Origin of the sequence: Pseudonocardia sp. (assembly GCF_035305885.1) — a bacterium.
Classification (GTDB): Bacteria; Actinomycetota; Actinomycetes; order Mycobacteriales; family Pseudonocardiaceae; genus Pseudonocardia.
This window is the reverse complement of the sequence record NZ_DATGOP010000052.1, coordinates 1-55,930: the sequence shown is the minus strand read 5'-3', so window position 1 is coordinate 55,930 and position 55,930 is coordinate 1. Positions and strand designations below refer to the sequence as shown.

Below are 55,930 nucleotides of genomic sequence, written 5' to 3'. Positions count from 1 at the left end.
CGGGCGGTCACCGACGCGGTGCACGCCCGCGGCGGCACGATCGTCGCCCAGCTCATGCACACCGGCCGGATCGGGCACCCGAGCTCGACGGCCGCCGCCGGGCACGACGGCGTCGTCCCCGTCGGGCCGTCCCCGGTCCGCGCCGCCGGGCAGATCTTCACGCCCACGGGCCTGCAGGACCACGTGGTGCCGCGGGAGCTGACCGACGACGAGATCGTGGCCACCGTCGCCGACTTCGCCGACGCCGCCCGCAACGCCGTCGCCGCCGGCTTCGACGGTGTCGAGATCCACGGCGCCAACGGCTACCTGCTGCACCAGTTCCTCGCGACCAACGCCAACCGCCGCACCGACCGGTGGGGTGGGAGCCCCGAGAACCGCATCCGGCTGACCGTCGAGGTCGCCCGGGCCGTAGCCGACGCCATCGGCGCCGACCGCACCGGCCTGCGCCTCTCGCCGAACAACGGGCTCGGCGACACCCACGAGCCGGACCACGCCACGACCTACCCGCTGCTCGTCGCGGAGCTCAACGAGCTCGACCTGACCTACCTGCACCTCGTCGACGCGGGCGCCCCGGCGCTCACGCCGATCCTGCGGTCCACGTGGGACGGCGCACTCGTCCTGAACGCCGCCACGCCGGACCCCGTCGACCACCCGCGCCGCCTCGATCTGGTCGAGGCCGGAGCCGCTGACGTCGTCTCCTTCGGCCGGCTCTTCATCGCCAACCCCGACCTGGTCACGCGCCTCATTGCCGGCGCGGAGCTCGCGCTGCCCGACATGTCCCGGGCCTACGGCGGCGACCACCGCGGCTACACCGACTACCCCGCCCTCGCGGCGTCCTGACCCCCACGAACTGTTCCGGAGGACGAACCCATGACCACCACATCCCCCGCAACCGGCCGCACCGTCGTCATCACCGGCGCCGCCGGCGGCGTCGGCGCCGCGCTCGTCGAGCGCTTCCTCGGCAACGGCGACCGCGTCATCGCCACCGACCTCTCCGCGGACGCCCTCGACGCCCTGCGCTCCCGCCTCGACGCCGGGGCCGACCTCGTCACCGTCGCAGGCAGCATCGCCGACGAGCACGACGTCGAGGCCCTCGCCGCCGCGGCACGTGACGCGGGCGGCGTCGACGTCCTGCTGAACGTCGCCGGCTTCTTCCCGTTCGACCACTTCGCCGACACCACCCCGCAGCGCTGGCGCACCGTCATCGACATCAACCTCACCGGCTACTTCCTCGTCACCCACGCCCTCCTGCCCCTGATGCGGGGCCGCGGGTGGGGCCGGATCGTCAACGTGGGCTCCGCGTCCATGTACCCGGGTGTCGCCGGCCAGGTCCACTACGTCTCGGCGAAGGCGGGCCTCGTCGGCTTCACGCGCAGCCTGGCCCGCGAGGTGGGCGACGACGGGATCACCGTCAACCTGCTCACCCCGGGCCTGACCCTCACCGGGCCCGTCCTCGACCACTTCCCACCGGAGCTGATCGCCTCCCAGCGCGAGGGTCGCGCCCTGCGGCGGGACCAGCACGCCGACGACCTGGTCGGCCCGATCTTCTTCCTCGCCTCGCCGGACGCCGACTTCGTGACCGGTCAGACGCTCAACGTCGACGGTGGCATGTTCATGAACTGATCCGGGTGGTCTAGCGGGTGATGCCGGTGTGGCCGAGGGAGTACCGGCCCGGTTGCGGCCAAACGCAGAGCCCGTGCGGGCCGTTCCCGACGCGGATGGTCCGGATGAGGCGCCCGTCGTCGGTGGAGATCACGTAGACGGAGCGGTGGTAGCGGCCGGAGAGCCACAGCTGGGAGCCGTCGGCGGTCACGTTGCCCATGTCGGGGCTGCCGCCGCCCGGGAGGTGCCATTTCGTGATGGCCTCGCCGGTGTCGGCGTCGAGGACGCTGATCGAGCCCTCATGGCGGTTGGTGACGAAGAGCCGCGTGGCGTCGCGGGAGAGGTAGAGCCCGTGCGCGCCGTGTCCGGTGGGGATCTCGCGGATCACGGTCGTGGCGGCGCCGTCGAGGACCCACAGCCCGTTCTGCTGGGCGTCGGCGATGTAGAAGACCGAGCCGTCGGGGGCGAGCTTGATGTCCTGCGGGCCCATCCTCGTGTTGCGGTGCGGCATGTCGATCATCCGCAGCAGGGAGCGGGTCACGACGTCGACGACGGCGACGCGGCCGGCGAACTCGCAGGTGAACACGGCGGTCCGGCCGTCGAGGCCGAACTCGGCGTGGTCGATCCCCGCGCAGTCCGGGGTGCGCAGCTCGCCGAGCTCGGCCCAGGTGCGGGGGTCGTAGAAGACCAGCCGGCGGAGGCGTTCGGCGACCGAGATCGCGACGGCGCCGTCCGGGGTGAAGTACATGTTGTACGGGTCGGTGACCGGGATGGCGGCGCCGGGGGTGCCGGTGACCGGGTCGAAGGGCACGATCTTGTTGCCCGTGTCGTCGGTGGCGTAGAGCGTGGTCATGTCCCAGGACGGCACGACGTGCTGCAGCTCGCCGCCGAGCCGGTAGGTGCCCACCGTGGCGAAGGTGGCCGGGTCGATCACCCGCACCTCGCCCGACTTCGTGTGCGGCACGTACACCAGCGGTTTCGCCGACCGGACCGCGGGCGAGAGCATCCCGGCGCCCGCGTCGGCGTAGACGTTGCGCCGGTCGGTGACCGGTGGCATGCCCGGCAGGGCGTCCGGGTCCGCGACGGGCGTCGCGACCGGTGGGTCCGCCGCAGCGGGCGGATCCGGTTCCGGGACCACGCCGCACGCGGCCAGCCCCGCGGCGAGTGCGATCAGCGCGACGAGCGCACCCGCGCGCCGCAGGACGGGGCCGCGGTGCCGATGCTCCACGGGTGTCGTCTCGCCCCGCCCGCCCCGAACATTTCGTCCTCGGGGTCGCGGGAAACGGAGCGCCAGCTCAGCGACCGACGACGGCGCCGCCGGGGGAGTCGAGGCCGCCGGCCGGGGCCACCGTCGCCGCTCGACGGGACGACCCGGGGCGGCGGGGTCATGTGTGCCGGCGAGGGGTGGGGCGGGTGGGACTCGAACCCACGACCTGACGGATTATGAGTCCGCTGCTCTAACCAGCTGAGCTACCGCCCCGGCCCAGCGAGGCTACCGAACCCGGGGACGGCGACGGCCCGCGGTCGGCCCGCTCCATCTGCGGCGCCGACCACCTCACATGTCACCGGCCCGACGCCCCTTCGACGGGCGCCGGGCCGGGAGTCCCCGATCTCAGTGGGTGAGGGTCTGGGCGCGCTTGCGGGCGTCCTTGGCCAGCCCGCTCGCCTGGTGGGCGACCTCGTGACCCACCGCGGTTGCGCGGGCGGCGACGTCGTGGCCGATCCTGCTCGCGAGGCCGGGGCCACGGTGGAGCCGCTCCTGCAGGCGGGCGCTGCGCTTCGCGGTGCGCTTGCGCAGCTGGGCGCCCCGCTTCGCCGCGCGCTTCTGCAGCTGCGCGCTGCGCTTCTCGGCGCGGCGGCGGGCCTTGGCGGCGCGGCGGCCCAGCTCGGCGGCGCGCTGCTCGAGCTCCGCCCGCGAGGAGGAGACGACGGGAGCGAGCCCGGCGGCGAGCCCGGTGACCGTGCCGCCCGCGCCGCGCGCGGAGCCGGAGAGCCTGCCGCCCGCCTCGTGGACGGCTCCGGTGACCCGGCCGGTCACGTCGGCGGCGGCACCGGTGACGGCGCCCGCCTGGGCGGCGGCGAGCCGCGCCGCGCGGCGGCCGCGCCAGCCGAGGGACGGCTTGCCGCCGGTGTCGGCGGCGGCGATCAGCAGGCCGCCGAGCAGGCCCACGTTCTTGAGGAAGTGGGTTTGCTGCTCCTGCTTGCGGTCGGGGTCGGTCTCCTCCCAGAACCGGTGGCCAGCCAGCGTGGTCGGCACCAGCGTCGCCGCGAGGGCGGTGGCGGCGAGGCGGGGGAACTTGCCGAACGCGAGCATCGTCCCGGCGACGACCTTCACGCCGCCGTCGATCTTGACGAGCAGCACGTCGTCGGGGCGGCGGTCGATCGGGGCGACGTCGGTCACCTTGTCGACCGCGGGCGCCATCACGTCGAGCATGGGCTTCGCGACCTGCGCGTGCGTCTCCGGATCGCGGAGGGCGTTGATGCCGCCCTGGATGAAGAGGGCGGCGAGCATGGGCCGGGCGAGTCGTCGAAGGAGCATGTCGACGCATCCCCGCCCCGGGCCCCACCCAAACGCCGAATGCCCCGAACGCTGTTTCGATCAAGAGGTGGTGCCATCATTCGGGGGTGACGACCCCAAGGCTGGCCATCGGGCTCGACATCGGCGGGACGAAGATCGCAGGCGCCGTCGTGGACGAGCGCGGCACCGTGGTGGCGGAACTCGTCGAACGGACACCGGAGGAGTCGGACGCCGAGTCGGTCACCGCCGTGCTGCTGTCGATGATCGACCGGCTCAGGGCGGAGCACGACGTCGTCACGATCGGGGTCGGCGCCGCCGGCATCGTCGAGTGGCCGGCGGGCAAGATGCTGTGGGCGCCGAACAACGCCTACCGCGACTGGCCGGTGCGCGAGCAGCTGGAGAAGGTCACCAACCTCCCCGTCACCGTCGACAACGACGCGAACGTCGCCGCGCTCGCCGAGGCCCGCCTCGGGGAGCCGTACCCGAACATGGTGCTGGTGACCGTCGGCACCGGCATCGGCGGCGGCCTCGTCATGGACGGCAGCATCTACCGCGGGCCCACCGGCATGGGTGCCGAGCTCGGCCACATCATCCTCAACCCGGACGGCCCACGCTGCGGCTGTGGCAACCACGGCTGCTTCGAGGCCTACGCCTCCGGCACGGCGCTCACGCGGATGGGCCGCGACGCCGCCGCCGACGACCCGGAGGGCGTGATCGCCCGGATCGGCGCCGAGGACGGCGAGGTCACCGGGCACACGGTCCTCAAGGCCGTGCACCGGGGCGACGAGGTCGCGAAGTCGCTGTTCGCCCGGCTCGGGCGCTGGCTCGGGGTCGGTATCGCCTCGCTCGCGAACATCTTCGAGGTCGACGCCGTGGTCGTGGGGGGCGGCCTGAGCGAGACGGGCGAGCTGCTGCTCGCGCCCGCCCGGGCGGCGGCCCGCGAGTACGCCTACGCCCCCACCGCGCGCGGGGTCCCGCCGGTCGTGCCGGCGACGTTCGGCGCCGACGCGGGCAAGATCGGCGCGGCGCTGCTCGCGCTCGACCACGCCTGACCCACCGGGCGCCGCTCAGCGACGGCGGCGGAACCCCTTCACTCACTAGGGTGGGGTCGTGACCCTCGTGCTCGGGCCGGTGCTGCGCCACGTCGGCGAGACCACGGCGTCGGTCTGGGTCCAGACCGACCGGCCGGCGTCGGTGTCCGTGCTCGGGTGCAGCGCGCGGACGTTCGAGGTGGCGGGCCACCACTACGCGCTCGTGCCGGTCACCGGGCTCACCCCGGGCAGCATCACGCCCTACGAGGTGGAGGTGGACGGCGAGCGGGTTTGGCCGCCCGCCGCGCACCCCTTCCCGCCCAGCGTCATCCGCACCCGCGGGGGCGCCGAGCGGCACCGGATCCTCTTCGGGTCCTGCCGCTACCCGAAGGTCACCGACCGCAAGATCGCGGCGCAGCTCGGGGTCGACGCCCTCGACGCGTACGCCGCGCGCATGGCGGGGCGCCCGCACGAGGAGTGGCCGGACGCGCTCCTGCTGCTGGGCGACCAGGTGTACGCCGACGAGCTGACGCAGCGGGACCGGCGGCGGATCACGTCGCGCGCCGACCGGCACCCGGACTGGCCGGACGACGAGATCGTCGGCTACGACGAGTACGTCGGGCTCTACCGCGACTCGTGGAGCGACCCGGAGATCCGGTGGCTGATGTCCACCGTGCCCACGGCGATGATCTTCGACGACCACGACGTGCGCGACGACTGGAACACCTCGGCCGCGTGGCGCGCGGAGATGAACGCCAAGCCGTGGTGGCGGGAGCGGATCCGCGCGGCGCTCGCCTCGTACTGGGTCTACCAGCACATCGGCAACCTGGCGCCCGAGGAGCTCGCCGCGGACCCGGACCACCGCAAGATCACCGGGCACGACGGGGACACCTGGCCGCTGCTGGTCGAGCTCGCCGACCGCGCCGACGCCGAGGTCGACGGCGCGAAGGGCGTGCGGTTCAGCTTCCGGTGGGACATCGGCCGCACCCGGCTGCTCATGGTCGACTCGCGCAACGGGCGGATCCTCGAGGACGGCATGCACCTCATGCTCGGCGAGTCGGAGTTCTCCTGGATCGAGCGCGAGGCCGCGGCGCCCGGGGAGGTCGACCACCTGCTGGTCGGCACGTCGGTCCCCTGGCTGCTGCCGCACGCCATCAGCGACCTCGAGACGGTCAACGAGATCGCCGCGGAGCGGCCGGGCCTGCGCGGCCGGATCGCCGAGGCCGTGCGGCAGGCCGCCGACCTGGAGCACTGGCCCGCGTTCCGGGCATCCTTCGACCGGCTCACCGCGATGATCGGCCGCGCGGCCCGCAGCGGCGTCGCCACGGTCACCGTGCTCTCCGGCGACGTCCACCACAGCTACGCGGCCCGGGCCGTCCTGCCGGACGGGCCGGCCGCGCCGGTGCACCAGCTGACCTGCTCGCCGGTGCACAACCAGATCCAGTGGTTCGTCCGACCGGGGTTCCGGCTCGCCTGGTCCCGCCTGGCGCGCCGGGTGGGCGAGCGGTGGGCGGAGCGGGCCGGCGCTCCGCCCAAGCCGCTGACGTGGCGGCGCCTGCTCGGCCCGCTGTTCGGCAACACGATCGCCACGCTCGACCTCGAGGGGCGCCGGGCTCAGGCTGTCTTCGAGCAGCCGGTGTCGTCGGCGTCACTCGCGGAACGAGCCCGTCTCGATCTCACCGGATGAGAGGGGTTCCCATGACGGCTACCGCCACCGACTCACCGTCCGCGATCGCGGGCCAGACCGTCGTGCTCCGGGCCACCACCGCCGAGCACGTGCCGGTGTTCCTCGAGATCCTGCGCCACCCCGACATCGCTCCCTTCTGGGCCGGCTACGACCTGGAGCGGGTGCGGCGCGAGCTGCTCGGCCCGCACGCGTACGCGATCGAGCTGGCGGGCGAGGTCGTCGGCGTGATCATCTACCGCGAGGAGAACGACCCCGACCACCGCCACGCCGCCCTCGACATCGCGCTGCACCCCGACCACCAGGGCCAGGGCCTCGGCTGCGACGCGCTGCGGGCGATGGTGCGGTACCTGTTCCACAGCCGCGGCCACCACCGGGTCACCATCGACCCGGCCGCCCACAACGAGCGGGCGATCCGCAGCTGCGCCCGCGCCGGGTTCCGGCCGGTCGGGGTGATGCGCAAGTACGAGCGTTCGGTCGACGGCAGCTGGCACGACTGCCTGCTGATGGACCTGATCAGCGACGACCAGCCGTGACGCGGGCCTCGCCGCTCTCCCACAGCGGGCCGGCCAGGAGCCAGATCCCAGCGACCACCCACACCCGCCCGATCCACCACCACAGCTCGTCGGCCTGCTCCGGCGAGGCGACGAACAGCACGAGCCCGCCGAGCACGACGGTCGTGATGGTGGCGGCCGTGACGACCCGGCCCCACTCGCGCCACAGGTGGGCGATGCGCTCGGGCGTGCCCTTCGCCGGCTTCACCGGTGGCGGGCCGCCGGCGAAGCGGTGGGCGAACCGGACGTCGGCCCAGCGGACGATGCTCGGCCCGAACGCCACGCTGAACCCGAGGTAGACGCCGGCCAGCCCGTGCACCGGGCGCGGTTCGGCGCCGTGCAGGAGGTCCAGCGCGACCGCGACGACCAGCACGACGTCCACCAGCGGGATCCCGGCGAGCAGCAGGGTGCTGAGCGCGCGCAGCCGCAGCAGGTACCGGGTGGCGAGGCCGAGCCCGAGCAGCACCCAGAACCCGGCCTCGCTCGCGAGGATCAGCGCGACGACCGGGTTGTCCCGCGCCAGCTGGACGAGGTCCCCCAGCTGGGCGCTCACGTCCAGCGCCCGACGACCGCGGACGGCCCGGCGAGCAGCGCCGCGGGGATGCCCGTCGCGACGACGATCAGAACGATCCCGGTGGTTTCCAGCATGGCCCGAGGCTCACACCGGGGACGGGGTCGACACATCCGGAGATGGCGGTACGCCCGGGTCATCCCTTCGATCGACAGGCCGGGCCGCGAAGGGTCAGAAGGGGGTGCGCGAGAGGAAGGTGCGCCAGACCGCGGGGTCGCCGAGGACCTGCAGGGCCGGGTCGTCGGCGGGGATCCGCCGCAGCACCGCCCGCAGCAGGTCGGCCGCCCGGCCGCGCACCGCCGCGGCGCCCTTGCCGTGCCCGTGCTCCCACGCGACGCGGCCGTCCGCGGACCGCACCAGCCACTCCCCCTCCGCCCCGAGGCCGTCGTCGGTGGCATGCAGGTGCAGGGTGGCGCCATCGGGCAGCGCGGGCCCGTCCGCTGGGACCGGGCGGGTCGCGAGGATGTCGAGCCACTCGCTCACGCCGTCCGCGGCGAGGCCGGGCTCGATCTCGTAGGGCACGCCGAGCGCGGCCGCCGCGTCGGCGCGGTGCACGGCGGCCTCGTGCAGCCGCCTGCGGATCCACCAGGCGGCGGGCCGGGGCCCGGTGAACGTCCAGACCGCGACGTCCGGTCCGGTCGCCTCCACCGCCTCGAGGAGCAGCCGGGGGCCCGCGGTCAGCCACCCCACCGGGTCGTCGGCGGGCGGCTTGCCGTCCGGCACCGTGCGGATGTCGACCCGCTCCTGCGCCCGCTCCCGCACGATCGTCGCGGCCCAGCGGTCGCCGCGACCGACGTGCGTGAGCAGCTGCCGCAGCGCCCAGCCCGGGCAGGTCGGGACGGGGGTCTGCGGGTCGGCGGCGGCGAGCAGCTCGGCCAGGCGCCGGTTCTCCTCGACGAGCGCATCGGCGGGCTTCATACCCTGACGCTAGCCCGTCAGGGGTAGCGGGGGTGGGCGCATGGCCGAAGTCCGGACGGGGTAGGAAACGCGTATGGCGCCAGAGAAACGGGAATGGTCGGTCCCCGGCCCGATCCGGGCTCTCCTGTGGTGGCCCGGCGTCGCGTTCGTGCTGGTGATGATCGCTCCGGAGTCCGCGGCGATGGGCATCGCCGTCTCCGGCGCCGTACTGATGGCGCTCGGCGCCGTCGTCCCGTTCGTGTCGCGACGGCTGCGCAGGGCCCAGCCGGCTCCCCCGCGGAGCATCGACGACCACCCGACCGTGGAGATGCCCACGGTCGAGCTCCCGCCCGCGGAGCGGGTCGCCTGAAGCTCATCGGCACCGGCCGCACGGCCGACGTCTACGCGCTCGACGAGCACCGCGTCCTGCGCCGGTACCGCGATCCCGGGCGCGGCGTGGTCGCCCGCGAGGCGGCGGCGATGGCGCACGTCGCCGCCCACGGGTTCCCCGCACCCGCCGTGTTCGCCGCCGACGGCACCGACCTCGTGATGGAGCGGCTGCACGGCCCCGTCCTCCTCGACGCCGTCGCCGCGGGCGAGCGCGACGCCGCGGACGCCGGCCGCGTGCTCGCCGACCTGCACGCCCGCCTGCACGACGTCCCGTCCCGAACCCGCGACCCGCACGAGCGGGTGCTGCACCTCGACCTGCACCCCGCGAACATCGTCCTCACCGGGCGCGGGCCGGTGTTGATCGACTGGACGAACGCCGCCGACGGCCCGCCCGGCCTCGACGTCGCCCTCACCGCGGTGATCCTCGCCCAGGCCGCGGTGGCCCCCGGCCACGAGCACGGCGACGCGGCGGCCCGGATGCTCACCGCGTTCCTCGGGGCGACCGGCCGACAGGCGCTCGCCCTGCTCGACCGAGCCGTGGCGCGGCGCGCCGCCGACCGCTCGATGACCCCGGCCGAGGTGCGCCTGCTCGACGACGCCGCCGCGCTCATCACCTCGATCGCCCGCTGACGGCCCGTTGTGCAGTTCACCCCTGGTTAGGTTGCACGTCCGATACTCGGAAGCCAAACTAAATTCAGGTGCGGGAGAGAGGACGAGCCATGGCAGAGCTGCACGCGCCGGCCAACCCGGTGCGCTTCGTCACCGCGGCCAGCCTCTTCGACGGCCACGACGCGGCGATCAACATCATGCGGCGCATCCTGCAGCGGCAGGGTGCCGAGGTGATCCACCTGGGCCACAACCGCTCGGTCGACGAGGTCGTCACCGCCGCGATCCAGGAGGACGTGCAGGGCGTCGCGGTCAGCTCCTACCAGGGCGGGCACATCGAGTACTTCACCTACCTGGTGGAGCTGCTGCGCGAGCGCGGCGCGGGCCACGTCAAGGTCTACGGCGGGGGCGGCGGCGTGATCGTCCCCCGCGAGATCGAGCTGCTGCACCAGCGCGGGGTGTCGCGGCTCTTCTCCCCGGAGGACGGCCAGCGGCTCGGGCTCCCCGGGATGATCAACACGATGATCCGGGAGTGCGACGTCGACCTCGCCGCCACTCCCCCGCAGTCGTTCGACGGGCTGTTCACCGGCGAGCCCGCCACCCTCGCCCGGACCCTCACGCTCGCCGAGGCGGGGCGGCTGCCCGCCGACCTCGACCTCACCCCGCGCCGCCCGGTCCCCGTCCTCGGCATCACCGGCACCGGCGGCTCCGGCAAGTCCAGCCTCACCGACGAGCTCGTGCGCCGCTTCCGCCTCGACCAGGAGGACAAGCTGCGGATCGCGGTGCTCGCCGTCGACCCGACCCGCCGCCGCGGCGGGGGCGCGCTGCTCGGCGACCGGATCCGGATGAACTCGCTCACCGGCGACCAGGTCTTCTTCCGCTCGATGGCCACCCGCGGCACCGGCAGCTCGTTGCCCGAGCGGCTCGGCGACGTGATCGGCGTGCTCAAGGCGGCCGGGTTCGACCTGGTGATCGTCGAGACCCCGGGCATCGGGCAGGGCGACGCCGGGATCGTGCCGTTCGTCGACCGGTCGCTCTACGTCATGACGCCCGAGTACGGCGCCGCGTCCCAGCTCGAGAAGATCGACATGCTGGACTTCGCCGACGCGGTGGCGATCAACAAGTTCGAGCGCCGCGGGGCGGAGGACGCCCGCCGCGACGTGAGCAGGCAGCTGCTGCGCAACCGCGAGGAGTTCGGGGCGTCCTGGGAGGACATGCCCGTCTTCGGCACCAGCGCCGCCACGTTCAACGACGACGGCGTCACCGCGCTCTACCACCACCTCAAGGACATGCTGGCCGGCGACGGCCTCACCGTCGCCGAGGGCAGGCTGCCCCGCGTCGACCGCAAGACCTCGAGCCACGACGCGGCGATCATCCCGCCGAACCGGGTGCGATACCTGTCCGAGATCGCCGAGACCGTGCGCCGTTACCACGCCGAGACGGAGCAGCACGTCGAGGCGGCGCGGCGGCGCCAGCACCTGCGCACGGCGCGCGAGCTCGTGGGCGAGGCCGTCGACGAGGCGCTGCAGCAGGCCGAGCGGGACCTCCCGCCGGAATCGGCCGAGCTGCTCGACGGGTGGGCGGAAGTCGTCGAGGCCTACTCCGGCGACGAGATGGTCGTGAAGGTCCGCGACAAGGAGCTGCGCACCAAGCTCAACCGCGAGACGCTGTCGGGCAACAAGATCCCGCGCGTCGCGCTGCCGCGCTACACGGAGGACGCGGAGCTGCTGCGGTTCCTGCGCAAGGAGAACCTGCCCGGGCGCTTCCCGTTCACGGCCGGGGTGTTCCCGTTCAAGCGCGAGGGCGAGGACCCGGGCCGCATGTTCGCCGGCGAGGGCGACGCGTTCCGCACCAACCGCCGGTTCAAGCTGCTGTCGGAGCACTCGGAGGCCAAGCGGCTCTCCACCGCGTTCGACTCCGTCACGCTCTACGGGCACGACCCCGACACCCGACCCGACATCTACGGCAAGATCGGCACCTCCGGCGTCTCGATCGCGACGCTGGACGACATGAAGGCCCTCTACGACGGGTTCGACCTCTGCTCACCGAACACGTCGGTCTCGATGACGATCAACGGGCCGGCGCCGACGATCCTGGCGTTCTTCCTCAACACCGCGATCGACCAGGTGATCGACCGGTTCCGCGCCGAGGAGGGGCGCGAGCCGGACGCCGCCGAGCGCGAGGAGCTCACCGCCTGGGCGCTGCAGAACGTCCGCGGCACGGTGCAGGCCGACATCCTCAAGGAGGACCAGGGCCAGAACACCTGCATCTTCTCCACCGAGTTCAGCCTGCGGATGATGGCCGACATCCAGGAGTGGTTCATCCGCCACAAGGTGCGCAACTTCTACTCGGTGTCGATCTCCGGCTACCACATCGCCGAGGCCGGGGCGAACCCCATCACGCAGCTCGCGTTCACCCTCGCCAACGGGTTCACGTTCGTCGAGAGCTACCTCGCGCGCGGCATGAAGATCGACGACTTCGCGCCCAACCTGTCGTTCTTCTTCTCCAACGGCATGGACGCGGAGTACTCGGTGATCGGGCGGGTGGCCCGGCGGATCTGGGCCATCGCGATGCGGGAGAAGTACGGGGCGAACGAGCGGTCGCAGAAGCTCAAGTACCACATCCAGACCTCGGGCCGCTCGCTGCACGCCCAGGAGATGGACTTCAACGACATCCGCACCACGCTGCAGGCGCTGTGCGCGCTCTACGACAACGCCAACTCCCTGCACACCAACGCCTACGACGAGGCGATCACGACCCCGACCGAGTCGTCCGTGCGCCGGGCGCTCGCCATCCAGCTGATCATCGGCAAGGAGTGGGGCCTGTCGATGAACGAGAACCCGCTGCAGGGCTCGTTCATCATCGAGGAGCTCACCGACCTCGTCGAGGAGGCCGTGCTCGCCGAGTTCGACCGGCTCTCCGAGCGCGGTGGCGTGCTCGGCGCGATGGAGACCGGCTACCAGCGCGGCAAGATCCAGGACGAGTCGCTGCTGTACGAGCAGCGCAAGCACGACGGCTCGCTGCCGATCATCGGCGTCAACACGTTCGTGCGCGAGCACGACGAGGAGCCGCAGGAGGTCGAGCTGGCCCGCGCCACCGAGGAGGAGAAGCAGAGCCAGCTGCGGCGGCTCGCCGACTTCCACCGCCGCCACGCCGACGAGGCCCCCGAGGCGCTCCGCCGGCTGCAGGAGGTGGCCACGAGCGGCGGCAACGTCTTCGACGAGCTGATGAAGGCGGCCCGGGTCTGCTCGCTCGGGCAGCTGACCGACGCCTTCTTCGAGGTGGGCGGTCAGTACCGGCGCAACATGTAGCCCGGCCGGGCGGCGAGGACGGGGCGGCGCAGCGCCGGGGTCAGCGCCGCCACCAGCGCGATGCCCAGCACGCACATCAGCCCGCCCGAGACCGCTGCGACGCCCGCCGTGGTCGCCCCGGCCACCAGGCCCGCCCGGAAGTCGCCCAGGTGCGGGCCCGCCATCCCGACGATGTCCTCGACGGCGCTGACCCGCCCGCGGTAGGCGTCCGGGGTGGCGAGCTGCACGAGGGCGCCGCGGGAGACCACCGAGACGGTGTCCGCCGCGCCCGCGACGGCGAGGCAGCCGAGCACCATCCACAGCGTCGGCGCCAGCCCGAACCCCACCAGCGCGGCCCCCCACGTGCCCGCGGCCGCGAGCATGGCGAGGCCGGGCCGGGCGGCGCGGGTGACCGCGCCCGAGGTGAGCCCGGCGCTGATCCCGCCCACCGCGATCGCGGAGAGGAACAGCCCGAGGGTCTGCGGGTCGCCGCCGAAGCGGTCGGCGTTGACGACCGGGAAGAGCGCGACCGGCATCGCGAGCACGGTGGCGATCAGGTCGGTGAGGAACGATCCCGCGAGCACCGGCTTGGACAGGATGAACCGCCACCCCGCGATGACCGCCGCGACGCCGGGCCGGGCGGCCTCACCGTCGGGCGGCAGCGCCGGGAGCCGCACCACCCCGTACAGCGCGGCCAGGAACGTCAGCGCGTCGACGGCGTAGCAGGCGGCCACGCCCCAGCGCGCCGCCAACACCCCCGCGGTCGCGGGCCCGATGAGCATGGCGGCCTGGAAGGAGAGGTTGAACAGCGCGAGCCCGGCCCCGACCTGGTCGGCGGGCAGCAGGCGGGCGGCGAACGTGCGGCGGGCGGGGGCACCCAGCGCACCGCTCGCCGACTGCAGCGCGACCAGACCGAGCAGCACCGCGAGCGAGCCGAGCCCGGCCAGTGCCTGCGCGGTCAGGAGGACCGCGGTGGTCATCTGGGCGAGCGTCGTGGCCAGGACGAGCCGCCTGCGGTCGACGGCGTCGGCGAGGGTGCCGCCCACGACCCCGAACAGCACCATCGGCACGGCCTGCGCGAGCCCGATCGCGCCCACGGCCACCGGGTTCGCCGTCAGCTCCCACGTCTGGACCAGGACGGCGACCACGGCGAGCTGTCCGCCGAGCGTGGAGAGTGCGCTGCCCCACCACACGCGGCGGAACGGCGCGCTGGACCGCAGCGGCCGGGTGTCGAGCAGCAGCTTCACGGCCCGGCCAGCCGATCAGCGATCCGGTCGTGGAACGAGCGGCGCGCGAGTGCCGCCTGCAGGTCCTGCACCACCTGCGTGACCGGGTAGGGGATCTCGGCGTCCAGCTCGGCGACCGCGTCCTCGGTGGCCCGCCACTCCGCCTCCAGGAACGGCAGCAGCTCCCGCGCCCGGTCGGTGAGCGCGACCTGCCGCGTGCGGGCGTCGGCCCCCCGCTCGGTGGTCACGAGCCCCTCCCGCTGCAGGGCGGCGACGGTCTGGCTCATCGCCGAGTGCGTCACCTCGAACGAGGTCGCGAGCTGCCGGATCGTCATCGGCCCCCGGCGGCCGAGCCGGATCAGCGGCCCGACGAACCGCGGCCGCACGCCGCCGATGCCGTGCTCGGCGTAGACGCGGGCGATGTCGGCGTCCATCGCGTCGAGCAGCCGGAACAGCGGGCCCCATCGGCCCCGCTCGGTGGGGTCCTGGCTCATGCCGACCATCGTAACAGCACTTATATAAGTGCTGTTATATCTGTTGGCCCGGCTGCGGGCGGGCGTGCCGGGTCACATCGCCGGTGCCGGCACCGCGGCGTGCTCCCTGCTTCGGGTGCGAGTGGCTCGGATGGCGTGGCTCGTCGCCTCGGGCGGGTGGTCGCGTCGGGTTCACCACCGACCCGCTTCCCGCGGCCGCCGGGATCCGGCGGAACTCCCACCGGCCGTCCACGCGACCGATCTGGTAGCCGTGGTCGTGCACGCCGGTGTGGTGGAACGTGCACATCACGACGAGGTTGTCGATGTCGGTCGGGCCACCCGGCTCCCACGGGTTGCCTGGTGATCGAGGCAAGGAGCCCACCCGGGTCTGACCCTTCTCGGGTTCCGCGGAACCCGACGTGGAAGCCCCTCCTGCGGCGCCGCTCGTCGATGGATGGCGCCGATGCGGCTGGGGCCGAGGGTGATGCGTTGCAGGGCCCGCAGGATCACCTGGGTGTCCCCGGCAGCGAGCGCCGGGCGAGCGCCTCGTGCCGGTCGGGGGCATGGGCGGCCGGCACCGTGACGCCTTCGTGCAGCGGTGGGCGGTCGCCACGCTGATCCGGGCGTCGACGGCGAGGCGCGCCGCCGGGGTGGCGTCCCGGAACCAGCGCAGCACCTCACCCACCTGCACGCCGTCGGCCTCCCCGCGGCGCCGCGCCCACTGGGCCTCGACGAGCGCGGCCGCGAGGTGCTCGCGTTCGTCCCCGGTGAGACGGTGTGGCCGGACCGCTTCGCCGCGGTCGAGCCGCCCGACCGGCTCGCCCGGGTGGGCCGGCTGGTCCGGCAGTTACACGACGCCGTCGCGGGGTTCACCCCGCCCCCGGACGCGGTGTGGAACGTCGCCGGCCCCCGGGTCGCGCCTGTGGGACCTCGCCCACGCCGCGAAGGCGTTCGTCCCGCTCTCGGCCGACCCGGCCTGGCGGCGCCCCGACGCCGCCGCGCGCCTGCGGGTGCTCGCCGACGCCTACGGGCTCGACGAGGAGCAGCGCCGCCGGCTCGCGCCGATGCTGGCGCACCGCGCCCGCGCGATGCACGACCTGCTGGTCCGCGGCCACGCCACCGGCACCCAGCCGTGGGCCCGGCTCTTCGCGGGCGGCCACGGCGAGGTGTGGCGGCGCGACAGCGCGTACATCGAGCGGCACGAGCTCGATTGGCTCTCCGCGCTACTGGCCTGACCGCCGGTCCAGCACCTCGGGGTTCGCGCAGTTCGTCGGGCGCCCGCCGGACAGGACCGCGGCCACCTCCGCCGCGATCCGGGCCGCCGACTCCTCCGCGACCTGGCGGGAGGCGCCCGCGAGGTGCGGGGTGGCGAAGACCTCGGGTCGCTTGGGCAGCGGGTCGTCCGGGGCGGGCGGCTCGGGGTCGAACACGTCGAGCACGGCGGCCCGCAGGTGCCCGGACGCGAGCGCGGCGTCGAGGGCGCGGGTGTCGACCAGCTCCCCGCGGGCGGTGTTGACCAGCACCGATCCCGGGCGCATCCGGGCGAGCGCGGACTCGTCGATCATCTGCTTCGTCTCCGGCGTGAGCCGCGCGTGCAGGCTGACCACGTCGCTCGACGCGAGCAGCTCCGGCAGGTCCACCAGCCGCACGCCCACGCGCTCGGCGTCCTCGGCGGACGCGTACGGGTCGTGGGCGAGCACGCGGGAGCCGAAGCCGCGCAGCAGCTCGGCCACGCGCAACCCGACCGCGCCCAGCCCGACCAGCCCGACGGTGGCGGCCCGCAGCTCCAGCCCGGTGCGCTCGTAACGGAAGCCGGCGGCGTCCCACCGGCCGGACGCGAGGTCCGCGGCGGCGGCGGGCAGGCCGCGCATCGCGCAGATCATCGTGCCCACGCAGAACTCGGCGACCGCGCCCAGGTTGCGGCCCGGCAGGTACGCGACGAGCACGCCGGCCGCGGTGGCCGCGGGCAGGTCGACGTTCACCGGCCCGCCCCGGGTCACCCCGACCACCCGCAGGGTGGGCGAGCCCGCCCCGAGGACCTCGGCCGTGAGCGGGGCGAGGTGGGTGACCAGCGCGTCGGCGCCCCGCACCAGCTCGGCGAGCCGGGCCGGGTCGCCCGCCGCCTCCCGCACGCCGTCCACGGAGCGGAACGGCTCGGTGGGCCACGCGGTGTCGATCCGCCGGAACTCGCCCTCGACGCCCGCGTCGGCGAGCGCGCGAGCGAGCAGGTCCGCGGAGATGAACTCGTCGCCCGCGCACACCACGACGCTCATCGCAGCCGCTCCCCCGACTCGGGGTCGAACACGTGCACGCGCTCGGGTACCGCCGCGATCGTGACCGGGTCGCCCGCGCGCAGCTGGTGCCCCGGGTCCACCTGGGCCACCAGCTTGGTGTCCACGCCGGGCAGCTCCACGGTCGCGAGCCCGAACTCGAGCAGGTCCTCGAACACCAGAACGGTTCCCTCCAGGCCCGGGCCCTCGGTCGGGTGGCAGTCCTGCGGGCGCAGCCCGACCACCACGTCCTTGCCGTCGGGGACGCGCACGGCCGTCGCGAGCCCGCCGACGCCGCCGACCCGCACCCCGCTGCCGGTGCCGACGCCCGGCAGCAGCGTGATCGACGGCTCCCCCACGAAGTCGGCGACGAACGTGTCGGCCGGCGCGTCGAAGATCTCGTCCGGGGTGCCGAACTGCTTGATCACCCCGGCGTCCATCACGGCCATCCGGTCGGCGAGGCTGAGCGCCTCCAGCTGGTCGTGGGTGACGACGATCGTGGTGTAGCCGAACTCGCGCTGCAGCACCTTGAGCTCGCGGCGCACCCGCTGGCGCTGCCCGGCGTCGAGGTGCGAGAGCGGCTCGTCCAGCAGCAGCACCGGGGGGTTGCGCACCAGCGCCCTGGCGAGCGCCACCCGCTGCTTCTGGCCGCTGGACAGGTTCGCGGGCCTCAGGTCGAGCAGGTCGGTCATCTCCAGCCGCTCGGCGATCGCGTCGACGCGGGCGTTCACGTCGCGCGCGCGGCGCGCCTTCAGCCCGTAGGCCAGGTTCTCCCGGACGGTGAGCGGCGGGTAGAGCGCGTAGCTCTCGAAGCCGACGCCGACGTTGCGCTTGCCGGGCGGCAGGTCGGCCACCGAGCGGTCGCCGATGAGGATCCGCCCGGACGTCACGGTCTCCAGCCCGGCGATCATCCGCAGGGTCGTGGTCTTGCCGCACCCGGACGGGCCGAGCAGGGCGACCAGCTCGCCGGGCTCGATGTCCAGGTCGATGCCCTTCACGGCCTCGAACGGCTCGCGGCCGCGGGCGGTGTAGGTCTTGCGCAGCGACTCCAGTCGCAGGCGCTGCGCGGTGGCGGTGCCGGTGGTGGTGGCGGTGGTGGTCATCGGGCCCCTCCGGTGAGCACGCCCTCCGGCCGCCGGGCGGCGCCCAGGCGGGCCCCGTCGGCGGAGAAGACGTGCACGCGGTCCCAGTCGACGGCGAGGGCGACGTCCCCGCCCTCCTGCACGCGGTGGTCGGAGGTGACGGTGATGATCTGCACCCCGGCCACGTCCACCGACAGCTCGACCGACCGCCCGAGCCGCTCGGCCAGCACGACCTTCCCGTGCAGGACGAGGCGTTCGGTGGACGGGGCCTGATCGACGATCTCCAGGTCGCGGGGCCGGATGCCGACCTGGACCCGGCCGTCGGCCACCGGGGCCCCGACGGTGAACGCCTTCCCGACCCTGGCCTCGCCGCCGCTCACCTCGGCGTCGAGGAGGTTCATCTCCGGCTGGCCGAGGGCGCGGGCGACGAACGTGTCGACCGGCTCGTTCCAGACCTGCGCCGGCGTGCCGACCTGCACCAGCCGCCCCTCCCGCAGCACCCCGATCCGGTCGCCGAGGGCGAGCGCCTCCTGGTAGTCGTGGGTGACGTAGAGGGTGGTCGTGCCGGACAGCTCGCCGAGCTGCTTGAGCTCGGCGCGCATGGCCGCGCGCAGCTTGGCGTCCAGGTGCGACAGCGGCTCGTCGAGCAGGTAGACCTCCGCGGGCCGCACCAGCACGCGGCCGAGCGCGGTGCGCTGGCGCTGCCCGTTGGACAGCTCCCGCGGGAAGCGCTTGAGCAGGTGGTCGATGCCGAGCGTGGTCGTGACCTGCTTGATGCGCTCGGCCTGCTGCTGCGGCGTCCAGGTGCCGTTGCGGCCCGACCGCAGCGGGGAGGCGAGGTTCTCCTCCACCGTCTTCTGCGGGTAGAGCGCGTAGCTCTCGAACGCCATCGCGACGCCGCGGTCGTAGGGCTCGACCCCGGTCATGTCCCGGCCCGCGATGCGCACCTCGCCCTCGACCTGGTCGACGAGCCCCGCGATGCTCTTGAGCGTGGTCGTCTTGCCGGCGCCGGACGGGCCGAGGATCACGAAGAACTCGCCGTCGGGCAGCTCGAGGTCGATCCCGTGCAGGGCGACCGTCTTGCCGTAGCGCGCGACGAGGCCCTTCACCGAGAGGGAACCCACTACGACTTCACCGCCCCGAACGACAGGCCGCGCACGAGGTACCGCTGGATCGACAGCGCCACCAGCAGCGGCGGGAGCGCCGCGATGATCGCGGCCGCGGCCGTCAGGTTGTAGTAGGCCTGCCCGCCGCCGCCGAGGAAGCGGGTGACGGCCACCGTCACCGGCGTGTTCTGGCTGCCGGTGAGGATCAGCGGGAACACGTAGTTGTTCCAGGCGAAGATGAACGCGAGCAGCGCCGCCGCCGCGATCCCCGGCCGCACCAGCGGGAGCGCCACCATGAGGAACGCGCGCTTGCGGGTGTAGCCGTCGAGCAGCGCGGCCTGCTCCAGCTCGGCGGGCATGTCCTGGAAGTACGACCGCAGGATCCACACGATCAGCGGCATCGTCACCAGCTGCAGCACCCAGATCATGCCGACGTTCGTGTCGAACAGCCCGATCTGGTTGTAGATCACGAACAGCGGGACGATCACCATCAGCTCCGGCGCGAACCGGAACGACAGGATCGTGAACATGACGTCGTTGGAGCCGCGGTACTTCCAGCGGCCCGCCGCGTACGCGGCGGGGATGCCGATGACGAGCGACACGATCACCGCGCCCACGCAGTTGATCACGCTGGTGAGCAGCGCGTCGGTGAAGTCGACGCTGGTCAGCCGCTCGCCCTCGGACGACAGGACGGTCGCGAAGTTCTCGAGCGTCGGGGTGAACGCGAAGTAGGTGCTGATCTGCTCCGCGTCGGTCTTGAGCGCCAGGAGCACCATCCAGACCAGCGGGAACAGCGAGAACACGAACCAGGCCAGCAGCACCAGGTCGGCACCGATCGATGCCGGCGAGAACCGCCGCTGGCCGGGCCCCAGCTCCCTGGCAGCCATCTACTCCTCCGATCCTGCGGCGCGCCGCTGGGCCTTGCCCAGCACGCTCACCAGGTAGCGGGCGGTCAGGAAGACGATCACCCAGAGCAGGAACATGTAGGTGCTGCCCCTGGAGTACTGCAGCTGGATGATCGAGTTCTGGTACGCGCCGATCTGCAGGGTGCGCGTGGCGTCGCCCGGCCCGCCCGCGGTCAGCACGAACACGTGGTCGAAGATCTTCAGCGAGTCCATGAAGCGGAAGATCACCGCCACCAGGATGTAGGGCCACATCATCGGCAGCATCAGCCGCCGGAACATGTAGAACCAGCTCGCGCCGTCGACCGCCGACGCCTCGAACGGCTCCTTCGGCAGCGACCGGATCCCGGCCAGCACGAGGATCGCGACGAACGGCGTGTAGATCCAGACGTCGACGAGGATCACCGACCAGATCGCGGTGGTTTCCCCGAGCCAGTCGAACGTCGAGCCGAGCCCCAGCACGTAGTTCAGGACCCCGTACTGCGGGTTGAACATCAGGCCCCAGATCACGCCCGCGATCACCGGCGCGATCATCAGCGGCAGGATCAGCACCCGCTCGAAGATCCGCCCGATCAGCGACGACCGGTTGAGCAGCAGCGCGATGCCGACGCCGAGCACCGTCTCGACCACGGTGGCGACCACGGCGTAGAAGAGCGTGACGCGCACGCTCGACCAGAACGCCGGGTCGGACAGGGTGTTGGCGAAGTTCTCCAGCCCGACGAACACCGGCTGGCGCACCACGGCCGCGTAGTTGAGGAACGCGTAGTAGGCGCCCAGCACGAACGGGTAGAGGATCCCGACGATGATCAGCACCGCCGGGATCGACAGCACGTACGGCCGCAGCCCGCGCCGCCAAGCCGGCACCGGTCGCGGCTCGCGCTGCACGACCGGCGCCGGGGTCCTCGGTGGGGCGGTGGTGGTCACGAAGGCCCTCCGTCAGCTCGCACGGTTGACCGCCGCGGTGTTCGCCTCGGCGAGCGCGTCGAGGCGCTCCTTCGCGTCCTGGCCCGCGTAGATGTCCTGCAGCGCCACCGCCCACTCCTCGGTGGTCTCGAAGAACGAGGTCTGCGGGGTGAACTTGATGTCGGTGGAGGCGATGACCTTCTCGAAGGTCTCCTGGTAGCCGGGGAAGTTGCCGAGCGTCTGCTTGAACGCCCCGTCGAACACCGACTTGCGGGTCGGGTCGGCGAACCCGGCCTGGCCGGTCTGCACGGCCTTGGTCTGGGCCTCCTTGCTGGTGGCCCACTGGATGAACAGCCACGCGGCGAGCTTGTTGCGCGACGCCGAGTTCATCGCGAGCGACCAGGTCCACAGGTTGGTGGCGTAGTTGCCGTCCGGGCCGGCCGGGCCGGGGTGCCAGGCGAGGTTGCCGGCCTGCGCGCTGTTGCCCGCGATGTTCTGCGGGTAGGTGGCCGAGTCGGCGTCGTAGACCATGTACGCGGTGCCCGCGCCCAGGTCGCCGGTGCAGTCCGGGTACTCGTAGTTGGTCCACGAGGTCGGGCCGGCGGCCTTGGCGAGCTCGACCCACTTGCGCGTGAAGTCGACCGCCTGCGGCGAGTTCATCGTGGCCGTGAGCTGGTCACCCTGCAGCTCGTAGTCCTTGCAGCCCTCGCGGGTGAACTGGGTCATGAAGCCCGGGTGGATGGTGGCCCACGAGCGGGACCCGCGGAACGCGATGCCGTACTTGTTGTTGGCCCGGTCGGTGAGGTCGATCGCGAGCTGGATGAGGTCGTCGAACGTCTCCGCGGGCCGGATGCCGCGCCGGTCGAACTCGGTCTTGTTGTAGCAGATGACGTTGGTCTCGAAGCCCCACGGGATCGCCCACTGCCCACCGGTGCCGAGCGGGCTGCCGATCTGGAAGTCCCACGACGTGGAGCGGCGCAGGCCCTCGTAGATGTCCTCGAAGTCGTAGTCGGGGTGGGTGGCCGAGGAGTTCTCCAGCCACGGCCGCAGATCCTCCATCCACCCGGGAGGCCCGTAGGTCCAGATGAAGTAGGCGCCGATCATGAAGGCGTCGTAGTTGCCTGCGCCGCTCGCGAGCTCGGTGTTGAGGCGGGTGAAGTAGTCCGCCTCGGCCACGAGGTCGGCCTTCACCGTGATGCCGGTGAGCTCGGTGAACTCGGCGAGCAGCGGCTGGAAGGCCACCTGGTACGGGTGCGGGGTCTGCAGGATGGAGATCTCGGCACCCTCGGCCTTGCGCCAGTCGAAACCCCCGGTGACCTCGGCGGCGCCGTTCTCGGTCGCTGGGCCGCCTCCGGTGCCGAGGCCGCAGGCGGCGAGCAACGACGACGCGCCGACGGCTGCGCCGCCGACGCCGAGCATGCGCAGAACATCGCGCCGGTTGGGGGTCCAGAGGTCTCGGCGGGTCATGCGGTCCTCCCTGCGATCGGGACCGGCTCGTCTGCGGTGACGGCCGGTGAGGTCGGGACGTTGAGGGCCAGCAGTGCCGGGGGCCGGTCGGGCTCTGCCGGCACGCGCAGGCGGGTGGCGGCTGCGTTCTCCAGCCGCGGGAGCACGGCGCGGTAGCGGGCGAGGGGGACGCCCAGCCACGCGCACAGCGCGAGGCGCAGCAGCGTGTTGTGCGCGACGACCAGGACGGAGCCGCCGTTGTGGCGCTCGGCGATGTCGCGCAGGGCGCGCACGGCGCGCTCGGCGGCCTCGGCGGGCGGCTCGGCTCCGGGGAACGGGTTGGCGACCGGGTCGGCGACGAAGGCCCGGACGACCTCGGGGTGGGTCTGCCGCAGCTCGGCCAGCGTGCGGCCCTCCGCGATGCCGAAGTCGACCTCGCGCAGGTCGCTCACCACCTCGGTCTCGAGTCCGAGCGCGGCGGCCACGGGCGCTGCGGTGGCGAGGGCGCGCGGCACCGGGGAGGAGACGAGCGCGTCGAAGCGCTGCTGGCGGGCCCAGGCCGCGAGGGCGAGGGCCTGGGCCTGTCCGGTCTCGTCGAGGGGGACGTCGCTCACGCCCGCGTAGCGGTTCTCGCCGTGCCAGATGGTGCGCCCGTGCCGGACGAGCGTGAGCTGGGTGCTCATGCCGCACCCCCGGCGGCGGCCCTGAGCTCCAGCCAGCCCCGGTCCTCCAGCGCCTCCACCAGCCGGCGGTAGCCCTCGGTCAGCTCGTCGGCCCGCGCCGGGTTCGGGTCGAAGCGGCGGCGCACGCGCACCATCTCGGCCGCGGTGGCGGCGAGGCGCCCGCGCGGGGCCGCGGCGAGCACGGCGGACCCGATCGCGGAGCCCGCGTGCTCCGGCACGGCGACGGGGCGCTGCAGCACGTCGGCGCGCAGCTGCGTCCACCAGTCGTTGCGGCTGGTCCCGCCGGTGGCGACCACGGGGCCCGAGACGTCGGCGCCCAACCCGGCGAGCACCTCGAAGGCGAGGCGCTCGACGTAGGCGACCCCGTGGGCCACGCGGTTGAACCGGTCGACGAGGTCGGGCTCGGCCGGGCCGTCGACGTCGAAGCCCTCCGCGGCGTCGGCGACGAACGGGAACCGCTCACCCCGCCCGACCAGCGGGTAGGTCGCGCCCGCGGGCACCCCCCGGTCCCGCGCGCGCTCGGTCAGCGCGTCGAGGTCGGCCCCGGCCAGCTCGCTCGCGAGCACCCCGGCGCCGGTGCTGGACGCGCCGCCGGGCAGCCAGCCGCCGTCGGGGTTGCGGTGGCAGTAGACGGCCCCGGTCGGGTCGTGGAGCAGCTCGGTGGTCGAGCCCTTCAGCACCAGCGTGGTGCCGAGCGCCGAGCACCACTGCCCGGGCGCGAGCGCCGCGGTGGCCACCTGCGCGGCGCACCCGTCGGTCATCCCGGCGACGATCGGGGTGCCCGCCGGGATGCCGGTCTCCTCGGCCGCGGCCGCCGACACCACGGCGACCCGCTCCCCCGGCGCCACCACGGGCGGCAGCAGCTCGGGATCGATGCCCAGCCGATCGAGGACCGCGGCGGGCCAGGCGTCGCCGAGCAGGTCGTAGCCGGTCTTGAGGGCGTGGCTGTAGTCGGTGGGCACCGGGTGGCCGGCCAGCCGCGCACCGATGTGGTCGGCCTGGTGGGCGAGGCGGTGCCCGGCGGGCACGGCGTTCCGGCCGGCCAGCCACACCACCTTGGGCAGCGCCCAGCTGGCCTGCATGCGGTACCCGAGCGCCGTCCAGAGCTCTTCGCCCTCGTCCTGCACGCGGGCGGCCTCCGCCGCGGCCCTGCGGTCGTCGTACATCAGCGCGGGCCCGACCGCGCGCCCGCGGGAGTCCTGCACGACGAGGGTGCCGGAGGTCGAGTCGATGCTCACGCCGCCCACCGGGCGCCGGTCGCGCCCGGCCAGCGCCTCGCGGGTGGCGAGGCAGGTGGCGCGCCACCAGTCGTCGGGGTCCTGCTCGTGCCGGTCCCCGGTGCGGACGTCGCTGCGGAGTGCCGCCGACCCGCTGCCGACCACGGCGCCCGAGCCGTCGACGAGCACGGCGCGCACGCCCTGCGTGCCGAGGTCGATCCCCAGCCAGAGGGGGGAGTCGACGGGCGCGGGATCGGGCACCGGTGCTCCTTCGTCTCGACGCTGCCGTAGCGGGCGCGCAGCGGCCTGTGCGCGGCGACACAGTAGGACGGCCTACATCTCACGTCAACACGTTGTTGTCACACCGAGATCCGTGAAGTCTGCTCCGACCACTGCTAGCGACGACGTCGAACTTCACATCGAAACCAGTGTTGTTCACATCAGAACTTGACGGATCGGCTTCGACGCGCTGTGATGCCAGTCGCAACGGACCTGTGAAGGAGGCGAGCGGTGGCCGAGCGGGAGGTGGGCGCGCCCCGGACCCCTCCGGACGCGCCGCGCACCCTCGGACCGGAGGGACGCCAGGCCCGCATCACCGAACTCGTGCTGAGCACCGGCAGCGTTTCGGCCCAGGAGCTGGCGGAGACGTTCGGGGTCTCGGTCATGACGATCCACCGCGACCTCGACGAGCTGCAGCGACAGGGCGTGCTGCGCAAGGCCCGCGGCATCGCGACCGCCCAGCCCAGCGGCACCTTCGAGTCCAACGTCGAGTTCCGCGCGAAGGCCAACGTCGAGGCCAAGCGGGTGATCGCCCAGCACGCCTGCCGCCACCTCGAGCCGGGGATGTCGGTGCTGCTGGACGACTCGACCACCGCGCTGCAGATGCTCCCCCACCTGCCCGCGCTCGCCCCGCTCACGGTGGCCACCAACTACCTCGCCGCGCTGGTCGAGCTGTCGAAGATGCGCGACGTGCACGTGGTGGCCCTCGGCGGCCACTACGACCCGCAGCACGACTCGTTCCTGGGCTCCACCTGCGTGGACGCGGTGCAGGCCATGCGCTTCGACGCCGCGTTCGTCAGCACGTCGGCCGTGAGCGACGGCTACGCCTTCCACCAGGAGGACAAGATCGTCGCGGTGAAGCGCGCGATGGTGGAGGTCGCCACGCGCAGCCACCTGCTCATCGACCACACGAAGCTCACCCGCCGCGCCCTGCACCGGCTCCTGCCGCTGAACCGGTTCACGAGCGTCGTCGTCGACGCCGGCGCCTCCCCCCGCGACCTGGCCGCGCTGCGCGAGAACGACGTGCTCGTGGAGGTCGCGGGGCAGACCGACTGACCCCGATCGACACCCGAGAGGATCGCCCATGCTCCTGCACGACGAACGCGTCCAGCTGGTCGAGTACTGCCGCCGGATGCAGGCCGACGACCTCACCGTCGGCACCTCGGGCAACCTGTCGGTCCGTTCCGGCGACCACATCGCGATCACGCCGAGCGGCGCGGCCTACGAGGACCTCACCCCGGAGTCGATCTGCGTGATCGACCTGGACGGCAACCCCGTCGAGGACGGGCTCGAGCCGTCGTCGGAGGTGCCGATGCACACCTCCGTCTACAAGAGCACCGACGCGAAGGCGGTGGTGCACACCCACCCGCTCTACGCGAGCACGCTGTCGGCGGTGGTCGACGAGCTGCCCGCCGTGCACTACATGGTCGCGCTGCTCGGCGGGCCGGTGCGCGTCGCGCCGTACGCGACGTTCGGCAGCCCGGAGCTCGCCGAGAACAGCATCAAGGCGATGGAGGGCCGCTACGGCGCCATCCTGCAGAACCACGGCGCCACCACCTACGGCGACAGCCTCGCCAAGGCCTACACCCGCAGCATCTACCTCGAGTGGGTCTGCCGGATGTACTACCAGGCGAAGCTGTTCGGGCAGCCGAACATCCTCTCCGACGAGGAGATCGCCCGCGTCGCCGAGAAGCTGACCACCTACGGGCAGACGGTGCCGAGCTCGTCATGACCCGCACCTGGCTCGGCATCGACGCCGGGACGTCGGTCGTCAAGGCCGCCCTCTTCGACGACGAGGGCGAGGCGCTCGCCGTCGCCGGCCGCCCCCTGGAGCTCGTCCACGCCCCGGACGACGGCGTGGAGCAGGACCTGGACGCGATCGTCTCGGCGATCGTCGACGTCACCCGCGAGGCCGCGGCCGGGCACACCCCGCACGTCGTCGCCATCACCGGCCAGGGCGACGGCTGCTGGGTCACCGACGAGGCCGGCCGGGCCGTGCGGCCCGCGCTGTCCTGGCTCGACGGCAGGGCCGCCGCCATCCTCGCCCGGTGGAACGCCGAGGGCGTCACCGAGCGGGTGTTCCGCATCAACGGCACCACGGTCTTCCCCGGCGCACCCGGCCCGCTGCTCGCGTGGCTCGACGAGAACGAGCCGGAGGTGCTCGACCGAGCCACCACGGCAGGTGCCTGCAAGGACGCCGTGTTCACCCGGCTCACCGGCGAGCGGGCCACCGACCCCAGCGACAGCTCGATGCCGTTCGGGGACGGCACCGGCACCGGCTACAGCGACGGCGCCCTCGCCGCGATGGGGCTCGCCCACCGCCGCGACCTGCTGGCGCCCATCACCGTGCCGATCCCGCAGGCGCCGCTGTCCGGCCCCGGCGCCGAGCTGCTGGGCCTGCCCGCGGGCACGGCGATCAGCTCCGGCCCGTTCGACTTCCCCGCCTGCGCGCGCGGCGCGGGCGTCCGCGCGATCGGCGACGCGCTGCTGATCGTCGGCACCACGCTGGGCTGCATGGTCCACGTCGACCGGCTCGCCACCGAGGGCGACCCCGCCGGGTTCTCGGTGGCCACCGGCGAGCCGAACCGGTGGCTGCGCGCGATGCCCGCGATGGTCGGCACGGCGTCGATGGACTGGATGCTGCAGACCCTCGGGCTCGGCGTCGACGCGATCGACGCGGCGCTGGCCACGAGCCCGCCCGGCGCGGGCGGGGTGGAGGTGCTGCCCTACTTCGCCACGTCCGGCGAGCGGGCCCCGTTCGTCGACCCGCACGCCTCCGGCCAGGTCACCGGGGTGCGGCTGACCACCACCCGCGACGACCTGCTGCGCGCGGTGTGCGAGGGCCTCGGCTACGCGGCCCGCCACTGCTTCGACGCCGCGGGCGGGGCCACCCGCATCGTGGCCTGCGGCGGCGGCACCCGGTCCCGGCCGTGGCTGCAGGTGTTCGCCGATGTGCTCGGGGTTCCCCTCGAGCTCGCGCGCACCCCCGAGGTGGGGGCCCGCGGCGCGGTGCTCGCCGCGGCCGCCGCCCGCGGCGAGGACCTCGACGTCGAGACCTGGACGGCCCCGGAGGACGTCATCGAACCCGACCCGACCCTGCGCTCCTTCTACGACGACGGCTACGCCCGCTACCTCGACCACGTGCAGGCGGCCCGGCCGTTCTGGGCCACCCGGCGGGCCTCGGCGGTGGTGCGCTGATGGGCGCCGCCGACCTGTCCCCCGCCGCACGCGACGCCGCGCTCTCCGCCGCGAAGGGCGGCAGCTTCGACGTCGCCGTCGTCGGCGGGGGCGTCACCGGCGCCGGCGTCGCCCTCGACGCCGCCGCCCGCGGCCTGTCCGTCGTGCTGCTGGAGGCGGGCGACCTCGCCTCCGGCACGTCGTCGCGCTCCGGCAAGACCGTGCACGGCGGGCTGCGCTACCTGGAGCAGCTGAACTTCAAGCTCGTCGCGGAGGCCCTGCACGAGCGCGACCTGATGGTCCGCACGCTCGCCCCGCACCTCGTCGCGCCCGAGCCGTTCCTGTTCCCCCTGACCAAGCGCTGGGAGCGGCCCTACATCGGCGCCGGCGTGCTGCTGTACGACCTGATGGCCGCCGCCGGGCGCACCGGGGGCCGGGGCGGGGTGCCGCACCACCGCCACCTGACCCGCCGCGGCGCGCTGCGCGAGGCGCCCGGGCTCGACCCGAACGTCGTCACCGGCGCTCTGCAGTACTACGACGGCCGCATGGACGACGCCCGGCACACGCTCGCCGTGGCCCGCACCGCCGCGTCGCTCGGCGCGGTCGTGCTGAGCCACGCGCCCGTGGTCGGCGTGCTACGCGACGGGGCGCGGGTCACCGGCGTCACCGTCGAGGACACGCAGACCGGCAGCCGCTTCGACGTCACCGCGTCGGTCGTCGTCAACGCCGCCGGGGTGTGGGCGGCCGACATCCAGGCCATGGCGGGCCCCGCGACGTTCGCCGTGCAGCCGGCCAAGGGCGTGCACCTCGTGGTGGAGAAGGGCGCGTTCGACTCCCGCACCGGCATCCTCGCCCGCGCCGAGGACTCGGTGATCATCCTGCGCAAGTGGTTCGGGCACTGGCTGCTCGGCACCACCGACACCGCCTACGACGGCGACCGCCGCGCGCCGACCGTCGAGCCGGAGGACGTCGACTACCTGCTGCGCAACGTCAACCGCTACCTCGCCCGCCCGCTCACCCGCCGCGACGTGCTGGGCACGTTCGCCGGGCTGCGCCCGCTGCTCGCGCCGGTCGCGCGCGACACCGCCACCACGTCGGCGCTCTCCCGCGACCACACGGTGATCTCCGAACCCGCCGGGATGGTCACGGTGGTCGGGGGCAAGTACACGACCTACCGGCGGATGGCGCGCGACGCCGTCGACGCGGTGGGCCGGGCCATGGGCGGTGCGCTGCCGCCGTCGCCGACGGCGAACCTCCCGCTGGTGGGCGCCGCCGGCTGGGAGGCCGTGGCCAACCGGGTGCCGCGGCTCGCCACCGAGCACGGGGTGCCCGAGGAGCACGTGCGCCGGATGGTGCACCGCTACGGCGCCGAGCTGCCCGACGTCCTCGCCCCGATCCGCACCGACCCCGCCCTCGGCCGCCCCCTGCCGGGCGCCGAGGGCTACCTGCCCGTCGAGTTCCTGCGGGCCGTCACCCACGAGGGCGCGCTCAGCCTGGTCGACGTGCTGCACCGGCGGACCCACCTGTCGATCGAGCGCACCGACGCCGGCCTGCCCGCGGCCCCGGCCGTCGCCGCGCTCATCGCGCCGGCGCTCGGGTGGGACGCCGACCGGCAGGCCCGGGAGGTGGCCGCCTACCGGGCGGAGGTGGAGCGGGACCGGGCCGGGCTGGGCGCCGAGCGCGCCGGGGCGTCCTGAGGTCGGGGCGCCGGTAGGGTGCGCCGTCGATGACCGTCCGCCACCTGGCCCGCGCCGAGCGCGCCGACCTGCTCGCCTTCCTCCGCGGGCTGACGCCCGAGCAGTGGGAGGCGCCCTCGCTGTGCGCGGGCTGGCGGGTGCGCGACGTCGTCGCCCACGTCGTGAGCTACGAGGGACTCGGCGGGCGGGAGCTCGCCCGCAGGCTCGCCCGGGGGCGGCTGCGGCTCGCCCGGACCAACGCGGTCGGGGTGGCCGAGATGGAGCGCGCCGCGCCGGGTGAGCTGCTCGCGCAGCTGGAACGCCACCTCGAACCGGAAGGGCTCACCACCGGGTTCGGGTGCCGCGTCGCCCTGCTCGATGCGCTGATCCACCACCAGGACATCCGCCGCCCCCTCGGCGCGCCGCGCGCGATCCCGGCCGAGCGGCTGGTCCCCGCGCTCGCGTTCGCCCGCTTCGCGCCGCCGATCGGGGCGTTCTGGCGCGCCCGCGGGCTCCGGCTGATCGCGACGGACGTCGACTGGTCCGGCGGGCGCGGTCCGGAGGTGCGCGGGCCGGGCGAGGCCCTGCTGATGGCGATCGCGGGTCGCCGCGGCGCCGTCGAGGAGCTCGACGGACCGGGGCAGCCCACGCTCGCCGGCCGGATCTCCTGACTACTCAGCCGGCGGTGGGCTGCAGCAGCGTCTTCACCATCCCGTCCTTCTTGGCCTGGAACGTCGCGTAGGCCTCGGGCGCGGCGTCGAGCGGGAGGCGGTGGGTGGCGAAGCCGTCCACGCCGAGCGGGTCGCCGTCGGCCAGCAGCGGGAGGATCTCCGGCACCCACCGGTGCACGTTGGCCTGCCCCATCCGCAGCTGGATCTGCTTGTCGAACAGGGTGAGCATCGGCAGCGGGTCGGCCATGCCGCCGTAGACCCCGCTCACCGAGATCGTGCCGCCGCGGCGCACCAGCTCGATGGCCGAGTAGAGCGCGTTGAGCCGGTCCGCGCCCGCGGTCTCCATGAACTTCGCGGCCACCGCGTCCGGCAGCAGGCCGGCCAGTTGGTGGGCGAGCTTGCCGACCGGGGAGCCGTGCGCCTCCATCCCCACGGCGTCGATCACCGCGTCCGGGCCGCGGCCGTCGGTGAGCTCGCGGACGTGGTCGGCGAGGTCCCGGCCGTGCGCGGAGAGGTCGAGCACGGTGATCCCGCGGGCCCGGGCCCGCTCGAGCCGCTCGGGCACCACGTCCACCCCGATGACGTGCTCGACGCCCCGGTGCCGCGCGATGCGGGCGCTCATGTCGCCGATCGGGCCGAGGCCCAGCACGAGCAGCGATCCCCCGTCCGGCACCGCCGCGTACTCGACGGCCTGCCACGCGGTCGGCAGCACGTCGGAGAGGTAGACGAAGCGGTCGTCCGGCGGGCCGTCCGGCACCTTGATCGGCAGCTGGTCGCCGAACGGGACCCGCAGGTACTCGGCCTGCCCGCCCGGCACCTGGCCGTAGAGCTTCGTGTAACCGAACAGCGACGCGCCCTTGCCGTGACCGCGCACCTGCGTGGTCTCGCACTGCGAGTGCAGGCCCCGCACGCACATCCAGCACGTGCCGCAGGAGACGTTGAACGGGATGACGACCCGGTCGCCCGGCGCCAACGCGCCCACCTCGCGGCCGACCTCCTCGACCACGCCCATCGGCTCGTGCCCGAGGATGTCGCCCTCGTCGAGGAACGGGCCGAGCACCTCGTACAGGTGCAGGTCGGAGCCGCAGATACCGGTGGACGTCACGCGCACGACCACGTCGGTCGGTGACTGGATGGTCGGATCGGGCACGGTGTCGACGCGCACGTCGCGCTTGCCGTGCCAGGTGACCGCTCGCATGGGGACTCCTCGGGGACGGGGCCGTCGAGGGAGCGGTTCCCGCCACTGGCCGCCGGAAACGGGACGAGACGGCCCGATCGGCCCGCCGGAGCCGGGCCCGGCCGGTAGCGTCCGCCCCGTGGCGACGAGCGACGGCGCGGCGACCCTGCGGCCCGCCCGCCCCGAGGACGCGCGGGCGGTCGCCGAGATCTGGCGCGTCGGCTGGCGCGACGGCCAACTCGGCCACGTCCCCGACGAGCTGCTCGTCGCGCGCACCGACGCCTCCTTCGGCGAGCGCGCCCCCGCGCGGATCGCCGACCCCGCGACCGACACCGTGGTCGCGGTCGTCGACGGCGCCGTCGCCGGGTTCGTGATGGTGGTCGGCGACGAGGTCGAGCAGGTCTACGTCGCGCCGGCGCACCGCGGGACCGCGGTGGCGCCCACCCTGCTGGCCGAGGCCGAACGGCTCGTGCGCGCGGGCGGGCACGAGCGGGCGTGGCTCGCCGTCGTCGCGGGCAACGCCCGCGCCCGCCGCTTCTACGAGCGCAACGGGTGGCGCGACGAGGGGCCCTTCGACCACATGGCCGAGGGCCCGGACGGCCCGATCCGGGTGCCCGCCCACCGTTACGCGAAGTGACGACGGTAACGATCCAGTCGCGGACGTTCAGGGCCCCGGGGCGGGGGTACGCCGTCGCCTGAGGGGAAGTGCCACGACCGTGCGAAACCCCCTCGTTCCCGAGGAGGAAACGCAACACATGGCAACGTCTGCAAACCCCGTGGCCGTCCGCAGGCCCGTCCAGCTCGCCGCACTCGTCGTGGGTGTCGTGTTCCTGCTGGTCGGCGTGCTCGGCTTCATCCCCGGCATCACCACGAACTTCGACAGCCTCACCTTCGCCGGCCACCAGTCGGAGGCGCTGCTGCTCGGCCTGTTCCAGGTGTCGGTGCTGCACAACATCGTCCACCTGCTGTTCGGCGTCGCCGGCCTGGCGATGTCGCGCACGGCGGCGGGCGCCCGCACCTTCCTGATCTACGGCGGCGTGGTCTACGCCGTGCTGTGGGTCTACGGGCTCGTGGTCGACCCGACCAGCGCGGCGAACTTCGTGCCGCTCAACACCGCCGACAACTGGCTGCACCTGCTGCTCGCCGTCGGCATGATCGGCCTCGGGGTCACCCTGGGCCGCGACCGCCGCGCTGCCGTCTGATCGGTAGCGCATGGGTTAACCTCCGCGGCGGAAGAGCATCCGATCTCGTACAACGGAGTCAACAGCTGATGCCGCGCGACCCGTACGCCGAACTGCCAGAGGTCCCTTCCTTCACCGTCACCAGCACGGACATCGCCGACGGCGAGACGTTGCCGGTCCCGCAGCGGTCCGGCATCTTCGGCGCCGGCGGGGAGGACCGCTCGCCTCAGCTGTCCTGGAGCGGCTTCCCCGCCGAGACCCGGTCGTTCGTCGTGACCTGCTACGACCCCGATGCCCCCACGGCGTCGGGGTTCTGGCACTGGGCCGTGGTCGACATCCCGGCCTCGGTCACCGAGCTGCCGTCCGGCGCAGGCGACGAGAGCGGCAGCGGCCTGCCCGAGGGGGCCTTCCAGCTGACCAACGACGCCGGCCTCGCCCGCTACCTCGGCGCGGCCCCGCCGCCCGGGCACGGCCCGCACCGCTACTTCTTCGTCGTGCACGCCGTCGACGTCGAGAGCCTGGGCATCCCGCGCGACGCCCGGCCGGCGTTCCTCGGGTTCAACCTGTTCAGCCACACGCTGGCGCGTGCGTCGATCGTGCCGGTTTACGAGAACAAGGGCTGAGCGAGGGCTGAGCGCTCATCCGGCCGGGCGCTTGGCCCGGCTGGGCTGCACCCGCGTCGGCTCCCCCGGCATCTTGGGGTACTCCGGCGGGTAGGGCAGGTCGCCGAGCCCGCGGTCGCGCTCGTCGGCGGCGTACCACTCGAGCGCGGTCTCCAGCCCGCCCACGGCCTCGTCGATACCGGCGTGGGGGTCACCGCGCTCGGCGAGGAGCCCCGGCACGGTGCGGACGTCGAAGTCCTCCGGCTCGACGTCCGGCAGCGCCTCCCAGGTGACCGGCATCGAGACCGTCGCCCGCGGGCGGCCGCGCACCGACCACGCCGAGGCGATCGTGCGGTCGCGCGCGGCCTGGTTGTAGTCGAGGAACACGCGTTCGCCGCGCTCCTCCTTCCACCACGCGACGGTCGCCTTGTCGGGCAGGCGGTCGGCCACGCGCCGGGCGATGGCGATGACGGCGTGCCGGACCTGCACGAAGTCCCAGTCGGGCCGGATGCGGCAGGCCACGTGCACGCCGCGCCCGCCCGAGGTCTTCGGCCAGCCGACCAGCCCGGCCTCGTCGAGCACCTCGCGCAGCACCGCGGCGACGGCCACGGCGTCGGCGAAGTCGGTGCCCGGCTGCGGGTCGAGGTCGACGCGCAGCTCGTCGGGGTGGTCGGGGTCGGCCCGGCGGACCGGCCACGGGTGGAAGTCGAGGGTGCCCATGTTGGCGGCCCACACGAGCACGGCGGGCTCCGTCGGGCAGAGCGAGTCGGCGGTGCGGCCGCTCGGGAACGTCACGCGGGCGGTCTGCACGTAGGGCGGCGCGCCCTTGGGCAGGCGCTTGGAGAAGAACGACTCGCCGTCCACGCCGTCGGGGTAGCGCTTCAGGTTGGTGGGCCGCTCGTACAGCGCCCGCAGCAGCGGCTCCGACACCTCGAGGTAGTAGCGCACGACCTCGCCCTTGGTGATCCCCCGCTCCGGGAAGTACACCTTGTCCGGGCTGGTCAGGCGCACCTCGCGGGGCCCGTCCGGACCGGGGACGGACAGCAGCTCCGCCGCGCTCTTGCTCGCCACGCCCGGGACGCTACCCGCTACGCTGGCCGCGATGCCCGATCTCCACGAACCGGACCGCCCGGGCCGATCCCGGCAGTTCGACGACGAGCTGCTCGGGCTCGACCCCGACGACCCGGAGGCCCAGGCCTTCGCCGCGCACCTCGACCGCATGCAGCGCCAGCGCCCCGCCTTCACGGTCGAGGGCTACCTGGAGGGCATCCGCGACTTCGCCGAGTCCGCCAACCGCGCCGAGGGCGGGCGCAGGCTCGCCGCGGTCACGGTGGTCGTGCTGCTCCTGCTCGGCGTGGCCTACGTGGTGTGGGAGGCGCTCGTGTTCATCGCGGGGGCCCTCCCGTGAGCCCCTCCGGCGAGCCACCGTCCTCGCGCGAGCCGACATAGTCTGGGGGCATGGATCCCGCCACCGAGCCAGCCCCGAAGGTCGTCAAGTCCGACGCCGAGTGGCGCGCCCAGCTGACCCCCGAGGAGTACCACGTCCTGCGCCAGGCAGGCACCGAGCGGCCGTTCACCGGCGAGTACACCGACACGAAGACCAAGGGCGTGTACCGGTGCCGCGCGTGCGGCGCCGAGCTGTTCCGCTCCGACGCGAAGTTCGAGTCGCACTGCGGCTGGCCTGCGTTCTTCACCCCGCTCGCGGGCGACGCGGTGATCGAGCGGGAGGACCTGAGCCTCGGGATGCGGCGCGTGGAGGTCCTGTGCGCCACCTGCCACAGCCACCTGGGCCACGTCTTCGAGGGCGAGGGCTACCCCACCCCGACGGACCTGCGCTACTGCATCAACTCGATCTCGCTGCGGCTGGAGCCGGACGAGGACTGACCGTCACGGCAGGGTGGCGACCAGGTCACCCGGCTGCACCCGCGGGCCCGTGAAGAACGGCGTCTCGGCCCGGACGTGCCTGCGCGCGTCCGTGGCCCGCAGGTGCCGCATGAGGTCGACGATGCGGTGCAGCTCGTCGGCCTCGAACGCGAGCAGCCACTCGTAGTCGCCGAGCGCGAACGACGCCACCGTGTTGGCGCGGACGTCCGGGTACTCGCGGGCCTCCCGGCCGTGCTCGGCGAGCATCCGCCGCCGCTCGTCCTCGGGCAGCAGGTACCACTCGTAGGAGCGGACGAACGGGTAGACGCACAGGTAGCGACGCGGCTCCTCCCCCGCGATGAACGCGGGGACGTGGGCCTTGTTGAACTCGGCGGGCCGGTGGATCCCCACCTGGCTCCACACCGGGGTGCTCACCCGGCCGACCGCGGTGGTGCGCCGCAGGTCGGCGTATGCAGCCTGGAGCGCCTCGACGTTGTCGGCGTGCCACCAGACCATGTAGTCGGCGTCGGCCCGCGTGCCGGCGAGGTCGTACACGCCCCGCACGGTCACGCCCTTGCCGGCGAGCGCGTCCAGGAACTCCGTGAGCTGGCTCGCCGCCGCGCCGCGGTCGTCGCCGAGCCGGCCCGGCTCGACCCGGAACACCGACCACATCGTGTAGCGGATGGCGCTGTTCAGCTCTTCGTAGTCCAGGCTTGCCACGCGTCCCATCCTGCCACGCACCGCCGGTGCCTCAGCCCGCGCCCGCGGTGGCGCCCAGCACGGTGGCGACGAGGCTGCGCGCCAGCTCGGCGCGCTGCTCGGCGTCGAGCGGGGCGCCCGCGAAGTCGGCGAGGAACGCCTGCTGGAAGCACGCGCCGAGCAGCAGCCGGGCCATCGCCCTCGGGTCGGCGGACGGCGCGAGCCGGCCCAGGAGCTGCTCCGCGGCGAGGTAGCGCGCCAGCACCTCCTCGGGCATGCGCGGGCCGCCGCCGAGCTCGCGGACCCGCTCGCGGTGGGCGACGAGCAGCGCCCGCGAGGAGTACAGCGAGACGGCGATCGGGAAGCTGTCGGCGTAGAAGGCGACCGCGGTCGCGACCACCTGCTCGAGGTTCGCCCGCACCTCGCCCTCGCCCGCCTCCAGCCGGGCGAGCAGCTCGGCCAGCTCGGGCAGCTGCTCCTCGAGCACCCGCAGGAAGATCTCGGTCTTGTCCTGGAAGTGCTTGTAGAGCGCGGCCTCGGAGTACCCCGCGGCCCGCGCGATCTCCTTGGTGGTGGCGCGCGCGTAGCCCTCGGTGCGCATGATCCGGGCGGCCGCGCCCAGGATGTCCTCCCGCGTTCCCACGTGCCTCCCGAAGCAGGTCCTCAGCGTTCCCTTGACGGTGAGTGAGTACTTACCCACTCTAGTGGTGAGTGTTCACTAACCGAAGGAGGACGGCATGCGGATCACCGTGTTCGGCGCGACCGGGGGGACCGGGCGGCACGTCGTGCAACAGGCGCTCGACGCCGGGCACGAGGTCGTCGCGGTGGTCAGGGACCCCGCCCGGCTCGCCACCCCGCCCCGGGAGGGCCTGACCGTCCGCACCGCGCAGCTGGACGACCGGGCGGCCGTCCTGCGGGCGGTCGCGGACGCCGACGCCGTGGTCGACGCACTGGGGGCGCGCACGAGCGGGCCGACCACGTTCCGCGCCGACGCCGCGCGGGTCATCACGGCGGCCATGCGCGATGCGGGCGTGCGCAGGCTCGTGGCGGTGAGCGCGAGCGGCGCGCACCGCGACGGCGACGCCTGGCCGATCCGGGTGGTGGTCAAACCGCTGCTCGGCCTCGTGCTCCGCCACCAGTTCGCCGACATGCTGGCCATGGAGGAGGTGGTGCGCGGAAGCGGCCTCGACTGGACGATCGTGCTGCCCCCGCGGCTCACCGACCGGCCGGCCACCGGGCGGATCGCCCGCCGCGTCGGGGGCAACGTGCGGGGCTCCTACTCGATGACCCGCGCCGACCTCGCGACCGCCGTGCTGCAGGCCGTGACGGACGAGGGGGTGCGCAGCGCAGCGCTGTCGGTGGCGGCCGGCTGATCCCCGGCTCGCGGCCGCGACCACGCACCGGCACGATGTGGCCCCGACGGGTGACGATGATCGGGAGGGGCCGAGTGGTGGACGACGCCGCGGACGGGATGACCGGCCGCTACCTGCTGGTGCTGGACGACGACTTCCTCGACGACACCGACCGGGCCAGGGTGGCGGTGCAGGAGGTCTGCGGCGGCGAGCGGCCCGCGACCACCCGCGAGGGCGCCCCGGCACCGGGCCGCCCCCGGCTCTTCCCCGAGCTGGGCGTGGCCGTCGCGGAGCTGTCGCCGCAGCAGCTGGCGGCGGCGCGCGCGGACCGGCGGCTGCTGGGCGTGGAACCGGAGCGGGTGCGACACGCGATCGGGCTGTCGGAGGAGTACCTGCGCGGCTTCCGCGACGCCGCGCAGTTCCTGCACGCCCAGCTCACGGCGGGCGCGGTGGCGGCGGCCCAGTTCGGCGACACGGAAGAGCTGACCTGGGGCCTGCAGGCCACCGGCGTCGCGGAGTCCCCCGAGACCGGGGCCGGGATCGCGGTCGCGGTGCTCGACACCGGGCTCGACCTGGAGCACCCCGACTTCGCGGGCCGCGACGTCGAGACCCGGTCGTTCGTCGCCGGCCAGACCGTCCAGGACGCCCAGGGGCACGGCACCCACGTCGCCGGGACGGCCTGCGGCCCGCTCGCTCCATCGAGCGGGCGGCGTTACGGGGTCGCCCACGAGGCGCGCCTCATGGTCGGCAAGGTCCTCGGCGACGACGGCACCGGCACCGACGCCGACATCCTCGCGGGCATGAGCTGGGCGATCTCCTCCGGCGCCCAGATCATCTCGATGTCGCTCGGCGCCGACGTCCGGGCGGTCTCCACGGCCTACGAGACCGCGGGACGGCGCGCGCTGGCCGCGGGGACGCTCGTCATCGCCGCGGCGGGCAACAACGCCCGCCGCTCCGCGGGCAACCCCGGCTTCGTGGGGGTGCCCGCGAACAGCCCGTCGATCATGGCCGTCGGCGCGGTGGACCCCTCGCTCGCCGTCGCCGACTTCTCGGCCGCGAGCAGCACCGTCGACGGCGGGCAGGTCGACATCGCAGCACCGGGGGTCGACGTGCACTCGTCGTGGCCGCGGCCGCAGGTCACGCGGACGATCTCGGGCACCAGCATGGCCACCCCGCACGTCGCGGGCATCGCCGCGCTGTGGGCCCAGCGCACGGGCGCGCGGGGCCAGCAGCTGTGGGCGCAGCTGGTGCAGGCCGCGCAGCGGCTGCCGCTGCCGGCGAGCGACGTCGGCTCCGGACTGGTCCGCGCGCCCGGCGCCTGACACGCTGGTCACATGCCCGAGAAGGTCACGGTCTCCCTCGCGGACGACGCGGTCGCCCGCATCGACGAGGTCGTCGCCGCGCTGGAGCACGGCGGGCTGCGCGTCGAGCAGGTGCTGCGCGCGATCGGGGTGATCACGGGCTCGGTGGACACGGGGCGGGTGAAGGCGCTGGGCGACGTCGCGGGCGTCGTGGCGGTCGAGCCCGAGCGGACGGTGCGGCTGCCGCCGCCCGAGTCGGACGTGCAGTAACCCGGTCAGCGGGTGGCGGCCACCCGCTCCGCGGCCGTGCGCCCGGTGGCGATGCAGGCCGGCACGCCGACGCCGTGCAGCGCCGCCCCGGCCACCGCGAGGCCCGCGGGCAGGCCCTCCTCGATCGCGCGCACCCGCTCGAGGTGGCCCACGCCGTACTGCGGCAGCCCGCCACCCCAGCGCTGGACGTGCGTGGCCACCGGGGCGGCGGTGATCCCGGTGAGCGTCGCCAGGTCCGCCCGGGCGCGGGCGACCAGCTCGGCGTCGTCGACCTGGAGGGTCGTCGCCTCGCCGAAGCGGCCCAGCGACGCCCGCAGCCGCACCAGCCCGCCGTCGGCGAGGTGGGCCCACTTGGTCGAGGAGTGGGTGAACGCCTTGACCGACAGCGGTTCGTCGGCCGCGACGAGCACCCCCGAGGTGGGTGGGAGCGACGCGGCGTCCTCGGCCCGGTAGGCCAGCGCCACCACGACCGACGAGGCGAGCTCGATCTCCCCGGCGGCCTTGGCCGCGACGGGCGCCGCCGACGCCAGCAGCCGGGCCGCCGCGGGCGCGGGGACCGCGAGCACGACGGCGTCGACGTCGAGCGCCTCGGGCGCCGTGGTGGGCCCGAGCACGAGCCGCCAGCCGCCCTCGGTGCGGTGCAGCTCCCGCACGGTGGCCGACAGGCGCACCTCGGGCGCCGCGGCGCGCACGAGCGCGTCGAGCAGCACCCGGTAGCCACCGCGCACGGCCCCGAAGACGGGCCCGCCGGGCCTGGCCGAGTCGCCGCTCACGTCGCGGCTCGCGGACGGGGCGCGGGCACCGCCCGCAGCCCGGTCGGCGGCCGCGGTCAGCGAGGGCGCGCCCTCGTCGAGCGCCGCCGCCAGCGCGGGCACCGTGGCCCGCACGCCGAGCGCGTCGACGCGGCCGGCGTAGACGCCGCCGAGCAGCGGGTCGGCGAGCCGGTCGGCGACCTCGTCGCCCATCCGCGAGCGCAGCAGCGCGCCGAGCGCCACGTCCCCGCCGGGCTCCCAGGACAGCGGCCGCTGCGGCTCGGCGGCGACCGCGGCGAGACCCGCGGGCGACAGCAGCCCGTCGAGCCGCGCGGCGCTGGTCGGGACCCCCATGAGCGTGCCGGGCGGCAGCGGCCCCGTGCGGCCCGCGGCGCGGATGGACGCGGCGGCGGGGGTCGGGTGCACCAGCGCGTCGGCGAGCCCCAGCTCGGCGAGGAGGGCGGGCACCTCGGGCCTGCGGACCAGGAACGCCTCGGCCCCGACGTCGAACGGCGCACCGGCGAGGTCGACGGTGTGCAGCACTCCCCCGACCCGGTCCCGCTGCTCCAGGACCGTGATGCGGGCGGCCGGCCCCAGCAGGGTGCGCAGCCGGTGCGCCGCGGCGAGACCCGAGATCCCACCGCCGACCACGGCGACGCGGCTGGTCACGGCTCGAGCGTGTGCACCAGCTCGACGAGCCGGGTGAGGACGTCCGGGTCGGTGTCGGGGAGCACCCCGTGCCCGAGGTTGAACACGTGCCCCGGCGCGCGGCGACCCTCCGCGGCGACGCGGCGCGCCTCGGCCTCGACGGAGGCGGCGTCGGCGAACAGCACGGCGGGGTCGAGGTTGCCCTGCACCGCCACGCGCCCGCCGGTGCGGCGCGCCGCCTCGTCCAGCGGCACCCGCCAGTCGACGCCCACGACGTCGGCGCCCGCGTCGGCCATCGCGCCGAGCAGCTCGCCGGTGCCCACGCCGAAGTGGATGCGCGGCACCCCGGCGCCTGCGACGCTCTCGAGCACCCGCGCCGAGTGCGGCAGCACGTGGCGGCGGTAGTCGCGCTCGGACAGCGCCCCCGCCCACGAGTCGAACAGCTGGACCGCGTCGACCCCGGCCGCGACCTGCGCCCGCAGGAACGTCGAGGTGATCTCGGCGAGCCGGGACATGAGCGCGTGCCACACGTCCGGCGCCGAGAGCATCAAGGCCTTGGTGTGCTCGTGGTTGCGGCTCGGGCCGCCCTCCACGAGGTAGGACGCGAGCGTGAACGGGGCCCCGGCGAAACCGATCAACGGGGTGTCACCCAGCTCGGGGATGAGCAGCCCGATGGCGTCGGTGACCGGGGTGACCTGCTCGGGGTGCAGCGGCGGGATCCGCTCGACGTCGGCCATCGTGCGCACCGGGTGCGCCACCACGGGCCCGGTGCCCGCCACGATGTCCACGCCGACCCCGGCCACGTAGAGCGGCACGACGATGTCGGAGAACAGGATCGCGGCGTCGACCCCGTGCCTGCGCACCGGCTGGAGCGTGATCTCGCAGGTGAGGTCGGGGGTCAGGCAGGCCTGCAGCATCCCGGAGCCGGCCCGCAGGGCCCGGTACTCCGGCAGCGAGCGGCCGGCCTGGCGCATGAACCACACCGGTAGCCGCGACGGGCGCTCCCCGCGCGCTGCGGCGAGGAAGGGCGCCGCGGGCAGGTGCCGGCGGGGGTGCACGTCGGAGGCGGGCATGACGGTCATGGTCCTGCCATCCTCCCACGCCCCACCACGGCGTCACCGATCGGCGGTCGGCGTCCCACGGTCAGGTGGCGCCGAGTGCGGCGCGTCGCAGCTGCGGATCACCGAGAGCGACCTAAAGTCCACGCTCGTGTCCGACGCGCCCGCCCCACCACAGGAGTTCCAGCAGGCCGTCGCCTCGCTGCGCGCCGTGCGGCCGCGACCCGAACTCCTGCTCTCCCCGCTGGACGCGCCGCCGCGCCTCGCCCCGTACACGTGGGCGTTCAGCGTGGAGGCCGTGACCGAGGACGGCGACCCCTCGGAACCGGATACCAGCGGCCGGCTCATCCTCCTGCACGACCCCGCCGGACAGGACGCCTGGGAGGGCACCTTCCGGCTCGTCTGCTTCGTCCAGGCCCGCCTCGAACCCGAACAGCTCGGCGACGAGATGCTGCCGGTCGTCGGCTGGTCGTGGCTGACCGAGGCCCTGGAGGTCGCAGGCGCGGAGCACGTCGCCCTCGGCGGCACCGTCACCCAGACCTCGTCGGTGCGCTTCGGCGACATCGCGGGCCCCCGCCGCGACGACGACGTCGAGCTGCGCGCCTCCTGGACCCCGGTGGGCACCGACCTGTCGCGACACGCCGAGGCGTTCTGCGGCCTCGTGGCGTCCGCGGCCGGCCTCCCACCCGTCGGAGTGCTCCCGCTGGCAACTCGTCGAGGCTGATGCGAGACACGGTCTCGATCGGGTGATCCGGGGGCTCACCAGCGGGTACGATGCTCGGAGTGATCAAAATCCTCACCCGGACGAGTGGATCGGCATCGACAAGGCTGTAACTTTCACCCAGAGAAGTTCGATCCGATACACGACGTTAGACCGCTTGGGGGGCTACGCTTCCTCCACGACACCTCCTCGGGCGGTCGGGCGAGTAGTTCCATCCGACCGGGGGACTGGTGCCGGTCGGGGGGCAACGACCGACTCCAGGGAGGTAGTGACGTGGCCGTTGTCGGTCAGGGCACACCGGTGCGGGGCGCCTCTGGGCACCCCTCCACCCATGCTGTGCTGTCGCCCGCGATGGTCCCGCACCCGCGGGAAGAGCTGTTCTCGGTGCTGGTGGTCGACGACCACCCGCTCCTGCGCGAGGCGATCGCCGCGCGCCTGCGCTCGATGGGCGCGGGCACGGTGTACGAAGCCGCCTCGGTGGCGGAGGCGCGCGCACGTGCGCACGCCAACGGACCGTGCGATCTCGCCATCCTCGACCTGGGCCTGCCCGACGGCAGCGGGCTGGACCTGGTCACCGAGCTGCGATCGCTGGGGTGGAACCGCCTCGTCGTGCTCGCATCGTCCGACGACCCGTACGCGGTGCGCTCGGCGTTCCAGGCGGGCGCCCAGGCGTACCTGCTCAAGTCCGCGTCCGCGGCGATCGTCACCGACGGCGTCAAGCGGGTGCTGGACGGCGGCGTGTACGCCGACCCGACCGTCGCGCCGCTGCTCGCCACCGGTACCCGGGTACCGGGCACGGACAACACCCCGCGCGAGCTCTCCGCTCGCGAGGTGGAGGTCCTGCAGCTCGTGGCGGACGGGCAGTCCAACAAGGAGATCGGCGAGGCCCTGAGCCTGTCGGCGCTCACGGTGAAGAGCCACCTCTCGCGCATCGGGCGCAAGCTCGGCACCGGGGACCGCGCTCAGATGGTCGCGCTGGCGATGCGTGCCGGGGTCATCCGCTGACAGAAGAAGCACACGCAGGCGAAGACCCGGACGCACCGGGGCCGGTCCCGTTGCTGCGACCGGCCGATGGGCTGCCTCCGGTGGTCGCCGACCGCACCGCGCTCCACCGCACCGCCGCCGCCGTCGCGGACGGCAGCGGGCCCATCGCCGTCGACGCCGAACGGGCGTCCGGATTCCGGTACTCGCAGCGGGCCTACCTGGTCCAGTTGCGGCGCGCGGGCGCGGGCACGGCGCTGATCGACCCGATCCCGCTCGGCGGTGATCTCTCGGCGCTCGCGCCCGCCCTCACCGGGCCGGAGTGGGTGCTGCACGCCGCCAGCCAGGACCTGCCCTGCCTGGCGGAGGTGGGCCTCGCCCCGGCGAAGCTGTTCGACACGGAGCTGGCCGCCCGGCTCGCGGGGTTCCCGCGGGTCGGGCTCGGGCCGCTCGTGGAGCAGCTGCTGGGTCTGTCGTTGGAGAAGGGGCACGGCGCGGCCGACTGGTCGCGCCGGCCCCTGCCCGAGGACTGGCTGGTCTACGCCGCGCTCGACGTCGAGGTGCTCGTCGAGCTGCGCGACGTGCTCGCCAGGGAGCTGGCCGCGCAGGGCAAGCTCGAGTGGGCGCTGCAGGAGTTCGAGGCCGTCCGCACCGCCCCTCCGCCCGCGCCGCGGGCCGAGCCGTGGCGGCGGCTGTCGGGGGTGCACAAGCTGCGCAAGCCGAAGCTGCTCGCGGCCGCCCGCGCGCTGTGGGAGGCCCGGGACCGGCTCGCCGCCGAGCGGGACATCGCGCCCGGGCGGGTGCTCCCGGACAGCGCGATCGTCGCGGCCGCGGCCGCCCAGCCCGCCTCGGCGCAGGAGCTCGCGCGCATGCCGATCTTCCGCGGTCGTGCCCAGCGCCGGCTCACCTCGTACTGGTTCGCGGCGCTGGAGAAGGCGTACGCGCTCGACCCCTCCGAGTACCCGCGCAGCTCCCCGCCCGCTGACGGGCCTCCCCCGGTGTCGCGCTGGGGCGACCGCGACCCGGACGCCGCCACCCGCCTCGCCGCGGCGCGCGCCGCCGTGGCCGAGGTGGGCGAGGAGTGGAACGTCCCGGTGGAGAACCTGCTGCAGCCCGACCTGCTGCGCCGCCTGTGCTGGAACCCGCCAGAGGACGGCGACGTGCGCGCCGCCCTGCGCGCGGGCGGCGCCCGGGAGTGGCAGATCGAGCTGCTCGCCGACCGGCTGGAGAAGGCCCTCGCGGCCCGCTGAGGCCGGCGCCGCGCGCCCCAGCCTTCCGTCCCAGGCCCCAGCCCGTCAGGAATGTGGCTTTCCTGACGCCCAGCGTCATGAAAGTGGCTTTCCTGACATCACGCCGGCGCGCTAGCCCGCGGGCAGCTCCACCGTGACCGTGAGGCCGCCGCCGGGCACCGGCTCGGCCCGCACGCGGCCGCCGTGAGCCTGCACGACCGCCCGCACGATCGACAGCCCCAGCCCCGAGCCGGGCGTGTCCGCGGTGCGCGCCACGGGCCCGCGGCGGAAGGGCTCGAACAGCTCCGCCACGCGGTCACCGGGGATCTCGGCGCCGCTGGAGGACACCTGCAGCAGGGCCACCCCGTCGGCGGCGCGGGTGCACACCTCCACCCAGCCGCCCTGCACGTTGTGCCGGACCGCGTTCTCGACGAGGTTGCCCGCGACCCGCTCCAGCAGCACCGGGTCGCCCCGCGTGGGCGCCGAGGCCGTCTTGACCTGGATCCGCAGCCCGCGCCTGCCCGCCTCGGCCCGCACGGCGGCGAGCGCAGGCACCACGACCTCGGCGAGATCGACCGGGCTCACCTCACCCAGCTCCGCGCTCTCGGTGCGGGCCAGCAGCAGCAGGCCGGCGATGAGGTCGTCGGCGCGCCGGGTGGCCTCGCGCACGACGGACGCCATCCGGCGCAGCTCCTCGACGTCGGCGTCGGGGTCGGAGAGCGTGACGTCGACCTCGGTGCGCAGCACCGACAGGGGGGTACGCAGCTCGTGGCTGGCGTTGGCCACGAACCGGCGCTGGGCGTCGAACGCCGCCTGCAGGCGGTCGAGCATCGCGTCGAAGCCGGCCGCCAGCTCGGCGACCTCGCCCCGGGCGTCCTGCAGGCCGGTGCGGGTGTCCAGCGACTCGGCCGTGAGGCGTCGCGCGGTGGCCGTCACCGCGTGCAGCGGGCCGAGCACCCGCCCGACGAGCACCCACGACACCACCGCGGCGGCGGCGACCACGAGCGGGAACGCGATCAGGCCCGCCCGCAGCACGTCGGCCCGGGCCGCGGCGCCGATGGCCTCGTTGAGCCGCTCCGCGGGCACGGTGACGTCACCGACGCGGACCGTGGTGCCCGGCGGGAGCGACGGCACGCTGCGCGCCACCCCGCCGACGAGCAACCAGCCCAGCCACAGCAGCAGTGCGCTCACGAGGGCGACCACGCCCGTGCACACGAGGGTCAGGCGCGGCCGCAGGCCGAACCCGCGGCGCCGCGGGGGCGCGCGGGTGGGCTCGGGTGGGGGCGGCGCGGGTGGGATCGCCTGCGCAGGCGGCGGCCGGCCCGCGGTGCGGGTCGGTGACGGCGCGTGCTCGGCCACCTCGACGACCTATCCCGCGGCGGGCACCCGGTAGCCGGCCCCGACCACGGTCTCGATGACGCCGGGGTCGCCGAGCTTCTTGCGCAGCGTCATCACGGTGACCCGGACGGTGGTGGTGAAGGGGTCGGCGTTCTCGTCCCAGACCCGCTCGAGCAGCTCCTCGCTGCTCACCACGGCGCCGCGGGCGCCCATGAGGACCTCCAGCACCCCGAACTCCTTGCGGGTGAGCTCGATCTGCCGGTCCCCGCGGTGCACGGTGCGCCGCGCCGGGTCGAGCGCGACGTCACCCGCCACGAGCAGCGGCGGCACGGCCGGGGTGGCCCGGCGGCCCAGCGCTCGGCAGCGCGCCACGAGCTCGGGGAAGTCGAACGGCTTGGCGAGGTAGTCGTCGGCCCCGCGGGAGAGCCCGTCGACCTTGTCGGCGAGCGTGCCGCTCGCGGTCAGCATCAGCACCCGGGTGGTGGACTCGGACGCGACGATCTCCGCGCAGAGCCGGTCGCCGGACATGCCCGGCAGGTCGCGGTCCAGCACCACCACGTCGTAGCGGGTGACCAGAGCCTTCTCGTGGCCGGTGTCGCCGTCGTAGGCGACGTCGACGGCCATGCCCTCCCGGCGCAGGCCGCGCGCGACGGCGTCGGCCAGCGCCCGCTCGTCCTCCACGACCAGGACCCGCATCAGCGTGCCTCCTCCGACGGTGCGGGCTCGTCGGCCCCGGTGGTGGGCAGGGCCGCGGCCCACTCGGTGACGCGGCGCGCCACGTCCTGCGCGGTGAGCCCGACGGACTGCAGGACGTCGGCGCGGCTGCCGTGTTCGAGGAACCGCTGCGGGAGCGCGAGGTCGCGCAGCGGCACGTCGCACTCCGCGTCGCGCAGCGCCGCCCCGAGCGCCGAGCCGAACCCGCCGTGGCGACCGCAGTCGCTGACGGCGACGACCAGGCGGTGGCCGCGGGCGAGGTCGACCAGCGCATCCGGGATCGGGAGCACCCACCGCGGGTCGACCACGGTGACGGCGACGCCCTGCTGCTCCAGCCGCTTCGCCGCGGCGACGCCGAGCTCGCCGAACGCCCCCGCGCACACCAGCAGCACCGACGCCTCGTCGCCCGCGGGCTCGTGCAGCACGTCGACCCCGCCGACCCGGCGCAGCGCGGGCACCGACTCGATCACCGCGCCCTTCGGGAAGCGGATCGCGGTGGGGCCGTCCTCGATCGCGACGGCCTCGGCCAGCTCCTCCCGCAGCGTGTCGGCGTCCCGGGGCGCGGCCACCCGCATGCCGGGCACGATGCCGAGCAGCGACAGGTCCCACATCCCGTTGTGCGAAGGCCCGTCGTTGCCCGTGACGCCCGCACGGTCGAGCACCAGCGTGACGGGCTTGTCGTGCAGGGCCACGTCCATGAGCAGCTGGTCGAAGGCCCGGTTGAGGAACGTCGAGTAGACCGCGACGACCGGGTGCAGCCCGGCCATCGCCAGCCCCGCCGCCGAGGTGAGCGCGTGCTGCTCGGCGATGCCGACGTCGATGCAGCGGTCGGGGAACGCGCGCGCGAACGGGGCGAGGCCGGTGGGGCCGAGCATGGCCGCGGTGATCGCGACGATGTCGGGCCTGCGGGCGCCGAGCGCGACCATCTCCTCGGAGAAGATGCTCGTCCAGCCCACCGACGGCGGGCCGGTCGGCAGCCCGGTCTCCGGGTCGAACGCGGCCGGGCTGTGCATCTGCTCGGCCTCGTCGTTCTCCGCGGGCGGGTAGCCGCGGCCCTTCTGGGTGACGGCGTGGACGATGACCGGGCCGCCGAAGTGGCGGGCCCGGCGCAGGGCCGACTCCATCGCGGCGATGTCGTGGCCGTCGACCGGCCCGAAGTACTTGAGCCCCAGGTCGGAGAACAGCGCCTGCGGGCTCAGCGCGTCCTTCACCCCGGCCTTGAGCGCGTGCAGCCCGGCGTAGATCGGCGGGCCCACCACCGGCGTGCGCGACAGCGCCTGCTTGCCCGCCTCCAGCACCCGCTCGTAGCCGGGCTGCAGCCGCAGCGTCGCGAGCCGGTCGGCGAGGCCGCCGATCGTCGGGGCGTACGAGCGCCCGTTGTCGTTGACGACGATGACGACGTTGCGGTCCTTGCCCGCGGCGATGTTGTTGAGCGCCTCCCAGGCCATCCCGCCGGTGAGCGCGCCGTCGCCGATCACCGCGACGACGTGGCGGTCCTGGCCGGTGAGCGCGTAGCCGCGGGCGAGGCCGTCGGCCCACGACAGCGACGTGGAGGCGTGGCTGTTCTCGACGTGGTCGTGCTCGCTCTCGGCGCGGCACGGGTAGCCGGACAGCCCGCCGGTCTTCTTGAGCCGGTCCCAGCCGTCCTGGCGGCCGGTCAGCATCTTGTGGACGTACGCCTGGTGACCGGTGTCCCAGATCAGGGTGTCGCGGGGCGAGTCGAAGACCCTGTGCAGCGCGATGGTCAGCTCGACGACACCCAGGTTCGGCCCGAGGTGCCCGCCGGTGCGCGAGACCGACGCCACCAGCTCCTTCCGGATCTCCGCGGCGAGCGCCGGGAGCTGATCGGCTCGGAGCCGTTTCAGGTCGGCCGGGCCACGGACGGATCGCAACACGGTCACCCGGCCAGCTTACGGAAGAGCACCGGTTCCGCGTGGCCGCACGCCCCGCGGCGCTCCCTAACCCGTCGCGGTGCGCGGCGCCGGGATCTGCACCGGCCCCGGGAGCCGCACCAGGTTGCGCCCGTCGCGCTTGGCCGCGTACAGGTTCGCGTCGGCGACCTTGAGCACCTGTTCGAGGGTCGCGCCGTCGGTGGGCACGGCGGCGCCGCCCACCGAGACGCTGAGGCCTGTGATCGTGAGATCACCGTCGGGCGTGCACACCGGGACGTCGAGCTCGGACACGAGCCGGCGCAGCCGCTCGGCCACCGCGCGGACCTCGGCGCGGCCGAGCGCGCCCTGCGGTAGGTCGGCGAGCAGCACGACGAACTCCTCGCCGCCGAACCGGCCGACGATGTCGCCCTCGCGCACGCCCGCGCGCAGCTCGGCGGCGACGGCGGCCAGCACGTCGTCGCCCGCGAGGTGGCCGTGGGCGTCGTTGACCAGCTTGAAGTGGTCCAGGTCGAGGATCAGCACGGCCGCGGTGCCGCGGCCGCGCTGGGCCCGCTGCACCGCCCGGCCCGCCTCGGCCTGCCAGGCGGCCGAGTTGAGCAGGCCCGTCTTCGCGTCCGTGCTCGCCGCCTCCTCGAGGTGGCGCACCAGCACGGCACGGTGCAGCACGAGGATCGGCGGGAGCACGAGCGCCACCAGCCACGGCGTCGCCCCGATCGCGACCGCGGCGAGCCCGCCCATGCACAGGGTGGCCACCTCGAGCGCGTTGTCGTCCAGCCGCCCGACCAGCGCGCGCACGCCCCGCCACTCGCTGGTGAGCGCGATGACGCCGGCGACCAGCAGCGTGTTCACCACGACGTAGAGCAGCACGGCCACGGCGATGCCCGCCACGCCCGCGACGTCGTCCGGGCCGTCGGGCAGTCCGCCCGCCCACTCGACGCCCGCGTGCGCCGCGCCGGCGGCGAGCACGACGGTGGCGGTCGTGTAGACGTGGCGGTGCAGCGGCACCTTCGCCGGCCGCCACACCCGGTGCCACAGGTGCAGGTACACGGCCCCGATCACCGCCGCCGCGAGCGCGGGCGGCAGCAGCAGGGCTGCGGCGAAGGTCCAGACGGAGCTGAGATCGAAGTAGGAGGTCTCGGCGGCCCGGCGGCGGATCCGCTCGATACCGGTGGCGAGCTCGGTGTGCACCACGCTGAGCAGCGTCAGGAACGCGGCGAGCCCGAACACCTCGCCGGTGAACGCCTCGGGGGCGGCCAGGCCGAGGTGGGTGATCACCATGGCGAGCGCGCCCGCCTCCACGACGAGCACGAGCACGACCGCCCGGGTGGGCAGCCGCCACAGCTCCCATCCCGCCGGTTCGGGGCGCCGCGCCGGGCTGTGCGAGTGCGCCAACTCCTCCACGCCCGCCCCCTCCCCGTACCGCGGTGCCTGACGGCGAGGCTAGTGAGGCGGCACCGGCGTGTCAGGAGGACTGCGATGACACATCGGGGTGGTCCTCGACCACGCCTTCGTCACTCTCCGTCAACGATCCAGCCACTGCCCGGAGTCTGCTCCCCTCCGCGGCGCGACCCGACGGGCGACCCCGACGACGGCGGGGTGCCGGTGCGCACCACGTTGCGCCCCGCCCGCTTGGCCGCGTACAGCGCGGTGTCGGCGACCTGGAGCAACGTGCGCAGGTCGGCGCCCTCGGCGGGGGCGGACGCGACCCCGATCGAGACGGTGAGCCCCGAGATGGTGAGCGGGCCGTCCGGCGTGGGGATCTCCACCCGCAGGTTGGACACCCGGTTGCGGATGCGCTCGGCCACCGCCTCCAGCTCGGACGGGGCGCCCGCCGGGCCGGCGAGCAGCACCACGAACTCCTCGCCGCCGAACCGCCCGACGAGGTCGCTCTCGCGGACCTCGGCGCGCACCGCGCCGGCCACCGCCGCGAGCACCTGGTCGCCTGCGATGTGGCCGTGCGTGTCGTTGACCGCCTTGAAGTGGTCGAGGTCGAGCACGAGGACCCCGCGCGGGCCGTCGGCCGGGCTGCTGCGCTGCAGCAGCCGCTCGGCCTGCGCGTGCCAGGCCACGGCATTGAGCAGGCCGGTCTTGCCGTCGATGTTGGCCGCCTCCTCCAGGTGGCGCACCAGCACCGCGCGGTGCAGCACCACGAGCGGCAGGAGGGCGAGCAGCACCAGCCACGGGTTGACGACCAGCGCCACCGCGGTGAGCCCGCCGAGGGAGAGGGTGGCGAACTCCAGCAGGTTGTCGTCCCAGCGGCCGAGGACCCGGGCGAGGTCCGGTTGCGGGGCGCTCATCGCGATGGCGCCCGCGACCAGCCCGGTGTTGATCGTGGTGTAGACCAGCAGCGCGAGCACGATGCCCGGGATCCCGACGGCCGTGAGCGGCCGCGGCCCCGAGCCCAGCAGCGCGACGACCGCGCCGGCGCCGAGGCAGGCCAACACGATCGTGGCGGCGCTGTAGACGCTGCGGTAGAGCGGCACGCGGGGCCGCCCGGTGCGCGCCCACACGTGCAGGTGCACCACGACCGCCACCGCGGCCGCGCACGCGGGCGGCAGCACGAGCGCGCCCGCGAACGTCCACACGGAGCTCAGGTTGGCGTGGTTGCCGACCATCACGCGCCTGCGCAGCCGCTCGACCCCGATCGCGATCTCGGTGTGCAGGACCCCCAGCCCGCCGAGCAGCGCCGCGTGCGCCAGCTGGAGCGGTTCCGGGGCCGGCAGCCGCGCGGCCGCGGCGATCACGAGGCCGAGCGCCGTGGCCTCGACGACGAGCACCGACACCGCGAGCCGCTGCGGCAGCTCCCACAGGGGCCACCGCCGGACCGCCCACGCGCGGACCGCTCGGGCCGGCGGGCGGGCCCTGTGGGGATCTGCGGTCATCAGCGCTCTCGGTCGGTCCCTGGCCGTCGAGCACTGAGCGTAGTGGAGGACCCTCGTGATGTCACCCGTGTGGGGCGTCAACCGATACACGCGGTGACGCAGCGAGACGAGTCGGCGGCGCGGAGCACGCTCGTCGGCCGCCGCCACACCTGAATGCCGTACCGCCCGCGACACCCGACCACCCTCCGCGCCCGCCTGTCGGGCCCGCGGCTCCCCCGCCGTTCCGGCAGGCCTTGGGACACGAACCGGATCGGGAAGGAGGCACGCGATGCGCAACCGCGACTGGACCTGAGGGCCCGGCCCCGACACCGCCCACGACGACGGGAGGAGGAGCCACCATGCGCAACCGCGACTGGACCTGAAACGGGCGAGCGGCTCGCCCGTCCCGGCGGTCGCCGGGTGCGGTCGCGGAGCGTCCGCGCCGCGGACCGCACCCGGCGATCAGTCCGTCGCGGGCGTCCGCAGGCCGGGACCCGCGTCGACGGACGGCACGGACACCGCCCGCGCCGATGGGGTCGGCGCCGCGGGGGTCGGCGAGGCGGAGGGCGGCATCGGCGCCACCGCGATCCGCACCGTGTTGCGCCCGGCCCGCTTGGCCTCGTAGAGGGCCGCGTCCGCGGTCTGCAGGAGCGTGTCCAGGTCGGCGCCGCCGGCCGGGGCGACCGCGCCGCCGACCGAGACGGTCAGGCCGCAGATCGCGACCTCGCCGTCCCGCGTCGGGATGTGCAGCTGCAGCTCGGCCACGTGGGTGCGGATCCGCTCGGCCACCACCTCGAGCTCGACGCACTCGAGCGCGACCGACCGGCTCACCGGCCCGGCCCGCCGGGGCAGCACCGCGAACTCCTCGCCGCCCAGCCTGCCGACGAGGTCGTGGGCCCGCACCACCCGGCGCAGCGCCTCGGCCACCGCGGTCAGCACGTGGTCGCCGACGGCGTGCCCGTGGGTGTCGTTGACCGCCTTGAAGTGGTCGAGGTCGAGGATCAGCACCCCGCCCGCGCGCTCGGGGCCGTCGGCGCCCGCGATGGCCCGCTCCGCCGCGGCGACCCAGGTGGCGGCGTTGAGCAGCCCGGTCTTGCCGTCGGTCATGGCCGCGGCCTCGAGCGGCCGGATCAGCGCGGCCCGCAGCACGACGTGCAGCGGGAGCACCATGAGCACCAGCAGCACGGGGTTGAGGGAGAGGGCGATCGCGATCAGCGCGCCCATGCAGAGCATCCCGAGCTCGAGGAGGTTGTCCTCCGGGGGCCCGAACAGCGTGGCGAGCCCGGCGCGCGGGGTGCTCATGGCCACGACCCCGGCGACGAGTCCCGAGTTGACGACGACGTACAGGGCGATGGCGACCAGCACCAGCCACAGCGGCTCCTGCTGCGGGCCGACCACCTCGAGCAGCGCACCCACCGCGAGGCAGGCGAGCACCACGGTGGCGACGCTGAACAGCTGCCGGTAGAGCGGCACCCAGTGCCGCCACGCCCGCGACCACAGGTGCAGCAGGACAACCGCCGCCACGACGGCGGCGTGGGTGCCGGGCAGGACCAGCGCCGCCGCGAACGTCCACACCGAGCTCAGGTCGACGTGCGACGCCCCGCTGAGCCGGCGCCGCTCCCGCTCCACCCCGGCGGCCATCTCGTTGTGGGCGATCCCCAGCGCGCACAGCACCACGCCGACCCAGAGGTCACCCGCGGTGGGGAGCGGGCCCGCCGCGAAGCCCGCGACGAGGAGCACCGCCGCGACCGCCTCGACCGCCAGCACGGCGGCCAGCAACAACCGGGGCAACCGCCACAGCGGCCAACGGGACACGGCCGAACGGTTCGGCCGCGCCGGTGGACCGGGAAGGGGTCGTCGCTCCGGCGCCATCGTGCTCCCGCGGTGTGTCGGCGGCAGTACGGAGCGTAGTGGATCCGCACAAGAGGGGGACGACCTTTCGGTCACTCCCCCGCGTTGGTGTGCAGGGCGGGCGGCTCGGCCGCATCCGCCCCGTCCGCCCGCGCGTTGACCGGCAGCAACGCGGGCCTGCCGATCGACGTGGTGCCCATCCGCACGGCGTTGCGCCCCGCGTGCTTCGCCGCGTACAGCGCGCGGTCGGCCACCTCGAGGAGGTCCCGCAGCTCGGCGCCGCCATCGGGCATGACCGCGCAGCCGACCGACACGCTCAGCCCGCGGACCGTCAGCGGCCCGTCCGGGGTGGGGATCTCGACGCGCAGGTCGGCGACGCGGCGCCGGATCCGCTCGGCCACCGCTTCGAGCTCGGCCGGTCCCCTGCCCCCGAGCCCGGCGAGCATCACCACGAACTCCTCGCCGCCGAACCGCCCGACGAGGTCGCGCTCCCTGACCTCGTCGCGCAGCACCTCGGCCACCGCGGTGAGCACGCGGTCGCCCGCGAGGTGCCCGTGGGTGTCGTTGACGGCCTTGAAGTGGTCGAGGTCGAGCACCAGGACCCCGGGCGGCCCGTCGCGGCGCTTGGCCCGCTGCAGGGCTCGTTCGGCCTGCACGTGCCACGCGGCGGCGTTGAGCAGTCCGGTCTTGCCGTCGAGGCTCGCCGCCTCCTCCAGCTGCCGGACCAGCACCGCGCGGTGCAGCACGAGCAGCGGGGGCAGGCAGAACAGCGCGAGCCACGGGTTCGTCAGGTAGGCGACCGCGACCAGCGCGCCGAGCGAGAGCGTCGCGATCTCGAGGAGGTTCTCGCTCCAGACACCGACCATCTGCGACAGCCGCGCGTTCGGCGTGCTCACCGCGATCGCGCCCGCGACCAGCGCGCTGTTGATGGTCAGGAACGCGAGCATGCCGAAGAGCAGCACCAGCACGGCGCGCGAGTCGTACAGGTCGAGCCGTTGCTGCTCGAAGACGTAGCGCATCAGCGACGACGCGGCGAACGCCGAGATCATCATCGTGGCGCTGTTGAACACCTGGCGGTACAGCGGCGCTCTTCGATACGCAGCGCGGTACCAGATGTGGGAGTGCACGAGGACCGTCACCGCGGCCGCGTAGCCGGGCGGCAGCAGGACCGCGGCCATGAAGAACCAGACCGACCCGAGGTCGACGTGCAGTTCCTCGCCGGTGATCCGGCGTCTCATCCGCTCGACGTCGCGGGCGATTTCGGTGTGCACCACGCCGAGGACGCAGATGAGGACGACGGTGCGCAGGTCGCGGGATTCCGGCTGCACGGTCAGCAGCCCGTAGAGCATCAGCGCGAGCGCGGTGAGCTCCACGGTGAAGACGGGAGCGACGAGCCTGCGCGGGACCTCCCACAGGTCCCAGCCGGCGACCCAGCCCCGGATGCGGGCGCTGGGTCCGCGCCCTCCCGGGCGCACTCCGGGTTCTGCTGACATACGTACTTCCGCTCGACGCTGGAGGCCTGAACCTAGTACAGCCCGGCTCGGGTGTCAGCCTTCGTGTTCGCTGCGTCACCGCGGCGTCGCGGAGCGCTCCGTCACACCGCCGAACGGGCGTACGGCGTGGTCCGTACGGAGCTATCGCCGCCGCGCAGAACGTGCAAGCGCGCCGAGAACGGCGACCATCCCAGGTCAGGCATGCGACCGTGATTGGCGCTCGAGCCGGCCCGAGGTGCCGACGCGCAGCCCCCACCCCAACTCCACGCACAGAAGGGAACCCCCATGCGCGGCAAGAACTGGTGACCCAACCCACCACCCCACACCACCCACAGAAAGGAACCCCCATGCGCGGCAAGAACTGGTGACGCTGCGGCGTCTTCCAGGCCGGCGGCCCTAGTACTGCAACGGCACGTTGGCGTGTCGTGAGAAGCTGAGGCCTGTCGGGCGGTGATGATCACCGCGTGGTGGATCTTGCTGGGTGGGTCGCGTCGTTGGATGCGGTGGTGGAGCTGATCGCCGGGCGGTTCGGTCGGGTCGAGCCGCGCCGGCGGGTCGGGGCCTACCTGCGTGGTCTGCTGGCCGGTCTGGAGCGCAAGAACGGCTGGACGTTGGCCGAGCACGCCGGGGCGGTGTCGCCCGACGGGATGCAGCGGCTGTTGCGCACCGCCGGGTGGGACGTCGACGGGGTGCGCGATGACCTGCGCGGCTACGTGCTCGACGCGCTCGGGGATCCGGCCGGGGTGTTTGTGATCGACGAGACCGGGTTCATCAAGAAGGGGCGCCGCTCGGCCGGGGTGCAGCGCCAGTACACAGGCACCACCGGGAAGATCGATAACTGTCAGCTGGGGGTGTTCCTGGCCTACGCGAGCCCGCGCGGGCGGGCGTTGATCGACCGGGAGCTCTACCTGCCCAAGTCCTGGACCGGCGACCGCGATCGCTGCGAGAGGGCGGGCGTGCCGGACGAGGTCGAGTTCGCCACGAAGCCGGAGCAGGGCCTGGCCATGCTTGAACGTGCGCACGCCGCCGGGGTGCTTCACGGGTGGGTGAGCGCGGACGAGGCCTACGGGCAGAACCGCGGGTTCCGCGACTGGTTGGCCGCCCGCGGGGTGCCGTTCGTGCTGGCCACTCGCAGCGACGATCTGCTGACCTGCCCCGACGGGCGCCGCCACGAGGCCAAGGCTCTCGCTGCCCTGGTCGAGCCGGGCGTGTGGGAGCGGCGCTCGGCCGGGCGAGGTGCGCACGGTGAACGGCTCTACGACTGGACCGTGCTCGCCCTGGCCGGCACCGGCCTGCCGGCCGGGTGGGGGCACTGGCTGCTGGTCCGCCGCCAGATCAACCCACCCCCCGGGAAGGCCCTTGAGCTGGCGTTCTACCGCTGCGCCGGGCCGGCCACGACCCCGGTCCCCGAGCTGGTCCGGGTCGCCGGCGCCCGGTGGGCGATCGAGGAGTGCTTCCAGACCGCGAAGAACGAAGCCGGGCTCGACCAGTACCAGGTCCGCGACTACCGAGCCTGGTACGCCCACATCACGCTGTCCATGCTGGCCGCGGCCTACCTCGCCGCCACCCGCGCCGCCGAACACCAACGAGCGGCGGAAAAGGGGGACCCACAGCCGGCCGGACAGGCGGCGGCGACGACCGGATCCCGTTGAGCAGCAACGAGATCCGCCACCTGCTCGCCACCCTCGTCCTC

General features: G+C 74.2%; 53 protein-coding genes, 1 tRNA gene and 1 pseudogene (1 of these 55 cut by a window edge). 26 read left to right on the top strand and 29 right to left on the bottom strand.

What is annotated here, in order from left to right:
* Positions 1-840, top strand: partial view of an alkene reductase gene (locus tag VKZ81_RS10015; protein WP_324241190.1) — the 3' portion only. Its footprint begins 267 nt before the window's first position; 840 of the gene's 1,107 nt are visible here — the last part of the coding sequence; its start codon lies beyond the left edge, outside the window; the stop codon is at positions 838-840.
* 30 nt (positions 841-870) lie between these two features.
* The gene (locus VKZ81_RS10010; RefSeq protein WP_324241189.1) at positions 871-1,623 is read left to right on the top strand and encodes an SDR family NAD(P)-dependent oxidoreductase; all 753 of its coding nucleotides are present in this window, start codon (positions 871-873) and stop codon (positions 1,621-1,623) included.
* A gap of 10 nt (positions 1,624-1,633) precedes the next feature.
* Here VKZ81_RS10010 and VKZ81_RS10005 read toward each other — a convergent pair whose 3' ends face one another.
* The 3 genes from VKZ81_RS10005 to VKZ81_RS09995 all read right to left on the bottom strand — a co-directional run bounded on the left by VKZ81_RS10005 (position 1,634) and on the right by VKZ81_RS09995 (position 4,141).
* A complete protein-coding gene (locus VKZ81_RS10005) occupies positions 1,634-2,830 on the bottom strand; it encodes a YncE family protein (protein ID WP_324241188.1) in 1,197 nt (398 codons plus the stop codon).
* Between the two features lie 177 nt (positions 2,831-3,007).
* Positions 3,008-3,082: transfer RNA gene (locus VKZ81_RS10000), tRNA-Ile, on the bottom strand.
* Between the two features lie 132 nt (positions 3,083-3,214).
* Positions 3,215-4,141 carry a DoxX family protein gene (locus VKZ81_RS09995; RefSeq protein WP_324241187.1) on the bottom strand — a complete coding sequence of 309 codons (927 nt, stop codon included), beginning with the start codon at positions 4,139-4,141 and terminating at the stop codon, positions 3,215-3,217.
* 86 nt (positions 4,142-4,227) lie between these two features.
* On the opposite strand from VKZ81_RS09995, the gene VKZ81_RS09990 reads away from it, so the two are divergent.
* The 3 genes from VKZ81_RS09990 to VKZ81_RS09980 are packed head-to-tail and all read left to right on the top strand — an operon-like array spanning position 4,228 to position 7,371.
* Entirely contained in the window at positions 4,228-5,172 is a 945-nt protein-coding gene (locus VKZ81_RS09990) for an ROK family protein (RefSeq protein WP_324241186.1), read from the top strand.
* 58 nt (positions 5,173-5,230) lie between these two features.
* Entirely contained in the window at positions 5,231-6,838 is a 1,608-nt protein-coding gene (locus tag VKZ81_RS09985; protein WP_324241185.1) for an alkaline phosphatase D family protein, read from the top strand.
* A gap of 11 nt (positions 6,839-6,849) precedes the next feature.
* On the top strand, positions 6,850-7,371 hold the full coding sequence (locus VKZ81_RS09980; RefSeq protein WP_324241184.1) for a GNAT family N-acetyltransferase: 522 nt from the start codon (positions 6,850-6,852) through the stop codon (positions 7,369-7,371).
* On the opposite strand, the gene VKZ81_RS09975 is transcribed toward VKZ81_RS09980, so the two are convergent.
* Both VKZ81_RS09975 and VKZ81_RS09970 read right to left on the bottom strand, forming a co-directional pair.
* A complete protein-coding gene (locus VKZ81_RS09975; RefSeq protein ID WP_324241183.1) occupies positions 7,352-7,942 on the bottom strand; it encodes a hypothetical protein in 591 nt (196 codons plus the stop codon). The two genes, VKZ81_RS09980 and VKZ81_RS09975, sit on opposite strands and share 20 nt — an antisense overlap.
* Positions 7,943-8,131: 189 nt before the next feature.
* On the bottom strand, positions 8,132-8,878 hold the full coding sequence (locus tag VKZ81_RS09970) for a maleylpyruvate isomerase family mycothiol-dependent enzyme (RefSeq protein ID WP_324241182.1): 747 nt from the start codon (positions 8,876-8,878) through the stop codon (positions 8,132-8,134).
* A gap of 73 nt (positions 8,879-8,951) precedes the next feature.
* On the opposite strand from VKZ81_RS09970, the gene VKZ81_RS09965 reads away from it, so the two are divergent.
* The 3 genes from VKZ81_RS09965 to icmF all read left to right on the top strand — a co-directional run bounded on the left by VKZ81_RS09965 (position 8,952) and on the right by icmF (position 13,164).
* Positions 8,952-9,227: a hypothetical protein gene (locus tag VKZ81_RS09965; protein WP_324241210.1), complete on the top strand. Its 276-nt coding sequence runs from the start codon at positions 8,952-8,954 to the stop codon at positions 9,225-9,227.
* The gene (locus VKZ81_RS09960) at positions 9,224-9,877 is read left to right on the top strand and encodes a phosphotransferase (protein WP_324241208.1); all 654 of its coding nucleotides are present in this window, start codon (positions 9,224-9,226) and stop codon (positions 9,875-9,877) included. Before VKZ81_RS09965 ends, VKZ81_RS09960 begins: the two co-directional genes overlap by 4 nt.
* 89 nt (positions 9,878-9,966) lie before the next feature.
* A complete protein-coding gene (gene icmF / locus VKZ81_RS09955) occupies positions 9,967-13,164 on the top strand; it encodes a fused isobutyryl-CoA mutase/GTPase IcmF (RefSeq protein ID WP_324241181.1) in 3,198 nt (1,065 codons plus the stop codon).
* On the opposite strand, the gene VKZ81_RS09950 is transcribed toward icmF, so the two are convergent.
* The 3 genes and pseudogenes from VKZ81_RS09950 to VKZ81_RS35315 all read right to left on the bottom strand — a co-directional run.
* On the bottom strand, positions 13,143-14,390 hold the full coding sequence (locus VKZ81_RS09950; protein WP_324241180.1) for an MFS transporter: 1,248 nt from the start codon (positions 14,388-14,390) through the stop codon (positions 13,143-13,145). The genes icmF and VKZ81_RS09950 overlap by 22 nt on opposite strands.
* The gene (locus VKZ81_RS09945; protein ID WP_324241179.1) at positions 14,387-14,863 is read right to left on the bottom strand and encodes a MarR family winged helix-turn-helix transcriptional regulator; all 477 of its coding nucleotides are present in this window, start codon (positions 14,861-14,863) and stop codon (positions 14,387-14,389) included. The genes VKZ81_RS09950 and VKZ81_RS09945 overlap by 4 nt, the downstream gene beginning before the upstream one ends.
* Positions 14,864-15,360: 497 nt before the next feature.
* Positions 15,361-15,533 (bottom strand): annotated as a pseudogene (locus VKZ81_RS35315) (IS5/IS1182 family transposase); the annotation flags it as partial.
* 319 nt (positions 15,534-15,852) lie between these two features.
* On the opposite strand from VKZ81_RS35315, the gene VKZ81_RS09935 reads away from it, so the two are divergent.
* Positions 15,853-16,077: a hypothetical protein gene (locus tag VKZ81_RS09935; protein WP_324241178.1), complete on the top strand. Its 225-nt coding sequence runs from the start codon at positions 15,853-15,855 to the stop codon at positions 16,075-16,077.
* Here VKZ81_RS09935 and VKZ81_RS09930 read toward each other — a convergent pair.
* From VKZ81_RS09930 to VKZ81_RS09895, 8 genes are read right to left on the bottom strand one after another with little or no spacing between them, the layout of a single operon-like run.
* On the bottom strand, positions 16,066-17,115 hold the full coding sequence (locus VKZ81_RS09930; protein ID WP_324241177.1) for an NAD(P)-dependent oxidoreductase: 1,050 nt from the start codon (positions 17,113-17,115) through the stop codon (positions 16,066-16,068). The two genes, VKZ81_RS09935 and VKZ81_RS09930, sit on opposite strands and share 12 nt — an antisense overlap.
* Complete coding sequence (locus tag VKZ81_RS09925; protein ID WP_324241176.1) at positions 17,112-18,215, bottom strand: ABC transporter ATP-binding protein; 1,104 nt, start codon at positions 18,213-18,215, stop codon at positions 17,112-17,114. Before VKZ81_RS09925 ends, VKZ81_RS09930 begins: the two co-directional genes overlap by 4 nt.
* Complete coding sequence (locus VKZ81_RS09920; protein WP_324241175.1) at positions 18,212-19,318, bottom strand: ABC transporter ATP-binding protein; 1,107 nt, start codon at positions 19,316-19,318, stop codon at positions 18,212-18,214. The genes VKZ81_RS09925 and VKZ81_RS09920 overlap by 4 nt, the downstream gene beginning before the upstream one ends.
* The gene (locus tag VKZ81_RS09915) at positions 19,318-20,187 is read right to left on the bottom strand and encodes a carbohydrate ABC transporter permease (protein WP_324241174.1); all 870 of its coding nucleotides are present in this window, start codon (positions 20,185-20,187) and stop codon (positions 19,318-19,320) included. Before VKZ81_RS09915 ends, VKZ81_RS09920 begins: the two co-directional genes overlap by 1 nt.
* Positions 20,188-21,126, bottom strand: a complete 939-nt coding sequence (locus VKZ81_RS09910; RefSeq protein ID WP_324241173.1) for a carbohydrate ABC transporter permease — start codon at positions 21,124-21,126, stop codon at positions 20,188-20,190.
* Between the two features lie 12 nt (positions 21,127-21,138).
* Complete coding sequence (locus VKZ81_RS09905) at positions 21,139-22,572, bottom strand: ABC transporter substrate-binding protein (RefSeq protein WP_324241172.1); 1,434 nt, start codon at positions 22,570-22,572, stop codon at positions 21,139-21,141.
* Complete coding sequence (locus VKZ81_RS09900) at positions 22,569-23,234, bottom strand: histidine phosphatase family protein (RefSeq protein WP_324241171.1); 666 nt, start codon at positions 23,232-23,234, stop codon at positions 22,569-22,571. The genes VKZ81_RS09905 and VKZ81_RS09900 overlap by 4 nt, the downstream gene beginning before the upstream one ends.
* A complete protein-coding gene (locus VKZ81_RS09895) occupies positions 23,231-24,712 on the bottom strand; it encodes an FGGY-family carbohydrate kinase (protein ID WP_324241170.1) in 1,482 nt (493 codons plus the stop codon). The genes VKZ81_RS09900 and VKZ81_RS09895 overlap by 4 nt, the downstream gene beginning before the upstream one ends.
* Positions 24,713-24,961: 249 nt before the next feature.
* Between VKZ81_RS09895 and VKZ81_RS09890 the strand changes: the two genes are divergently transcribed.
* From VKZ81_RS09890 to VKZ81_RS09870, 5 genes are read left to right on the top strand one after another with little or no spacing between them, the layout of a single operon-like run.
* On the top strand, positions 24,962-25,786 hold the full coding sequence (locus VKZ81_RS09890; RefSeq protein WP_324241169.1) for a DeoR/GlpR family DNA-binding transcription regulator: 825 nt from the start codon (positions 24,962-24,964) through the stop codon (positions 25,784-25,786).
* 28 nt (positions 25,787-25,814) lie between these two features.
* Positions 25,815-26,462: a class II aldolase/adducin family protein gene (locus tag VKZ81_RS09885; protein ID WP_324241168.1), complete on the top strand. Its 648-nt coding sequence runs from the start codon at positions 25,815-25,817 to the stop codon at positions 26,460-26,462.
* A complete protein-coding gene (locus tag VKZ81_RS09880) occupies positions 26,459-27,928 on the top strand; it encodes an FGGY-family carbohydrate kinase (protein WP_324241167.1) in 1,470 nt (489 codons plus the stop codon). Before VKZ81_RS09885 ends, VKZ81_RS09880 begins: the two co-directional genes overlap by 4 nt.
* Complete coding sequence (locus VKZ81_RS09875; RefSeq protein WP_324241166.1) at positions 27,928-29,604, top strand: glycerol-3-phosphate dehydrogenase/oxidase; 1,677 nt, start codon at positions 27,928-27,930, stop codon at positions 29,602-29,604. The genes VKZ81_RS09880 and VKZ81_RS09875 overlap by 1 nt, the downstream gene beginning before the upstream one ends.
* A gap of 29 nt (positions 29,605-29,633) precedes the next feature.
* Positions 29,634-30,254, top strand: a complete 621-nt coding sequence (locus VKZ81_RS09870) for a maleylpyruvate isomerase family mycothiol-dependent enzyme (protein ID WP_324241165.1) — start codon at positions 29,634-29,636, stop codon at positions 30,252-30,254.
* Between the two features lie 4 nt (positions 30,255-30,258).
* Here VKZ81_RS09870 and VKZ81_RS09865 read toward each other — a convergent pair whose 3' ends face one another.
* Positions 30,259-31,452 carry an alcohol dehydrogenase catalytic domain-containing protein gene (locus VKZ81_RS09865; RefSeq protein WP_324241164.1) on the bottom strand — a complete coding sequence of 398 codons (1,194 nt, stop codon included), beginning with the start codon at positions 31,450-31,452 and terminating at the stop codon, positions 30,259-30,261.
* A gap of 118 nt (positions 31,453-31,570) precedes the next feature.
* Between VKZ81_RS09865 and VKZ81_RS09860 the strand changes: the two genes are divergently transcribed.
* The 3 genes from VKZ81_RS09860 (at position 31,571) to VKZ81_RS09850 (ending at position 33,235) form a co-directional block, all read left to right on the top strand.
* A complete protein-coding gene (locus tag VKZ81_RS09860) occupies positions 31,571-32,068 on the top strand; it encodes a GNAT family N-acetyltransferase (protein ID WP_324241163.1) in 498 nt (165 codons plus the stop codon).
* Between the two features lie 118 nt (positions 32,069-32,186).
* Positions 32,187-32,633: a DUF4383 domain-containing protein gene (locus tag VKZ81_RS09855; protein WP_324241162.1), complete on the top strand. Its 447-nt coding sequence runs from the start codon at positions 32,187-32,189 to the stop codon at positions 32,631-32,633.
* A 68-nt stretch (positions 32,634-32,701) separates the two neighbouring features.
* Positions 32,702-33,235 carry a YbhB/YbcL family Raf kinase inhibitor-like protein gene (locus tag VKZ81_RS09850; protein ID WP_324241161.1) on the top strand — a complete coding sequence of 178 codons (534 nt, stop codon included), beginning with the start codon at positions 32,702-32,704 and terminating at the stop codon, positions 33,233-33,235.
* 15 nt (positions 33,236-33,250) lie between these two features.
* Here VKZ81_RS09850 and ligD read toward each other — a convergent pair whose 3' ends face one another.
* Positions 33,251-34,285 (bottom strand): non-homologous end-joining DNA ligase, encoded by a 1,035-nt coding sequence (ligD, locus tag VKZ81_RS09845; protein ID WP_324241160.1) that lies wholly within the window; start codon positions 34,283-34,285, stop codon positions 33,251-33,253.
* Positions 34,286-34,316: 31 nt separating this feature from the next.
* Between ligD and VKZ81_RS09840 the strand changes: the two genes are divergently transcribed.
* The gene (locus VKZ81_RS09840; protein ID WP_324241159.1) at positions 34,317-34,622 is read left to right on the top strand and encodes a hypothetical protein; all 306 of its coding nucleotides are present in this window, start codon (positions 34,317-34,319) and stop codon (positions 34,620-34,622) included.
* 50 nt (positions 34,623-34,672) lie between these two features.
* Positions 34,673-35,098 (top strand): peptide-methionine (R)-S-oxide reductase MsrB, encoded by a 426-nt coding sequence (gene msrB / locus VKZ81_RS09835; protein ID WP_324241158.1) that lies wholly within the window; start codon positions 34,673-34,675, stop codon positions 35,096-35,098.
* A 3-nt stretch (positions 35,099-35,101) separates the two neighbouring features.
* On the opposite strand, the gene hemQ is transcribed toward msrB, so the two are convergent.
* Positions 35,102-35,797, bottom strand: a complete 696-nt coding sequence (hemQ, locus tag VKZ81_RS09830; protein ID WP_324241157.1) for a hydrogen peroxide-dependent heme synthase — start codon at positions 35,795-35,797, stop codon at positions 35,102-35,104.
* A 31-nt stretch (positions 35,798-35,828) separates the two neighbouring features.
* A complete protein-coding gene (locus VKZ81_RS09825; protein WP_324241156.1) occupies positions 35,829-36,419 on the bottom strand; it encodes a TetR/AcrR family transcriptional regulator in 591 nt (196 codons plus the stop codon).
* A 94-nt stretch (positions 36,420-36,513) separates the two neighbouring features.
* On the opposite strand from VKZ81_RS09825, the gene VKZ81_RS09820 reads away from it, so the two are divergent.
* From VKZ81_RS09820 to VKZ81_RS09810, 3 genes are all read left to right on the top strand, one after another.
* Complete coding sequence (locus tag VKZ81_RS09820; protein ID WP_324241155.1) at positions 36,514-37,149, top strand: NAD(P)-dependent oxidoreductase; 636 nt, start codon at positions 36,514-36,516, stop codon at positions 37,147-37,149.
* Positions 37,150-37,226: 77 nt separating this feature from the next.
* Positions 37,227-38,450 (top strand): S8 family serine peptidase, encoded by a 1,224-nt coding sequence (locus tag VKZ81_RS09815; RefSeq protein ID WP_324241154.1) that lies wholly within the window; start codon positions 37,227-37,229, stop codon positions 38,448-38,450.
* Between the two features lie 12 nt (positions 38,451-38,462).
* Entirely contained in the window at positions 38,463-38,699 is a 237-nt protein-coding gene (locus VKZ81_RS09810) for a hypothetical protein (RefSeq protein WP_324241153.1), read from the top strand.
* Positions 38,700-38,704: 5 nt separating this feature from the next.
* Here the strand turns inward: VKZ81_RS09810 and hemG are convergent, their stop codons facing one another.
* Positions 38,705-40,120 (bottom strand): protoporphyrinogen oxidase, encoded by a 1,416-nt coding sequence (gene hemG, locus VKZ81_RS09805; protein ID WP_324241152.1) that lies wholly within the window; start codon positions 40,118-40,120, stop codon positions 38,705-38,707.
* Positions 40,117-41,181, bottom strand: a complete 1,065-nt coding sequence (hemE, locus tag VKZ81_RS09800) for a uroporphyrinogen decarboxylase (RefSeq protein ID WP_324241151.1) — start codon at positions 41,179-41,181, stop codon at positions 40,117-40,119. The genes hemG and hemE overlap by 4 nt, the downstream gene beginning before the upstream one ends.
* A gap of 127 nt (positions 41,182-41,308) precedes the next feature.
* Here hemE and VKZ81_RS09795 point away from each other — a divergent pair, with 127 nt between their 5' ends.
* The 3 genes from VKZ81_RS09795 (at position 41,309) to VKZ81_RS09785 (ending at position 44,109) form a co-directional block, all read left to right on the top strand.
* A complete protein-coding gene (locus VKZ81_RS09795) occupies positions 41,309-41,881 on the top strand; it encodes a DUF3000 domain-containing protein (protein WP_324241150.1) in 573 nt (190 codons plus the stop codon).
* Positions 41,882-42,229: 348 nt separating this feature from the next.
* The gene (locus VKZ81_RS09790) at positions 42,230-42,883 is read left to right on the top strand and encodes a LuxR C-terminal-related transcriptional regulator (protein WP_075949948.1); all 654 of its coding nucleotides are present in this window, start codon (positions 42,230-42,232) and stop codon (positions 42,881-42,883) included.
* Positions 42,884-42,963: 80 nt separating this feature from the next.
* A complete protein-coding gene (locus tag VKZ81_RS09785; RefSeq protein ID WP_491723615.1) occupies positions 42,964-44,109 on the top strand; it encodes an HRDC domain-containing protein in 1,146 nt (381 codons plus the stop codon).
* A 111-nt stretch (positions 44,110-44,220) separates the two neighbouring features.
* Here the strand turns inward: VKZ81_RS09785 and VKZ81_RS09780 are convergent, their stop codons facing one another.
* The 7 genes from VKZ81_RS09780 to VKZ81_RS09750 all read right to left on the bottom strand — a co-directional run bounded on the left by VKZ81_RS09780 (position 44,221) and on the right by VKZ81_RS09750 (position 54,237).
* The gene (locus VKZ81_RS09780; RefSeq protein ID WP_324241206.1) at positions 44,221-45,324 is read right to left on the bottom strand and encodes a sensor histidine kinase; all 1,104 of its coding nucleotides are present in this window, start codon (positions 45,322-45,324) and stop codon (positions 44,221-44,223) included.
* A gap of 132 nt (positions 45,325-45,456) precedes the next feature.
* Positions 45,457-46,122, bottom strand: coding sequence for a response regulator transcription factor (locus VKZ81_RS09775; RefSeq protein ID WP_324241149.1), 666 nt, complete (start codon positions 46,120-46,122; stop codon positions 45,457-45,459).
* Positions 46,122-48,041: a 1-deoxy-D-xylulose-5-phosphate synthase gene (gene dxs / locus VKZ81_RS09770; RefSeq protein WP_324241148.1), complete on the bottom strand. Its 1,920-nt coding sequence runs from the start codon at positions 48,039-48,041 to the stop codon at positions 46,122-46,124. Before dxs ends, VKZ81_RS09775 begins: the two co-directional genes overlap by 1 nt.
* A gap of 57 nt (positions 48,042-48,098) precedes the next feature.
* Complete coding sequence (locus VKZ81_RS09765; RefSeq protein ID WP_324241147.1) at positions 48,099-49,433, bottom strand: GGDEF domain-containing protein; 1,335 nt, start codon at positions 49,431-49,433, stop codon at positions 48,099-48,101.
* Positions 49,434-49,543: 110 nt separating this feature from the next.
* The gene (locus VKZ81_RS09760; RefSeq protein ID WP_324241146.1) at positions 49,544-50,914 is read right to left on the bottom strand and encodes a GGDEF domain-containing protein; all 1,371 of its coding nucleotides are present in this window, start codon (positions 50,912-50,914) and stop codon (positions 49,544-49,546) included.
* A 441-nt stretch (positions 50,915-51,355) separates the two neighbouring features.
* Positions 51,356-52,708, bottom strand: a complete 1,353-nt coding sequence (locus VKZ81_RS09755; RefSeq protein WP_324241145.1) for a GGDEF domain-containing protein — start codon at positions 52,706-52,708, stop codon at positions 51,356-51,358.
* A gap of 128 nt (positions 52,709-52,836) precedes the next feature.
* Complete coding sequence (locus VKZ81_RS09750; protein ID WP_324241144.1) at positions 52,837-54,237, bottom strand: GGDEF domain-containing protein; 1,401 nt, start codon at positions 54,235-54,237, stop codon at positions 52,837-52,839.
* A gap of 464 nt (positions 54,238-54,701) precedes the next feature.
* Between VKZ81_RS09750 and VKZ81_RS09745 the strand changes: the two genes are divergently transcribed.
* Positions 54,702-55,889, top strand: a complete 1,188-nt coding sequence (locus tag VKZ81_RS09745; protein ID WP_324241143.1) for an IS701 family transposase — start codon at positions 54,702-54,704, stop codon at positions 55,887-55,889.
* The last annotated feature ends 41 nt before the right edge of the window (positions 55,890-55,930 follow it).

What these genes read in the sequence shown, in the direction of transcription:
- VKZ81_RS09965 (WP_324241210.1), top strand. Translation starts at nt 8,952, where the DNA reads ATGGCGCCAGAGAAACGGGAATGGTCGGTCCCCGGCCCGATCCGGGCT.
- VKZ81_RS09930 (WP_324241177.1), bottom strand. Translation starts at nt 17,115, where the DNA reads ATGAGCGTCGTGGTGTGCGCGGGCGACGAGTTCATCTCCGCGGACCTG.
- VKZ81_RS09915 (WP_324241174.1), bottom strand. Translation starts at nt 20,187, where the DNA reads ATGGCTGCCAGGGAGCTGGGGCCCGGCCAGCGGCGGTTCTCGCCGGCA.
- VKZ81_RS09850 (WP_324241161.1), top strand. Translation starts at nt 32,702, where the DNA reads ATGCCGCGCGACCCGTACGCCGAACTGCCAGAGGTCCCTTCCTTCACC.
- VKZ81_RS09870 (WP_324241165.1), top strand. Translation starts at nt 29,634, where the DNA reads ATGACCGTCCGCCACCTGGCCCGCGCCGAGCGCGCCGACCTGCTCGCC.
- VKZ81_RS09775 (WP_324241149.1), bottom strand. Translation starts at nt 46,122, where the DNA reads ATGCGGGTCCTGGTCGTGGAGGACGAGCGGGCGCTGGCCGACGCCGTC.
- VKZ81_RS09760 (WP_324241146.1), bottom strand. Translation starts at nt 50,914, where the DNA reads ATGACCGCAGATCCCCACAGGGCCCGCCCGCCGGCCCGAGCGGTCCGC.
- VKZ81_RS09880 (WP_324241167.1), top strand. Translation starts at nt 26,459, where the DNA reads ATGACCCGCACCTGGCTCGGCATCGACGCCGGGACGTCGGTCGTCAAG.
- VKZ81_RS09750 (WP_324241144.1), bottom strand. Translation starts at nt 54,237, where the DNA reads ATGTCAGCAGAACCCGGAGTGCGCCCGGGAGGGCGCGGACCCAGCGCC.
- VKZ81_RS09970 (WP_324241182.1), bottom strand. Translation starts at nt 8,878, where the DNA reads ATGAAGCCCGCCGATGCGCTCGTCGAGGAGAACCGGCGCCTGGCCGAG.
- VKZ81_RS09945 (WP_324241179.1), bottom strand. Translation starts at nt 14,863, where the DNA reads ATGAGCCAGGACCCCACCGAGCGGGGCCGATGGGGCCCGCTGTTCCGG.
- VKZ81_RS09790 (WP_075949948.1), top strand. Translation starts at nt 42,230, where the DNA reads ATGGTCCCGCACCCGCGGGAAGAGCTGTTCTCGGTGCTGGTGGTCGAC.
- VKZ81_RS09865 (WP_324241164.1), bottom strand. Translation starts at nt 31,452, where the DNA reads ATGCGAGCGGTCACCTGGCACGGCAAGCGCGACGTGCGCGTCGACACC.
- VKZ81_RS09925 (WP_324241176.1), bottom strand. Translation starts at nt 18,215, where the DNA reads ATGACCACCACCGCCACCACCACCGGCACCGCCACCGCGCAGCGCCTG.
- hemE (WP_324241151.1), bottom strand. Translation starts at nt 41,181, where the DNA reads ATGACCGTCATGCCCGCCTCCGACGTGCACCCCCGCCGGCACCTGCCC.
- VKZ81_RS09810 (WP_324241153.1), top strand. Translation starts at nt 38,463, where the DNA reads ATGCCCGAGAAGGTCACGGTCTCCCTCGCGGACGACGCGGTCGCCCGC.
- VKZ81_RS09900 (WP_324241171.1), bottom strand. Translation starts at nt 23,234, where the DNA reads ATGAGCACCCAGCTCACGCTCGTCCGGCACGGGCGCACCATCTGGCAC.
- VKZ81_RS09980 (WP_324241184.1), top strand. Translation starts at nt 6,850, where the DNA reads ATGACGGCTACCGCCACCGACTCACCGTCCGCGATCGCGGGCCAGACC.
- VKZ81_RS09885 (WP_324241168.1), top strand. Translation starts at nt 25,815, where the DNA reads ATGCTCCTGCACGACGAACGCGTCCAGCTGGTCGAGTACTGCCGCCGG.
- VKZ81_RS09905 (WP_324241172.1), bottom strand. Translation starts at nt 22,572, where the DNA reads ATGACCCGCCGAGACCTCTGGACCCCCAACCGGCGCGATGTTCTGCGC.
- VKZ81_RS09855 (WP_324241162.1), top strand. Translation starts at nt 32,187, where the DNA reads ATGGCAACGTCTGCAAACCCCGTGGCCGTCCGCAGGCCCGTCCAGCTC.
- VKZ81_RS09995 (WP_324241187.1), bottom strand. Translation starts at nt 4,141, where the DNA reads ATGCTCCTTCGACGACTCGCCCGGCCCATGCTCGCCGCCCTCTTCATC.
- msrB (WP_324241158.1), top strand. Translation starts at nt 34,673, where the DNA reads ATGGATCCCGCCACCGAGCCAGCCCCGAAGGTCGTCAAGTCCGACGCC.
- VKZ81_RS10010 (WP_324241189.1), top strand. Translation starts at nt 871, where the DNA reads ATGACCACCACATCCCCCGCAACCGGCCGCACCGTCGTCATCACCGGC.
- VKZ81_RS09820 (WP_324241155.1), top strand. Translation starts at nt 36,514, where the DNA reads ATGCGGATCACCGTGTTCGGCGCGACCGGGGGGACCGGGCGGCACGTC.
- VKZ81_RS09840 (WP_324241159.1), top strand. Translation starts at nt 34,317, where the DNA reads ATGCCCGATCTCCACGAACCGGACCGCCCGGGCCGATCCCGGCAGTTC.
- icmF (WP_324241181.1), top strand. Translation starts at nt 9,967, where the DNA reads ATGGCAGAGCTGCACGCGCCGGCCAACCCGGTGCGCTTCGTCACCGCG.
- VKZ81_RS09875 (WP_324241166.1), top strand. Translation starts at nt 27,928, where the DNA reads ATGGGCGCCGCCGACCTGTCCCCCGCCGCACGCGACGCCGCGCTCTCC.